53 protein-coding genes, 1 pseudogene and 1 riboswitch are annotated in these 54377 nt (G+C 62.6%); of the genes and pseudogenes, 34 read left to right on the forward strand and 20 right to left on the reverse strand.

All coding sequences use genetic code 11. The features are described 5' to 3' along the window. The coding region (locus tag C662_RS14965; protein ID WP_157354569.1) for a hypothetical protein at positions 1-813 on the reverse strand (813 nt) is incomplete at its 3' end. 216 nt (positions 814-1029) lie between these two features. Between C662_RS14965 and C662_RS14970 the strand changes: the two genes are divergently transcribed. The 4 genes from C662_RS14970 to brxC are packed head-to-tail and all read left to right on the forward strand — an operon-like array spanning position 1030 to position 6755. Beyond that, on the forward strand, positions 1030-1917 hold the full coding sequence (locus C662_RS14970) for a helix-turn-helix transcriptional regulator (RefSeq protein WP_002930897.1): 888 nt from the start codon (positions 1030-1032) through the stop codon (positions 1915-1917). Beyond that, positions 1914-2513, forward strand: coding sequence for a DUF1819 family protein (locus C662_RS14975; RefSeq protein ID WP_002930898.1), 600 nt, complete (start codon positions 1914-1916; stop codon positions 2511-2513). The genes C662_RS14970 and C662_RS14975 overlap by 4 nt, the downstream gene beginning before the upstream one ends. 8 nt (positions 2514-2521) lie before the next feature. After that, positions 2522-3100, forward strand: coding sequence for a DUF1788 domain-containing protein (locus tag C662_RS14980; protein WP_232433288.1), 579 nt, complete (start codon positions 2522-2524; stop codon positions 3098-3100). A 43-nt stretch (positions 3101-3143) separates the two neighbouring features. Then, entirely contained in the window at positions 3144-6755 is a 3612-nt protein-coding gene (gene brxC / locus C662_RS14985; RefSeq protein WP_037984790.1) for a BREX system P-loop protein BrxC, read from the forward strand. Positions 6756-6776: 21 nt separating this feature from the next. Here the strand turns inward: brxC and C662_RS14990 are convergent, their stop codons facing one another. Continuing rightward, complete coding sequence (locus C662_RS14990) at positions 6777-7193, reverse strand: putative toxin-antitoxin system toxin component, PIN family (protein ID WP_002930902.1); 417 nt, start codon at positions 7191-7193, stop codon at positions 6777-6779. After that, positions 7193-7432, reverse strand: a complete 240-nt coding sequence (locus C662_RS14995) for a ribbon-helix-helix domain-containing protein (protein WP_002930909.1) — start codon at positions 7430-7432, stop codon at positions 7193-7195. Before C662_RS14995 ends, C662_RS14990 begins: the two co-directional genes overlap by 1 nt. Before the next feature lie 85 nt (positions 7433-7517). On the opposite strand from C662_RS14995, the gene pglX reads away from it, so the two are divergent. The 9 genes from pglX (at position 7518) to brxL (ending at position 22565) form a co-directional block, all read left to right on the forward strand. Beyond that, positions 7518-11045: a BREX-1 system adenine-specific DNA-methyltransferase PglX gene (gene pglX, locus C662_RS15000; protein WP_002930911.1), complete on the forward strand. Its 3528-nt coding sequence runs from the start codon at positions 7518-7520 to the stop codon at positions 11043-11045. Then, positions 11038-11898, forward strand: coding sequence for a hypothetical protein (locus C662_RS15005; protein ID WP_002930914.1), 861 nt, complete (start codon positions 11038-11040; stop codon positions 11896-11898). Before pglX ends, C662_RS15005 begins: the two co-directional genes overlap by 8 nt. Positions 11899-11989: 91 nt before the next feature. Further along, positions 11990-12811 (forward strand): hypothetical protein, encoded by an 822-nt coding sequence (locus C662_RS15010; RefSeq protein WP_232433289.1) that lies wholly within the window; start codon positions 11990-11992, stop codon positions 12809-12811. After that, positions 12808-14202, forward strand: coding sequence for a hypothetical protein (locus C662_RS15015; RefSeq protein WP_002930919.1), 1395 nt, complete (start codon positions 12808-12810; stop codon positions 14200-14202). Before C662_RS15010 ends, C662_RS15015 begins: the two co-directional genes overlap by 4 nt. 194 nt (positions 14203-14396) lie before the next feature. Then, the gene (pglZ, locus tag C662_RS15020; protein ID WP_002930921.1) at positions 14397-17015 is read left to right on the forward strand and encodes a BREX-1 system phosphatase PglZ type A; all 2619 of its coding nucleotides are present in this window, start codon (positions 14397-14399) and stop codon (positions 17013-17015) included. 44 nt (positions 17016-17059) lie between these two features. Further along, the gene (locus C662_RS15025) at positions 17060-18709 is read left to right on the forward strand and encodes a hypothetical protein (protein ID WP_051018578.1); all 1650 of its coding nucleotides are present in this window, start codon (positions 17060-17062) and stop codon (positions 18707-18709) included. Further along, positions 18706-19437, forward strand: coding sequence for an OmpA family protein (locus tag C662_RS15030; RefSeq protein ID WP_002930923.1), 732 nt, complete (start codon positions 18706-18708; stop codon positions 19435-19437). The genes C662_RS15025 and C662_RS15030 overlap by 4 nt, the downstream gene beginning before the upstream one ends. After that, on the forward strand, positions 19421-20509 hold the full coding sequence (locus tag C662_RS15035; RefSeq protein WP_002930930.1) for a hypothetical protein: 1089 nt from the start codon (positions 19421-19423) through the stop codon (positions 20507-20509). The genes C662_RS15030 and C662_RS15035 overlap by 17 nt, the downstream gene beginning before the upstream one ends. 25 nt (positions 20510-20534) lie before the next feature. Then, the gene (gene brxL, locus C662_RS15040; RefSeq protein WP_002930932.1) at positions 20535-22565 is read left to right on the forward strand and encodes a protease Lon-related BREX system protein BrxL; all 2031 of its coding nucleotides are present in this window, start codon (positions 20535-20537) and stop codon (positions 22563-22565) included. A gap of 101 nt (positions 22566-22666) precedes the next feature. Here brxL and C662_RS20450 read toward each other — a convergent pair whose 3' ends face one another. Next, positions 22667-22834: a hypothetical protein gene (locus C662_RS20450; RefSeq protein ID WP_002930934.1), complete on the reverse strand. Its 168-nt coding sequence runs from the start codon at positions 22832-22834 to the stop codon at positions 22667-22669. Positions 22835-23011: 177 nt separating this feature from the next. Then, positions 23012-23090, reverse strand: a riboswitch (SAM riboswitch). A 131-nt stretch (positions 23091-23221) separates the two neighbouring features. Between C662_RS20450 and C662_RS15045 the strand changes: the two genes are divergently transcribed. Then, a complete protein-coding gene (locus tag C662_RS15045; protein WP_002930938.1) occupies positions 23222-23833 on the forward strand; it encodes a 3'-5' exonuclease in 612 nt (203 codons plus the stop codon). Between the two features lie 37 nt (positions 23834-23870). After that, complete coding sequence (arfB, locus tag C662_RS15050; RefSeq protein WP_002930943.1) at positions 23871-24275, forward strand: alternative ribosome rescue aminoacyl-tRNA hydrolase ArfB; 405 nt, start codon at positions 23871-23873, stop codon at positions 24273-24275. 34 nt (positions 24276-24309) lie between these two features. Here arfB and C662_RS15055 read toward each other — a convergent pair whose 3' ends face one another. Next, positions 24310-24675, reverse strand: a complete 366-nt coding sequence (locus C662_RS15055) for a hypothetical protein (protein ID WP_002930945.1) — start codon at positions 24673-24675, stop codon at positions 24310-24312. 105 nt (positions 24676-24780) lie between these two features. On the opposite strand from C662_RS15055, the gene C662_RS15060 reads away from it, so the two are divergent. The 6 genes from C662_RS15060 to C662_RS15085 all read left to right on the forward strand — a co-directional run bounded on the left by C662_RS15060 (position 24781) and on the right by C662_RS15085 (position 31186). Next, on the forward strand, positions 24781-25257 hold the full coding sequence (locus tag C662_RS15060) for a helix-turn-helix domain-containing protein (RefSeq protein WP_002930950.1): 477 nt from the start codon (positions 24781-24783) through the stop codon (positions 25255-25257). After that, positions 25254-27755 carry a VIT and vWA domain-containing protein gene (locus C662_RS15065; RefSeq protein WP_037984794.1) on the forward strand — a complete coding sequence of 834 codons (2502 nt, stop codon included), beginning with the start codon at positions 25254-25256 and terminating at the stop codon, positions 27753-27755. Before C662_RS15060 ends, C662_RS15065 begins: the two co-directional genes overlap by 4 nt. A 26-nt stretch (positions 27756-27781) precedes the next feature. Further along, positions 27782-28978: an RtcB family protein gene (locus C662_RS15070; protein ID WP_002930957.1), complete on the forward strand. Its 1197-nt coding sequence runs from the start codon at positions 27782-27784 to the stop codon at positions 28976-28978. A gap of 85 nt (positions 28979-29063) precedes the next feature. Next, positions 29064-29654: an HNH endonuclease gene (locus tag C662_RS15075; protein WP_002930960.1), complete on the forward strand. Its 591-nt coding sequence runs from the start codon at positions 29064-29066 to the stop codon at positions 29652-29654. Beyond that, on the forward strand, positions 29638-30357 hold the full coding sequence (locus C662_RS15080) for an HD domain-containing protein (protein ID WP_232433290.1): 720 nt from the start codon (positions 29638-29640) through the stop codon (positions 30355-30357). Before C662_RS15075 ends, C662_RS15080 begins: the two co-directional genes overlap by 17 nt. A gap of 49 nt (positions 30358-30406) precedes the next feature. Further along, complete coding sequence (locus C662_RS15085) at positions 30407-31186, forward strand: ADP-ribosylglycohydrolase family protein (protein ID WP_002930965.1); 780 nt, start codon at positions 30407-30409, stop codon at positions 31184-31186. A 103-nt stretch (positions 31187-31289) separates the two neighbouring features. Here C662_RS15085 and C662_RS15090 read toward each other — a convergent pair whose 3' ends face one another. From C662_RS15090 to C662_RS15105, 4 genes are all read right to left on the reverse strand, one after another. Beyond that, the gene (locus C662_RS15090; protein ID WP_002930971.1) at positions 31290-31565 is read right to left on the reverse strand and encodes an H-NS histone family protein; all 276 of its coding nucleotides are present in this window, start codon (positions 31563-31565) and stop codon (positions 31290-31292) included. A gap of 72 nt (positions 31566-31637) precedes the next feature. Further along, positions 31638-32093, reverse strand: coding sequence for a LexA family protein (locus tag C662_RS15095; protein WP_002930973.1), 456 nt, complete (start codon positions 32091-32093; stop codon positions 31638-31640). 51 nt (positions 32094-32144) lie between these two features. After that, a complete protein-coding gene (locus C662_RS15100) occupies positions 32145-33434 on the reverse strand; it encodes a Y-family DNA polymerase (protein WP_002930975.1) in 1290 nt (429 codons plus the stop codon). A 16-nt stretch (positions 33435-33450) separates the two neighbouring features. Further along, positions 33451-33684 carry a hypothetical protein gene (locus tag C662_RS15105; protein WP_002930976.1) on the reverse strand — a complete coding sequence of 78 codons (234 nt, stop codon included), beginning with the start codon at positions 33682-33684 and terminating at the stop codon, positions 33451-33453. Positions 33685-33848: 164 nt separating this feature from the next. Between C662_RS15105 and C662_RS15110 the strand changes: the two genes are divergently transcribed. Continuing rightward, complete coding sequence (locus C662_RS15110; RefSeq protein WP_002930977.1) at positions 33849-34079, forward strand: HD domain-containing protein; 231 nt, start codon at positions 33849-33851, stop codon at positions 34077-34079. Between the two features lie 395 nt (positions 34080-34474). Here the strand turns inward: C662_RS15110 and C662_RS15115 are convergent, their stop codons facing one another. Next, entirely contained in the window at positions 34475-34702 is a 228-nt protein-coding gene (locus C662_RS15115) for a hypothetical protein (RefSeq protein ID WP_002930978.1), read from the reverse strand. A 761-nt stretch (positions 34703-35463) separates the two neighbouring features. On the opposite strand from C662_RS15115, the pseudogene C662_RS15120 reads away from it, so the two are divergent. Further along, positions 35464-35685, forward strand: a pseudogene (locus C662_RS15120) (ATP-binding protein); the annotation flags it as partial. Positions 35686-35734: 49 nt separating this feature from the next. On the opposite strand, the gene C662_RS15125 reads toward C662_RS15120, so the two are convergent. Together C662_RS15125 and C662_RS15130 are read right to left on the reverse strand one after the other, a co-directional pair. Then, positions 35735-36235 (reverse strand): hypothetical protein, encoded by a 501-nt coding sequence (locus tag C662_RS15125; protein ID WP_002930980.1) that lies wholly within the window; start codon positions 36233-36235, stop codon positions 35735-35737. 49 nt (positions 36236-36284) lie between these two features. After that, positions 36285-38570, reverse strand: a complete 2286-nt coding sequence (locus C662_RS15130) for a heavy metal translocating P-type ATPase (RefSeq protein WP_083485772.1) — start codon at positions 38568-38570, stop codon at positions 36285-36287. A gap of 113 nt (positions 38571-38683) precedes the next feature. Between C662_RS15130 and cadR (C662_RS15135) the strand changes: the two genes are divergently transcribed. The 5 genes from cadR (C662_RS15135) to C662_RS15155 all read left to right on the forward strand — a co-directional run bounded on the left by cadR (C662_RS15135) (position 38684) and on the right by C662_RS15155 (position 41156). Next, entirely contained in the window at positions 38684-39154 is a 471-nt protein-coding gene (gene cadR, locus C662_RS15135) for a Cd(II)/Pb(II)-responsive transcriptional regulator (RefSeq protein ID WP_002930985.1), read from the forward strand. Positions 39155-39293: 139 nt separating this feature from the next. After that, on the forward strand, positions 39294-39602 hold the full coding sequence (locus C662_RS15140; protein WP_198291907.1) for a hypothetical protein: 309 nt from the start codon (positions 39294-39296) through the stop codon (positions 39600-39602). 140 nt (positions 39603-39742) lie between these two features. Further along, positions 39743-40168 carry a disulfide bond formation protein B gene (locus C662_RS15145; RefSeq protein ID WP_002930989.1) on the forward strand — a complete coding sequence of 142 codons (426 nt, stop codon included), beginning with the start codon at positions 39743-39745 and terminating at the stop codon, positions 40166-40168. Beyond that, entirely contained in the window at positions 40165-40821 is a 657-nt protein-coding gene (locus C662_RS15150; protein WP_002930991.1) for a DsbA family protein, read from the forward strand. Before C662_RS15145 ends, C662_RS15150 begins: the two co-directional genes overlap by 4 nt. After that, positions 40818-41156, forward strand: coding sequence for a YnfA family protein (locus tag C662_RS15155; RefSeq protein ID WP_002930993.1), 339 nt, complete (start codon positions 40818-40820; stop codon positions 41154-41156). Before C662_RS15150 ends, C662_RS15155 begins: the two co-directional genes overlap by 4 nt. Before the next feature lie 318 nt (positions 41157-41474). Here the strand turns inward: C662_RS15155 and C662_RS15160 are convergent, their stop codons facing one another. After that, positions 41475-42110: a cation transporter gene (locus C662_RS15160; protein WP_002930995.1), complete on the reverse strand. Its 636-nt coding sequence runs from the start codon at positions 42108-42110 to the stop codon at positions 41475-41477. Between the two features lie 103 nt (positions 42111-42213). On the opposite strand from C662_RS15160, the gene cadR (C662_RS15165) reads away from it, so the two are divergent. The 4 genes from cadR (C662_RS15165) (at position 42214) to C662_RS15180 (ending at position 44317) form a co-directional block, all read left to right on the forward strand. After that, positions 42214-42648 carry a Cd(II)/Pb(II)-responsive transcriptional regulator gene (gene cadR / locus C662_RS15165; protein WP_002930997.1) on the forward strand — a complete coding sequence of 145 codons (435 nt, stop codon included), beginning with the start codon at positions 42214-42216 and terminating at the stop codon, positions 42646-42648. Beyond that, positions 42632-43096, forward strand: coding sequence for a hypothetical protein (locus tag C662_RS15170; protein ID WP_232433201.1), 465 nt, complete (start codon positions 42632-42634; stop codon positions 43094-43096). Before cadR (C662_RS15165) ends, C662_RS15170 begins: the two co-directional genes overlap by 17 nt. A gap of 142 nt (positions 43097-43238) precedes the next feature. Further along, positions 43239-43664, forward strand: a complete 426-nt coding sequence (locus tag C662_RS15175) for a disulfide bond formation protein B (protein ID WP_225433332.1) — start codon at positions 43239-43241, stop codon at positions 43662-43664. Then, on the forward strand, positions 43661-44317 hold the full coding sequence (locus tag C662_RS15180; protein WP_002930999.1) for a DsbA family protein: 657 nt from the start codon (positions 43661-43663) through the stop codon (positions 44315-44317). Before C662_RS15175 ends, C662_RS15180 begins: the two co-directional genes overlap by 4 nt. Positions 44318-44446: 129 nt before the next feature. Here C662_RS15180 and C662_RS15185 read toward each other — a convergent pair whose 3' ends face one another. The 7 genes from C662_RS15185 to C662_RS15215 all read right to left on the reverse strand — a co-directional run bounded on the left by C662_RS15185 (position 44447) and on the right by C662_RS15215 (position 52339). Then, positions 44447-44800, reverse strand: coding sequence for a hypothetical protein (locus C662_RS15185; protein WP_002931000.1), 354 nt, complete (start codon positions 44798-44800; stop codon positions 44447-44449). A 64-nt stretch (positions 44801-44864) separates the two neighbouring features. Further along, positions 44865-45251, reverse strand: a complete 387-nt coding sequence (locus C662_RS15190) for a hypothetical protein (protein WP_002931002.1) — start codon at positions 45249-45251, stop codon at positions 44865-44867. Between the two features lie 41 nt (positions 45252-45292). Next, entirely contained in the window at positions 45293-48412 is a 3120-nt protein-coding gene (locus C662_RS15195; RefSeq protein WP_002931004.1) for an efflux RND transporter permease subunit, read from the reverse strand. Positions 48413-48427: 15 nt separating this feature from the next. Next, on the reverse strand, positions 48428-49540 hold the full coding sequence (locus C662_RS15200) for an efflux RND transporter periplasmic adaptor subunit (RefSeq protein WP_002931006.1): 1113 nt from the start codon (positions 49538-49540) through the stop codon (positions 48428-48430). Beyond that, positions 49537-50100, reverse strand: a complete 564-nt coding sequence (locus tag C662_RS15205) for a hypothetical protein (protein ID WP_002931009.1) — start codon at positions 50098-50100, stop codon at positions 49537-49539. Before C662_RS15205 ends, C662_RS15200 begins: the two co-directional genes overlap by 4 nt. A 17-nt stretch (positions 50101-50117) precedes the next feature. Further along, positions 50118-51386 (reverse strand): TolC family protein, encoded by a 1269-nt coding sequence (locus tag C662_RS15210; RefSeq protein ID WP_002931011.1) that lies wholly within the window; start codon positions 51384-51386, stop codon positions 50118-50120. Between the two features lie 614 nt (positions 51387-52000). Further along, positions 52001-52339 carry a DUF4148 domain-containing protein gene (locus tag C662_RS15215; protein WP_002924873.1) on the reverse strand — a complete coding sequence of 113 codons (339 nt, stop codon included), beginning with the start codon at positions 52337-52339 and terminating at the stop codon, positions 52001-52003. 169 nt (positions 52340-52508) lie between these two features. On the opposite strand from C662_RS15215, the gene C662_RS15220 reads away from it, so the two are divergent. Together C662_RS15220 and C662_RS15225 are read left to right on the forward strand one after the other, a co-directional pair. Continuing rightward, entirely contained in the window at positions 52509-53195 is a 687-nt protein-coding gene (locus C662_RS15220; RefSeq protein WP_002924878.1) for a heavy metal response regulator transcription factor, read from the forward strand. A gap of 2 nt (positions 53196-53197) precedes the next feature. After that, positions 53198-54377, forward strand: a 1180-nt coding sequence (locus tag C662_RS15225; RefSeq protein WP_002931013.1) for a heavy metal sensor histidine kinase, incomplete at its 3' end; no start/stop codon positions are given.

A 54377-nucleotide genomic window follows, 5' to 3' on the forward strand; every position in this document is an offset into this window, starting at 1 on the left:
GGGGGGGGGAAAAGGGCGATCGGATCGCGTGCGTTGCCCGCTAATCGGATGAACCAACTCGACCAAGCTGTCGTTGATAAGGCGTGCTGGATAGCTCACCCCACGAACGACGACATCGCACTCGTCCAGCGAGTGCCAGATCAGCAGATCCGGCATTCTTGGCAGCCAAGCGATCAGATGGTGTGTCCTCTTCTTGAGCGATGACATATGCGCAGCAATGACGTGGTTATCCATTCCGAATCGCATGCGGCCAATCATTACCGGTGGCAGTGCATCGGGAGGTGCTGCGAAAAGCGATTCGCGGTTGAACTTGTGGGTGCTGCGATGGAGCGGGTTCAGCAGTGAGGGCTCGTCCTTCTGCAGTACCTTTGTTGCCTCTTGCAGGTAGGCTTGAACTTTCTTTGTCAGCGCCCTGAGCTTCTCGATTCTGCCTACGTCGCTCAGAAAAGTGATTTCGTTGAATTCTTTCTGAAGCGCCTCACGTGCCCGAGTGACTTGATTGATCCAACCGATAGTGGCCTTTCTTACGACAACTGGGTTGGATCGAAGCTCGATCAGCTGATCGAGCCCGACCCGGATCTCATGCCCGAGTCTTTGAGACTCCTGATCGAGCTTTCCCTGCACTGCGTTTGAGGTGACGGTGTCGGAACGTAGGGTCGCAAAACCTGTGCCGCTGCACAGCGGGCAGCGCCCCTCGAACCCATCGCCGTTGCATCGTTGACATATCGTCGCCCCGTTCGAACGAGTGCGAGCCTGCGGTTTGGGTGATCCGCTTTGCTTGCTTTTCCTGCGGCCATTTGCAAGCGGGTACATTCTTATGCAGCCTCCTAAAGCCAAGCAGGGCGGGGTTCTGCCGCTTCCGCGTTACGTCACCCTGTGAGCAGCCGACCATGATTCTGGACGCGGTGAAGCTACCGTGCAGGTAGGTGATCCTGTTCGTGATGTCTTGCATAGTATGCATCAAAATGATGCTAATCCAGCCCTTACGCTGGTACCATCCATGACAGATTCCTCAACCGGTGGTCCTCCATGCAGATTCCGCTGTCGCATTCCCAGCGCGAACGCCTTGCCTACCTCGAGCTGAAGGCCTTTTTCGTTGGCGAGCTGCGGCGCGGCGATCTCGAGGCACGCTTCTCGATCAAGCCGGCGGCTGCGACGCGCGACCTCAACGCCTATCGCGAGTGCGCTCCCGACAACCTGGCCTACGACCGCTACGTCAAGGCCTACATCCCCACCGAGCATTTCCGTCCGCTGTTCCCCTTCTCGGCAGAACGCATCCTGTCCTGGCTGCTGCATGGATTTGGCGATGGGCAGGCGCCGACGGTTGCGCGGACCTTTCCGTGCGAGGGCGCGGGTGAGCTGGTCCGGCCAGACTTTGGCCTGTTGGGCGTGATCACCCGGGCGATGCATGGCAATCGTCCCTTGCAGGTGACCTATCTCTCCGTCAACTTGGGGCCGGCAAAGCGGGTGATCGTCCCAGTCGCGCTTGCCGACAACGGCCTGCGCTGGCATGTCCGCGCCTACGACCGGCAGCGCAAGCGCTTCTCCGATTTCGTGCTCACACGGATCGCCAAGGCCAAGTCTCTCGACGAGCGCGCCGAACCGCACGAGGGCATTGAGGCCGATGAGCAATGGAATCGGCGGATCGAGCTGCAACTCGTTCCGCATCCCGCTTTGAAGCACCCCGAAGGCGTGGTTGCCGACTATGGAATGAAGGACGGCACCCTGACACTGAACGTCTCTGCCGCGCTGGCCGGTTACGCACTGCTGCGCTGGGCGGTGGATTGCTCCGCAGACCACAGCCTGGACTGCGCACGGCATCACCTTTGCCTTGCCAACCGTGCCGTGTTGGAAGGTGTGGAGAGTGCGGTTCTTGCGCCGGGCTACGTCCAGTCCGCCGCCGGAGGCGACGCGTGACCGCAGCCATCTACAACGCCGAGATCTCCGCCGGTTCGCTGATGCTGCCCGAGAGCCGGCGCGTCGCCCGCTTCATGCTCACGCAGCCCGACCGCGCGACCTGGTTCGACACGCTCCGAACCGAGAACATCCTGCAGAAAAAGTCGCCTGCGACCGCACGTCGGCAGGCCCGGCTCATCCGCAACCGCCTCGAAACGCTCGACGAGCAAGCGTGGCAGCTGGTGGCCGAAGGCGACCAGGAACTTGCGCTTCAGATCCTCCTTGCCGCTTCGGTCAAGCACAGTCGCCTGCTGGGCGATTTCATGCGCGACGTGGTCGCCGGCCACGTTCGCCGATTTGAAGAGCACTTGCTCCCGTCGGATTGGGATGCCTTCCTCGCCGACTGTATCCAGCGCGACCCGGCCGTCGCCGGCTGGTCCGACACCACCAAGGCCAAGCTCCTGCAGGTTGTTCTGCGCATCCTGGCCGAGGCTCGTTACCTCGAATCCACCCGCAGCCTGCGCCTTACGCCGCCGCTGCTGCATCCCGAGGTGCAGCACTACCTCAAGTCTCGCTCCGAGGCCGCCGTCTTGGCCACCATGGAGCTCACGCACTGATCATGACCATGACGAAGACCCTCGAGGAGCGCCTCAACCAGATCCTGCCGCGCATCACGTCCGAGGACTTCCTGCAGAACCGGGGGCTTGGCAACGAGATCGGCTTCTGGATTTTCGAGTACCCGCCGGAGCAGGAAATGGCTGTACGGAGTTTCCTGTCTGAGGTCGTGGAGCCCGCATTGCGGCGCAAACAGCCGCCGTTGAGATATGTCTGTGTCAACCTTCTCGAGCTCGTCGTTGACGTGCTCGAGCACCGAAAGCTGTTCGACAAAGTCATCAAGATGCAGGCGGAGAAGGGGGATGACGCGGTCTTTGCTTCGCTTCAGGGGGTCCTCAACCAGGAGAAGCTTGCGCAGCGAATCGTCGGTCTCCACAACCCCGATGAGCTCGACATGATGATCTTCACCGGCGTCGGGGCCGCGTACCCGCTTGTTCGTAGCCATACGCTCCTCAATGCGCTCCATCCCTTGATGAAGAACACGCCCCTCCTGACGTTCTTTCCCGGCCGGTACGACGGGTACTCCTTGCGGCTCTTCAACAAGCTGACCGACAAGCACTACTACCGCGCCTTCCGCCTCGTGCCTTGAGCTTTTCGCTTTGACCTTTTCGATTGATCACGGACAACAAGAAATGAAGATCGGCGACCTTTTTACCAAGCCCATCAACCGCCCTATAAACGGGGTGATCAAGGCCGACCAGAAGGACGCCGAGAGCGTCTGGCAGGAGCTCGACGAGTACGTCGTCACCAAGCAGCTCACCGAGTATTTCCGCCGCTTCTTCGACGCCTATCTGGCAGCGGCCGACAACCCGAACGACCCGGTCCTCGCTGCGCGCATGGGTGTCTGGGTGTCCGGCTTCTTCGGTTCGGGCAAGTCGCACTTCATCAAGATCCTGTCCTACCTGCTCGAGAACCTCGAAGCCACCAACCCCGCCACCGGGGAGAAGAAACGCGCCGCTGCCTTCTTCGACGAGCACAAGATCAAGGATTCGATGCTGCTCGCCGACATCCAGCGCGCGGTGCGCGGCAGTGCCGACGTGGTGCTCTTCAACATCGACGCCAAGGCCGACAGCAAGGACGAGCGCGACGTCATCCTCCAGGTGTTCCTGCGCGTGTTCAACGAGAAGCTCGGCTTCAGCGCCGATGCGCCGCACATCGCCCACATGGAGCGCTACCTGGTGGAGAAGGGCGCGTATGACGCCTTCCGTGCGGCCTTCGCCCAAAGCAACGGCTCCACCTGGGAGGCCGAGCGCGATGCCGTCGACTTCCTGCGTGACGACGTCGTGCATGCGCTCTCGGTTGCGCTCGGGCAAAGCGAGGAATCTGCCGGCCAATGGTTCGACCGCTCGCGCGACGAGTACCGCATCAACATCGAGTCCTTTGCCAAGCTGGTGAACGCCTACCTCGAGACCCGGCCCGCCGGCCACCGCATCATCTTCCTGGTCGATGAGGTAGGTCAGTTCATCGGCGACAACACCAAGCTGATGCTCAACCTGCAGACCATCACCGAGCAGCTCGGCACCGCCACGCAGGGCCGGGCGTGGGTCATCGTCACCAGCCAGGAAGACATCGACGCCGCCCTCGGCGAGGCCAACAAGGCCAAGTCGCAGGACTTCTCCAAGATCCAGGGGCGCTTCCACACCCGGCTATCGCTCGCCAGCTCCAACACCGACGAGGTGATCGGCGAACGTCTGCTCGCCAAGCGCGAGCGCGCGCACGATGCGCTGCGCGACACCTTCGAGAAGTCAGGCGACATCATCAACAATCAGCTCGCCTTCGTCGGCAACGCGGTGAACCTGCGCGGCTACAAGGACGCCGCAGAGTTCGTCAGCGTCTATCCCTACGCGCCGTACCAGTTCACCCTGCTGCAGAAGATCTTCGAATCCATCCGCAAGGTCGGCGCCACCGGCAAGCACCTGTCGCGCGGCGAGCGCTCGCTGCTCGACGCCTTCCAGTCCGCCACCGTGCGCAACATGGATCGGGACGTCGGCCTGCTCATTCCGCTCTACGACTTCTACCCGTCGATCGAGAGCTTCATCGACACCGTCGCCAAGCGCTCCATCGACGAGGCGCCCAACAACGGCGCGCTCGAAGCCTTCGACGTGCTGCTGCTCAAGGCCCTGTTCCTGATCCGCTACATCGCCGACATCGTCAAACCCAACGTCGACAACCTCGCCACGCTCTGCGTCGATCGCATCGACACCGACAAACTCGCGCTCAAGCGTCAGATCCAGGAGAGCCTCGGCCGGCTCGAGCAGCAGCGCCTCGTCAGCCGCAACGGCGATCTGTGGTTCTTCCTCACCAACGAAGAGCGTGATGTCGCACGCGAGATCGGCAACGTTGAGGTGTCTTCCTCCGAAAAGGCCCGCCTGCTGTGCGAGCTGCTGTTCGACGACATCCTGCAGGGCAGTACCCGCATCCGCCACCGCGACACCAAGGGCGATTACGACATCAACCGCCTGCTCGACGGCGCCCCGTACAAGAACGCCAGCCACGAACTCAGCGTCGAGGTCGTCTCGCCACTAGGGGATGACTGGGACGCACTCAACGACGCCCGCGCCGTCCTGCGCAGCAGCGAAGGCAATGGCCGAGCGCTGATCCGCCTCGCAGAAGGCGAGCGCTTCGACATCGAGCTCACCCTCTACCGCCAGATCGAGAAGTACATCGACAGCCCCAAGGCCAGCAACGCCACGCCTTCGCTGCGCAACATCCTCATCAACCGCAAGGACGAAAACCGTGAGCGCCGCGCCCGCCTGCGCGAGCAGCTCGCCACCATGATGCTGCAGGGCGACTTCTATGCGCTGGGTCAGCGCGTCGAGCTCAAGGCGTCCAACCCCGGCAGCCTGCTCGACGAGCTGGGCAACTACCTCATCACCAACACCTACACCAAGCTCGGCTACCTCAAGCACCGTAACGCCGACCCCATCGCCGAGATCAAGGCCGTCCTGCTTGCCGACGACACCGCCCAGCGCAAGCTCGCGCTTGGGGGCGAGGAGGGCAACCCGCTCGCGCTCGTCGAACTGCGCGAGTTTCTCCAGCTCAAGGCCAGCAACACCCGGGTGATCCTGGACGAGGTGGTCAACCGCTTCACCGGCATCCCCTGGGGTTGGAAGCCTGACTGGGAGGTGGTCCTGCTGGTCGCACGCCTCTTCATGGCCGGCGAGATCAAGTTGATGATGGACAGCGCGGACCTCGAACCCAAGGCCGCCATCGAGCCGCTCACCAAGTCGGCGCGCTTCAAGCACGTGTCGATCCTCAAGCGCAAGGTGGCTGACGCCGCCAGCATCAAGCGCGCGCGCGAGCTGCACCGCGACCTCTTCGCCGAGATGCCGCCCGAGGCCGAGGATGGCCTGGTCGCCGCCACCCGTGAGCGCCTGGCGGCGCTGCAGGCCGACCTCAAGGGCTACGCGCACGTCGCCGCCACGCCGCATCACCCCGGTAAGGCCGTCATCGACAGTGCGATCGCCGCCATCGGCAAGCAGCTCGGGGTGGCCGATAGCTACGAATTCATCGACGCCTTCGTCAAGGGCAAGGACGACTGGCTGGACCTGTCCGACGACATCCACGACGTCATCAGCTTCTACAAGACCCAGACCCCCACTTGGCGCCGCCTGCTCGAGGCCCTGGAGCGCTTCGAGCCCAACCGCGAAGCCCTCGACAAGGACCTCAAGGCCGCCGTGGCACTTTCCAACCTCGAAGGCATCCGCGACAACCCGAACCCCTGGGGGGCCGTCAGCCAGATCGAGCCGCTCATCACCACGGTCGACACGGTCAACGAGGCGCTCGCCCAGAGCAAGCGCGAGCACGCGCTGCTCTCCATCGACGCCAAGATCGCCGAAGTGGAAAAGGCGCTCGACGCCGCACAAGCCTCGGACGGCCTGCGCAACCGCGCGCTGCTCAAGCTGCAGGAGCTCAAGACCAAGGTCGTTGGCCTCACCAGCATCCCGATGATCTTCTACAGCCAGGAGCGGGCAGGCGATGCGTTGGATGCGGCGATGATCATGATCGAGTCCGCCACGCCCACGGCGTCCCCGACCACGGCCGCCGAAAAGGGCAGCGCGACGACTGCCACCAAGACAGGCGGCCCGGTGATTGCGCCCAAGCCGACCAAACCGGTCCGCGCGGCCGACTTCAGCCCCAAGACCTATCTGGAAACCGACGCGGACGTCGACGCCTACCTCGCCAAGCTGAAAGCTGAATTGCTCAAGGCCGTGCAGGCCGGCCAGCGCGTGCGTTTGCAGTAAGCGGTAGAGAAAATGTCCGGCTCAGGTCTTCAAGACTTCATTACAGAACGCTGCTGGCGTCAGGATGCGCGTGCGGCCGACATGGCCGCGCTGCAGCAGACCAGCCCGGCGGTCGCCGGTCACCAGATAGTCCGCCTTGCCCGCGTCGGCCATGGCCAGCAGAAAAGCGTCGTCCGGGTCGTCTGCCTCGAAATGGCGCGGCAACTGCTCCAGCACCAGGGCGCGCTGCAGGTTGTTGATCATCACCCCCACCTTGGCAGGCTGCAGCACCGCCTGCAGCTTGGGGTAACGACTGGCGCGGCGGATTTCTTCCAACTGGGCCTGGGAGGTCACCAACTCGAAACGCGCGCTGCGCCAGGCGCGGTAGATCGCATCCGGTGCCCCGTGCGGCGAAATCAGCGCACTGAACAGGATGTTGGTGTCGAGCACCACCCGCATTACTGTGCCTTGGCCCAGTCAAGCGCCTCATCCACCATCGCGGCAAGATCAGCCTCGCTAACGCCAGCATTCGCAGCCTTGGCTTCCTCCGCGCTCAGCTCGAGGATGTGCGCGCGTACCGCTTCTTCGACGAAGCGCGACAGATCGCCCTTGCGCCCGCCGCCCTGGCTGGCCAGAAACATCCGCAATGCCTGGTCGGTCTCCGTAGAGACCGCGACGTTCCAACGTGTGCTTGCCATCTTCGACTCCTGAGATCGGTGTTTATGTGTTTATACACTCACCGACTCCGCGACGCTACATCCTGAAGCGACCAACAAAAACACCATGAACAAAGCCAAACTCAAAAGCTACGCCCCCCAGGCCCGCAAAGACTTCATCGCCGCCGTCACTCAGCGCGCCAATCTGCTTGGCCTGTCCGAATCCGCCGGCAAGTTCGAAGCGCTGCCGGCCGAGCGGCGGGGCGATGTGGTGCTGATCGCCGGGCGTGAATGGCCCGCCCGCGTGGCCCAGCAGCGCGAGCGCCTGGTGCGCCGCATCCAGCGCGATGGCTTTGCCTACACCATGGAGGCGGTGGCCTACACCTGGTTCAACCGCTTCGCCGCGCTGCGCTTCATGGAGCTGCACGACTACCTCGGCCACGGCCACCGTGTGCTCTCCAGCGCCACCGCCGGCGGTCTGCCGGACATCCTTGCCCACGCGGCGGATCTCGCCGCCAGCTGCGAACTGCCCGGCCTGGATGCCGCCCACATCGCCGAACTCAAGCTCGCCGGCAACAAGGACGGCGAGCTCTACCGCCTGCTGCTGGTCGCCCAGTGCAACGCGCTTTCCGCCGCCATGCCCTTTCTCTTCGAGCGCATCGACGACGAAACCGAGCTGCTGCTGCCCGACAACCTGCTGCGCACCGACTCGGTCATCGCCAAGCTGGTTGCCGAGATCCCGGAAGAAGACTGGGCCGAGGTCGAGATCATCGGCTGGCTCTACCAGTTCTACATCAGCGAGAAGAAGGATCAGGTCATCGGCAAGGTGGTCAAGAGCGAAGACATCCCCGCCGCCACCCAGCTCTTCACCCCCAACTGGATCGTGCAATACCTGGTCCAGAACAGCGTCGGCCGCCTGTGGCTGATGGCCAATCCAACGAGCACGCTCAAGAGCGAATGGCCGTACTACATCGAGCCCGCCGAGCAGACCCCCGAGGTCAACGCCCAGCTCGACGCCCTCATCCAGACCCGCATGGCCGAGGACGGCGGCAGCCTCAACCCCGAATCCATCACCGTGCTCGACCCCGCCTGCGGCTCCGGCCACATCCTGGTCGAAGCCTACGCGCTGCTCAAAGGCATCTACCTGGAACGCGGCTACCGCTTGCGCGACATCCCGCGTCTGATCCTGGAAAAGAACCTCTACGGCCTCGACATCGACGACCGCGCGGCGCAGCTCGCCGGCTTCGCGCTGCTGATGAAGGCCCGCGCCGACGACCGTCGCCTGTTCAACGACCCGCCCCGGCTCAACGTGCTGAGTCTGCAGGAGAGCAAGGGGCTGGACCTGGACGAACTCGCCAACCAGCTCGCGCCCTTCGGCGTGGAGCGCGCCACCGTCAAGGCGCTGCTCGACACCTTTGAGCACGCCAAGACCTTCGGTTCGCTGATCCAGATTCCGGATGCGCTGAACGGGCAACTGCCGACGCTGGCGGAGGCGTTGGGGAAGGCGAACGAGATTGGCGATCTTTATGCGCAGGCGGCGTCGCAGGATCTGTTGGCGCTGGTGGAGCAGGCGCAGGTGCTCGGGCGGAAGTTCGATGCGGTGGTGGCGAATCCGCCGTATATGGGCGGGAAGGGGATGAATGGGGCGCTGAAGGATTACGCCAGATCGGCATTCCCTGAGAGCAAATCAGATCTGTTCGCCATGTTCATAGAGCGAGGTTTCTCTTCGTGCAAGCCAACCGGCTTTAACAGCATGGTGACAATGCAGAGTTGGATGTTTCTGTCGTCGTTCGAATCTCTTCGCAGGAATTTTTTTGGGAAGAGCACGATTTCAACTCTGGCGCATCTTGGGGCACGTGCGTTCTCCGAAATCTCGGGCGAGGTGGTGCAGACAGTCGCATTCCAGATGCTGCCACACCACATAATGGACTTTCGCCCGGCCTTCTTTCGACTCGTCGACGGCAACGAAGAGGGCAAGCGCGAGGCGCTATTGAAGGGGCGGCAGAGACACGATTCCGTATCCCAGGACGACTTTTCGAAAATTCCAGGGGCGCCCGTGGCCTACTGGATCAGCAAAGATCTGCGGAAAATATTCGATTCCGGCCCCACTCTTGGCGAGGTCGCTGAAGTCAAGCAGGGCTTGGCGACCGCCGACAACGGTCGATTTCTTCGTTACTGGCCCGAGGTGTCTCTGACTCGCTCTTATTTCGACTGCAAGTCGGCTGCCGATTCAAAAAAGTCTGGTAGGCGCTGGTTTCCCCACTCAAAGGGAGGGGAGTTCAGGAAGTGGTACGGCAACAGGGATTGGCTGGTTAACTGGGAATGCGACGGCAGAGAACTTTATGATTTTAGACCGCGTTCTGTTATCAGAAGTCCGGGAGTGTATTTCAAAGAGGGAGTGACTTGGTCGCTAATTTCTGGGAATAGCACTGCCTTTCGATTTGAACCCGTTGGCAACATTATCGGCCACAAAGGCCCTGGGATATTCGCCGATCACTCCACCCTTAAGAGCCTCATTACTTTGCTCAACTCGAAGGTAGCCGTCGCCCTGCTGAAAATTTTGTCTCCTACCCTGGGTTTTGAAGTTGGTCAAATAGCCAAAATCCCAGTCTTAAATGTTTCCGGGGTCAGGTCGGATGCCATCGAATTGGCAAAACTGGACTGGGATTCATTCGAGACTTCTTGGGATTTCCAAAGATTTCCGTGGGTGAAACTAGACGGAACCTCTAGTAGCGTTGAACAGTCATGGGAGCATTGGGCGGCGATCTGTGATTCCCGGACTCAAACGATGCGGGAGATCGAGGAACACAACAATTCGCTATTGATTAGAGCCTATGGGTTGGATAGTGAATTGCGACCTTTGGTTTCCGATGATGAGATAACAACATCTAAGCCTGATCGCGAGAAGGACTCTCAGCGCCTGATCTCCTACGCCACCGGTTGCATGATGGGCCGCTACAGCCTCGACGAACCCGGCCTGATCTACGCCCACGCCGGCAACGTCGGCTTCGACGCGACCCGCTACCAGACCTTCCCGGCCGACGCCGACGGCATCGTGCCGATCACCGACGAATTCTGGTTCGAGGACGACGCCGCCAACCGCGTGCGCGAGTTCCTGCGCGCCGTATGGAGCGCCGACACGCTGGACGAGAACATGGCCTGGCTCGCCGAGAGCCTGGGCACCAAAGCCGGCGAGACACCTGACGAAACCATCCGCCTCTACCTGGCCGACAAGTTCTTCAAGGACCACCTGCAGACCTACAAGAAGCGCCCGATCTACTGGCTGTTCTCCAGCGGCAAACAGGGCGCCTTCCAGGCGCTGGTCTACCTGCACCGCTACCACGAAGGCACGCTCGCCCGCCTGCGCGCCGAATATGTCGTGCCGCTGACCGGCAAGATGCAGGCCCGCATCGAGATGCTGGAAAAAGACGCCACCGCCGCCCCCAGCACCGCCGCCCGCAACAAGCTCAACAAGCAGATCGAGAAACTGCGCAAGAAACACGTCGAACTCCTCGCCTACGACGAAAAGCTCCGCCACTACGCCGACATGCGTATCAGCCTGGACCTGGATGACGGGGTGAAGGCGAACTACGGCAAGTTCGGGGATTTGCTGGCGGAGGTGAAGGCGGTGACGGGTGGGGTGACAGATGAGTGATCCAATTCAAACAGCGATTCTTACTGGGGAGTCCCTGTTTCCGCATTTCGAGAAGGCTGTTACTAGAAAACCTCCGGGGAAGCCTACACGCGAGTGGGTCAAGCGCGAGGCGTTGAAGATTGAGTCCGTCGACGTATTGTCGCATGGCGCCAGAAGAGCGAAGCGAGTCGAAGTTTTTTACCTGCCGTTCGAACACATCAATCATTCGGCGAAGATCGTCCTGGTCGGGATGTCCCCTGGGCACAAGCAGATGCTCGAGGTTGCAGAAACCGTGACGGAGCAGCTTGCGCGCTTCGGGCGTGTTGACCTCTCCGATCTGAAGAAGCGGGGGGCGTTTGCCGGCGATAAGATGCGCTCGAACCTGACTCGGATGTTGAACTATTACGACATCCCGGATCTGGTTGGTGTCCCGAGTGGCGAGGCTCTCTTCGGAAGCCGGTGGTCGTCCCTGCACACTACCTCGTTGCTGCGCTATCCCGTCTTCGTCGATGGAAAGGATTTCACCGGCCAGATCGATATGCTGGAGAGCGGGGTTCTGCGCAAATATGTCGAGAATTACTTCTGCCGCGAAATCGCGAGTTTGAACGATCCGTACATTGTTCCGTTGGGCGATGAGGCGGCCGATGCGCTCCAAGGGTTGGTCAGGGAGGGGTTGGTGTCCGGGGAGAGGGTGATTGATCGTTTGCGCCATCCGTCGCCCGAGGCGGGGAGTCGGGTGGGGTATGTCATCGAGGAGGTGGCCCGTACCGATCTCAAACCCAATGATCCGGTGATGAAGTGCGTGGACAAGTACGATGCCGAGCGCGCGCGCGTAAAGCGTCGTGTCGCAGAACTCCGAGCCCGGGCCCGATGATGAAGGATCTGCCTCCGCCGGATTGCCGGGATTGGGTCGAATCCCTGATGGCGGTGGTCGTGACGACGCTTGGCGAGTGGCGGAAATGAGCATGAAAGCTGAGTGCTCTGCCGGCCAGCTCTTGATCCGCCGGATCCTGCTGCTCATCGCGATCGCGCTGGTGTTTTTCGGAGCGTTTCCGGATGAGGGGAGGGCGTTTTGGGGCTCGACCGGAAAGCTAGCGCCCATCATCGCGAAGATTTCGAAGGCACCCGAGGTGCTGCCGAATGACGAGATCGTTCGGCTTGCGCGTCTTGCCTCCGAAGCGAAAGGCACCGCCCGGGTGGGTGAGGAGTTGGGGCGGCTCAATCTACCCAACGAGGTGCTCGAGGACGCCTTCCTGCGCATCGCAGTGCATCAGGGGCGGATCGCTCGAACCGAGGCCGAGGGCATGTTTTCTCGTTTGACCGGCGTGCCGGGCTTCCGTACGACGTTGCGGAAGGTCGTCGGCAACAGCGAGGTGGGGACGGCAGGCCATTTGTACGAACTGCGCTTGGCTGACGGTGCAGCCGGTCGCGGTATGAAAGTGCTCGGGATCGGCGAGAAATTCGACGATGGCCTGAAGCGGGCGCCGACCGATATCGACGTGCTGCTTGAACATGGACGAACGACGTTCGCGATCGAAGCGAAGAACTACGCGCCCACCACATTGATGCCGCTCGATCGGTATCGTGCCGACCTGGATTCTCTGGTGGCTTACCGCAAGGTGCATGGAAAGAGGGTGGTGCCGGTTTTCAGCATGAGCAACCGCCCTGAGGATATGCGCTACCTGAAGCTGTTACAGCACGAGGCGAAGAAGCGGGAAGTGGAGCTGATCTTCGGCAGCGCGGAGGAGAGCGTCGAGCAGATCAAGCTTCTGGGAGAGCTGCGATGAGGGGCGTTGTTCTGTTAGGGATGCTGGTAACACCACAGCTCGGTTTGGCAGGCGATGAGGTCGCGACGTTTGCGGCGTTCTACGAGCCATCAGGCATGGTGAATTGGTTGCTGATCAGCCTGATTGCGATCGCTGCGGGTGCCGCCATCTTCTTCTCTGGAGGCGCGGCTAGCCCTGCTGTTGCAGCCATAGGAACGTGGGTTGGGGGAACAATGGGTTTGTCCGGAGCAGCTGCAACCAAGGCTGGTCTGGCCCTACTGGGTGGGGGCTCGATCGCCTCGGGTGGCTTTGGCATGGTTGGGGGGGCTGCGCTGCTGACCGCTGCGCTGACGTTCTCGACCGAACTGGCTTTCGACTATTCGGTCGGTGCCTTGTATGCGAAGTACGAGTATCACGAGTTGGTCGAACAGAGCAAAAGCCTTACGACGCTTCCATTGCCCAGGACTACGGGGGGACTTGAGAAGCGGATCGAGGCGTTGGACGCCCTCGACGATCTGGACAAGGAAAAGCCGCTTGTGGCGCCTGGGGACGTCCAACTGATCCGTAAGGCCATCACCGAGCTGGAAACTGCTGCCGAGAGTGGCGAGTTCGAGCTGCATGAGCAGGCGCGATTGCATAGCTTGTTGTCGCTTCTGCTATTCATCGCCAATGACTACCAGCCTGCGCATGATCATGCCGAGCGTGCGATCGAGATCAGCGAGGGGTTGGGCTTATTGAGCACCTTGCCGACCTTCATTCATGCGACAACTCGGTTGTACGACGAACGGCTACGTTGGCGAGACGCATACGCGGACGATTTGCGCGCCGCGCTTGTCGATGAGCCAAAGAACAAGCTCATCCCCTTCTTATTGGCAATTTTCGTTGATCGACTCTCCTTGCGTATGGACGACGGCTCGGTTGGTCCGGAGGCACTCGCGGACATCAGGTCCGTCATCAATGAGCCCCTGCTGGAGGAGTACCGGACGGCTAATCTGATCGGGCTCACTGGGCGTTACTTCGTCCGGTTGAAGCTTGCACAACAGAAGATCGGTGCCCTGGCCGCGAGCAACAGCGCGCTCATCCAGGGCGATGCCCGCTCGGCCGACGTGCTGGAGCAGACGCTGTCCGATTACGACGTGTTGCTGGAGGGGGCTGAGTCCGCGCTGACCGATCTGCGGGGGACGAACCCATCTCGCAAGGATGCCGAGCAGATTCAGGTGTTCACGAAGCTCTTTGCGGACTACAGAGGTGATCGCGTCAGACTTGAAGGCCTTGTGAATGATTTCCGTGAGCGACAGGTTCAAGCGGGTGTAGCGCCAGGGGGCGTGGTGATGTGGCTCATCCTTGGGCCCGTGCTGCTGTTGGTGCTGTTTGGGCTTGCCGCATGGCGGATCAGGGGAAAGGGCGCTTGAGATGGCGTGTGATGGTTGAATCGCTGCAATGTCGGGGGTTGCCTCGCCATCATTGCTTGCGGGCATCGCATGCCGTAAGGAACGTGTTCCTGCGCTGTGCGAGCGTCGCACGTTCGACTGCACATCTTGGCCGGAGCAGCGATTAGTCACCTGGTTTTTACTGAATTGTCCGTCTCCACGGACTTGGAGTTTCTGTGAGTCACCAACGCATCATCGACGCCCTCGAGGCGCAGTTCGCAGCCCATCAGCTGCTGTTCTGGGACGACCCGGAAGGCGAGTTCTCCGCCTGGGTGGATGGCCTGAGCCTGGAAGGCGTACATGTCCTGCGGCTCGACCGCACGCCAGCCCTGCAGGTGAAGCTCGACGTGGAGCGCGCACCTGGCACGCGCTGGCTGTTCTACCGGCCTGCAGCCGAACCCGATCCGGCAAAGGATTGGCTCCTCGATTTGCGCCTGCGCGGCAGGGCGTTCCGCGCGGACTCGAACTCCATGCTGCTGGACGACCTGGGCCTGACGAGTCAGGCCCTGCGCCCGCATCTGAAGGCGCGCAACAAGTTCCTGCGGGCCAAGGACCGTGTGGAGAAGCTGCGCCGCCTCGTGACGCCGAGTGATGACGCCGAGGCGCTGGACCGCAAGATGCTGGCGGTGCTGGTGCGCTCGGAGCAGGCGGATTTCCAGACCATTCTTCTGCGCCTGTTGAGTTCGATGGTGCATGAGGGCGAGGCAGATCTGGCGGCCGAGCCGCGTGCGTGGCAGGACATCGTCGCCAATGAGCTGGACTCGGCCTTCTGGGCGTTTGCGCTGCAGACGCTGGGGTATGGCGCGGATGGTGTGGCGCCGGCCTTCACCTTGCGGGATCTGCTGTACCGCATCCTGGTGACGGACTTTTGCCGCTCGCTCTCCGGCGCCGCGCCGGAGTCCCTGCGTCATTTCGTGCTGCCGGATCGCACGCTGGCGGCCAACGCCTCGGTGTTTGCAGCGCGGTGGCGGACCGATATGGCCGCCTATGAGAGCTACAACCTGCTGTCGCACGCGGTGGCCGGCGAGATCGGCCTGGATGGGGTGCTGAGCGTGTTGCCCGGCGAGGCCTTGGCCGAGACCATGACCTTTGCAGTCGTCGAACGGCGGATCCTGAAGGACTTGAAGGATCGTGTGCTTGCCGGCGCAGGGGCGAGCGATGAGGCGATGCAGGCGCTGATCGCCCGTCGGCGAGATGGCCACTGGGCGAGTCGGCTGATGGCGCAGAGCTCGAGTGAGAGCCGCGCGCTGGCGGCGTGCTACGACGCGATCGAGGCTGGGGCGGCATTCTTCGAGCTGAAGGCGCGCTTCGACGCGGGATTCAGCTTTGCCAACGCCGAGGCGGCGCTGACGGCCTATCAGTCCGAGCTGTTCCGCTTCGACCAGTTGTACCGGCATTTCCATGAGGCGGCGGAAAAGGTCGAGCCGATGGGCTGGGCTGTGCTGCATGAATTGCGTGCCCGTATCGAAGACACCTACACGGGGTGGTTCCTGCCGCAGTTCGGTGCGGCCTGGGCCAGGGTGGTCGAGGGCGAGGGGGGCTTGCTGAGTCACTGGACGGCCGCCGGGATGCCGAACCAGCATCGCTTCTTCGACATCCAGGTAGCGCCACTGCTGGCGGCCGGTGCGAAGCGGGTGTTCGTGGTGATTTCGGATGCCTTCCGTTACGAGGCCGCCGAGGAGCTGGTGCAGCAGCTCAACAGCAAGAGCCGGTTCAAGGCGGGGCTGTCGTCGCAGTTGGGCGTGCTGCCGAGCTACACCACGCTGGGGATGGCGGCGCTGCTGCCGCATCACAGTCTGGCCTACAAGGCCAATAGCAATCTCGATGTGCTGGCCGATGGGCAGCCAGTGTCGACGCTGGAGCAGCGCAACGCGCACTTGGCGAAGTATGAGGGCTTGGCGATCAAGGCCGACGAGCTGCTGGCCTTGGGGAAGGACAAGGGTAGGGCGCTGGTGCGCGATCGGCGGGTGATCTACGTGTATCACGACCACATCGATGCCCTGGGCGACAAGCAGGCCACCGAGGGGATGACGTTCCGCGCGGTGGACGAGGCACTGGCCCAGCTTTCGCAGCTGGTGAGCTTCATCATCAACAGCTTGAACGGCTCGACGGTGCTGGTTACCGCCGACCACGGCTTCATCTATCAGGAGGCGCCGCTGCTGGCGGCGGACAAGTCGGCGCTCGAAATACAGCCCGAGGGCACCTTGAAGGCGAAGAAGCGCTACCTGCTCGGACGGGGCATCGGCACGTCGCCCAAGGCATGGTGTGGCAACACGGCGCTGACGGCGGGCACGGATCCGGAGGCCAGCCTGGACTTCTGGGTGCCGAAGGGGGCGAGCCGTTTCCACTTTGCCGGTGGGGCGCGCTTCGTGCACGGCAGTGCGATGCCGCAGGAGATCTTGGTGCCGGTGATCACCGTGCGCGAGAGCGAGTCCGACAAGGAGAAGGCGCGCTACGTGGAGTTCAGCCTGCTCGGCGCGTCGAACAAAGTCGTCACCAACACCCAGCGCTTCGAGTTCATCCAGACCGAGGCTGTCTCCGACAAAGTGTTGCCGCGTACGGTGGTGATCGCGCTGCGCGATGGCGAACGACCGATCAGCAACGAGCAGACGCTTACCTTCGACAGCGGCTCGCAGTTGCTCGATGAGCGCAAGAAATCGGTGTTCCTGACCGTGCTTGCCGGCACCTACGACAAAACGCGCGATTACTGGCTGACCGCGCGAGATGCCACGACCAAGGTCGAGGTGTTGCGCGTGCCGCTGCGGGTTGATCTCGCCTTTACGAATGACTTTTGATGCGGAAACCCTGGGATCCGTTCTCTTGAAGCTGGAGTTACTGAATGATTGGTAGTTTTTTAGAAGGGTTGTTGAGGAGTGCGACGGCAAACTCCGTGACGGAGCTGTTTATCTGGATCATGGTGGCCATCTTCGTCGTTGCCGTGCTTCAGGGCAAGAAGGGTAAGCATGGGCAATTTCTCGAGCATGCTCCAGCGGTGCTCGTATCGCTCGGGATTCTCGGAACCTTCATCGGCATCGTGATTGGTCTGCTGGATTTCGATGCGCACGACATCAAGAACAGCATCGAAGGATTGCTCGATGGCTTGAAGACGGCGTTCATCACCAGCCTTGTCGGGATGTCTCTCTCGCTGGTCTTGAAGGCGCTCGATGCATGGTGGTTCGCGCCTGCGCGCAGCAAGGCTGCGGTTGTGCCTGACACTGTCACCCCGGAACACATTTATAGCGCGATGACTCGCCAGGTTCAGTTGCTCGAGACGCTGAACCAGTCGCTTTCGGGCAACGAGGAGGGATCGGTGTCGGGGCAGCTCAAGTTGCTGCGCACCGACATGAACGATTTCCGCCAAGGGCTGGCGAGGGATCAGCAGGAGTTCAGGCAGGCCCTGTTCACCCAGCTCACGCAGTTCGCCGAGATGCTGTCGCGCTCGGCCACGGAAGTCGTGATCGAGGCCTTGCGGCAGGTGATCCAGGACTTCAACCGGAACCTCGTTGAGCAGTTTGGCGACAACTTCAAGGCGCTCAATGAGTCGGTCGTGAAGATGATCGACTGGCAGGAGCAGTACAAACAGCATGTGGAAACGCTGGAGGCCCGCATCGAAACGGCGGTGCGCGAGCTTGAGCGCACGGCGACGGCCAACGAGGCCATCAGCAAGTCGCTTGCCACGTCGGAGCAGTCCATCGGCTCGATCGAGAACCATTGCCAGAGCATTCCGTCTGCCATCGGGCAGCTAACGCCCGTGTTGCAGACCAACCAGCATCAGATTCAGGAGCTGCAGCGGCACTTGGAAGCCTTTGTCGCGCTGCGTGACCAGGCCGTGCGTGCCGTACCCGAGATGCAACAGCATATGGATGCGATCACGAAACAGCTCTCGGAAAAGATGCACGAGGTAGCAACCAAGATGCACGAGGGCGCACAAGAGTTTGGCCGCTCGGTCGACCACACCAACACGGCGCTCACCGAGGCGTCTCACGTGATCAGTTCTCACACCGAACAGATCAGCACCAACATGAAGGACGCCTCCGAGGAGTTCGCCACTTCGGTCCGCGACACGATGGAGGTCATGCTGCGGAACGCGAAGACGCTCGAACAGCAGATGGGGCAGGCTGTGGAACAGACCACGCTTGCGCTGAGCAACGAGTTCAAGCGTGTCGCCGAGCACATCCAAAGCAGCTTCACCGCGTCGGTTGATGCGACCCTGACCTCATTGAAGAACTCGGTAGAAGCGAGCTTGAGCCACACGGAGACGCAGCTCCAAGGCTCTGCGAACCGTACCTTGGGCGCTGTTGAGGCGCAGGTGCGCGAGGCGACAGATCGGGCAAACGCCTCCCTGCATGCGCAGCTCGGTGCAATGGACAAGGCGATCGAGCGCGAACTGGAAAAGGTGTTCAGAGAAATGGGTTCGGCGCTCGCCACGATTTCGCGGCGAATTGCCGATGACCATGCCGAGCTGACCCAGAGGATGCGTGTGCAATGAGCGCGTTGAACAGCTTGTTCAGGTCTCGGCGCACGAACAAGGAGGACGCCGAGCACTGGATCGGCATCTCCGACATGATGTCCGGCCTGATGATGGTCTTCCTGTTCATGGCCGTGGCCTACATGTACTACGTGCAGGTCGAGCGGGAGAACATCAAAGAGATCGCGGTGGCCTACAAGGACACCCAGGTTGCGATCTACAACGACCTGATGAAGGAGTTTCAGGAGGACCTGCCTCGTTGGAACGCCGAGATCGAGCGCAACACGCTCGAGATCACCTTCAACAACCCGGAAGTCCTGTTCCGCGCCGGTTCGCCTGAGCTGAACGGGCAGTTCAAGAACATCCTTTCGGACTTCTTCCCGCGCTATGTGGCGGTGCTTTCCCGCTATCGCAGTGCGATCGAAGAGATTCGCATCGAAGGGCACACCAGCAGTGACTGGGGCGGCTTGCATGGCGAGAAGGCCTACTTCCCCAACATGGCGTTGTCTCAGGATCGGACACGGTCGGTGCTCGAGTATGTGATGGCTTTGTTGCCGGAAGCGTCGGAGAGGGACTGGGTACGCTCGAACTTCGCGGCGGTGGGCTACTCCTCCTCGCGCCGTGTCATGGACGCTGATAAGCAGGTCGAGAATGCCGCCCGGTCCCGGCGCGTGAATTTTCGGGTGATCACCAATTCCGAGCTGCAGATCCGCAACATCATTGAGAGGCTCGATGGAAATCAAGTTTGATTTTTCCGGGCTGTGGGCGCAGGCAAAGCGGATAGGTGCAGAGAGGGTCGAGACGATCGACTGGACCGCAGCGACGCAACTCGACCCGGTCGATATCGAACTGCTCCAGGGCCGTGAGGTCAAGCTAGAGGATCTGGATGTCATCAATGGCTTGTTGAGCGTTGATGGACGTCAGGTTCTGCTTTACATCCCGGATCAATTCAAGCCGGTCGAGGTCGTTCAAAGAACCCCGGAGGAGGGGAAGCGTTTTCACGTTGCTGATTGCAAGACACTGGCTGACATGCGTGCCAAGGGGCGCTTCGATCGCTACGTCGTCACGAACAACCTGAGCGGGGTTTTTCCGATCAGTGGGAGGAACTCGCGAGGTCAGCCGGCGGAGCTGGATTCGCGATTACTCGTGTGCAAGAATTGTCTTGAGAAGCTGAACTACCAGAACTATTGCCACGAGACGCGACGTACGTCGATTTGGAAGGCGTTCGAGATCGGCAAGTTCTTTGAAACATACAGCACAAGTTTCCGCTACCTGCCGCGCACCCTCTCAAACCGGTCACTGGCCAACGAGTACACGCAGGACTGGGGGGAGATCTCCGCCAACGTGCGTCGCCGCTGTGGTTTCGTCTGCAATGAGTGTCGTGTAAACCTCTCGGAGCACCGGCATCTGCTTCATGTTCACCATGTAAACGGCTTGAAGTCCGACAACGCGGCGAGCAACCTACGAGCCTTGTGCGCCGACTGTCATCGAAAGCAGCCCCTGCACGACTGGATGTTCATTTCATTGGCTGACATGCAGATACTGACCCGCCTGCGTCGCGAGCAGAGCATTGTTGCCGACGACTGGGAACAGGCCATTGCGCTGGCCGACCTGTCCGTTCATGGAGCTCTTTTGCACGCGAAGCACAAAGGCTTCGAGTTGCCGGAGGTAGGGTATGAGTTCACCAGTGCTAAAGGCGTGGTGGTTGCCGAAGTGCAGCTTGCCTGGCCCTCACAGCGCTTGGCGGTTCATGTCTCGGAAGGAGTCGACTTCCCTGGATGGAAGGTGATGACTCCGATTGAGTTCATCGAACAGTGCTAGTTTTCAAATGACTTCGCAATTACACATGATCGAACCCGTAGACACTGCTCGCCTCGATGGGCTCCTCAACACCCACTTCGCTGGCAAGGTGGTACGCAAGGATCTGACCAAGCTGATCAAGGAGGGCGCGAACGTTCCCGTTTATGTTCTCGAGTACCTGCTCGGGATGTACTGCGCGTCGGATGACGAGGCGACGATCCAGAACGGGATGACGATGGTCAAGCGCATCCTGGCCGAGAACTATGTGCGCCCGGACGAGGCGGAGAAGATCAAGTCGAAGATCCGCGAGAGCGGCAGCTACAAGGTCATCGACAAGGTGACCGTGAAGCTCAACGAGAAGCGCGACGTCTACGAGGCGCTGCTCTCGAACCTGGGGGTGAAGAACGCCGAGGTGTCGGACGCCTTCGTGCGCCAGTTCGAGAAGCTGCTGGTGGGCGGCATCTGGTGCATCGTCACCCTGAACTACCAGTTCGAGGAGAACCAGCGCGGGTCGCCCTTCACGGTGACCGATCTCAAGCCGATCCAGATGCCCAACATGGACATGGCGGGCCTGTTCGAGGGGCGGCGGGCCTTCACCGAGGACGAATGGATTGACGCGCTGATCCGCTCGACCGGTATGGAGCCGAGCTGCTTCAAGGAGCGGGTGAAGTGGCATCTGCTCGCGCGGATGATTCCGCTGGTCGAGAACAACTACAACTTCTGCGAGCTGGGCCCGCGCGGTACGGGCAAGAGCCACATCTACAAGGAAATCAGCCCGAACAGCATCCTGGTGTCGGGGGGACAGACGACCGTCGCCAACCTCTTCTACAACATGAGCGCGCGCAAGGTGGGCCTGGTGGGCCTGTGGGATACGGTCGCCTTCGATGAGGTGGCTGGCATCAACTTCAAGGACCACGACGGCGTGCAGATCATGAAGGACTACATGGCGTCCGGCTCCTTCAGCCGGGGCAGGGAGGCGATCAACGCCAATGCCTCGATGGTCTTCGTGGGCAACATCAACCAGAGCGTCGAGTCCCTGGTGAAGACCAGCCATCTGCTCGCACCTTTTCCCGAGGCCATGATCGACTCGGCCTTCTTCGACCGCTTCCATGCCTACGTGCCCGGCTGGGAGATCCCGAAGATGCGCCCGGAGTTCTTCACCAACCAGTACGGCCTGATCGTCGACTATCTGGCCGAGTACCTGCGCGAGATGCGTAAGCGCAACTTCGCCGACGCGATCGACAAGTGGTTCAAGCTCGGCAATAACCTCAACCAGCGCGACACCATCGCCGTGCGCCGAACCGTTTCCGGCTTGCTCAAGCTGATCTGCCCGCATGGCGAATACGACAAGGAGATTGTGCGCCGCTGCCTGGAATACGCGCTCGAGACCCGTCGCCGGGTGAAGGAGCAGTTGAAGAAGATCGGCGGCATGGAGTTCTACGACGTCCACTTCAGCTACATCGACCTGGAGGCGGGCGAGGAGCGCTTCGTTACGGTGCCCGAACAATCCGGCGGGGCGCTGATCGCGGAAGGTCGGCTCAACCCGGGCACCCTGCACACCATCAGCTTGGGCGATACCGAGATGCCGGGCGCCTATCGCATCGAGATCCAGACCATCGCCGGCGGTGGGAAGGTCTCCGCCTCCGGACTTGCGCCGCGCGAGGCGGTCAAGGTCGCCTTCGATTACTTCAAGGCCAACTCGGGCCGGGTGAGCGCATCGATCAAGCCGGGCGAGCACGACTTCCACTTGCATCTGGTGGAACTGCAGCACACCGGCACGCCGAAGGCGCTGACCCTGGCCGGGTTCATCGCCCTGTGCTCTGGTGCGCTCGCCAAGCCGGTCCAGAGCCAGATGGTGGTGATGGGCGACATGAGCCTCGGCGGAACGGTCGTCCAGGTGCGCAACCTGGCCGAGAGCCTGCAGGTGGCCTTCGATGCCGGCGCAAAGCGGATTCTGCTGCCGATGTCGAGCGTGACGGATATTCCGTCGGTGCCCGGGGAGCTGTTTGCGAAGTTCCAGACGAGCTTCTACTCGGATCCGGTGGATGCGGTGTTCAAGGCGCTGGGGGTGGAGTGACTGTCGACGAGGTGCCAGGCCCTCGCCGACGTTTCCGATCAGACGCGAATTGGGTTTGGTCTGGAGTCATACGGCACGAGTCAACCGATCGGTGCCGGATGCTACCGCCACCCCAGCCAACTCGGTCGCATCGGCAGCGGCTCGCTCGACGATTGGCGCAGAGGCGCGCTTGTCTGCGCAGGCGGGAAGGGATTGGGGACGAACTTGCCCAGCGCCTCGCGCTGGCTGGGGGTCAGGCGCCGGTCGCCCGTGGATTGCGTGCTGATCATGGTGATGCTCCTCGCCCCCTGTTGAGCCGGCGTGACCGGCCTCGCGGGGGCGAAGAGGCGGTGACGCTTTAGCCGGTATTTGTCATCCGCCCCGGCAAGTTGTCGTTAATGCCGGCGGTTGGGGGCGTGCGTACCCCGTGCTGCAAAAAGCAAAAGACCCGTTGGCCATGCAGGCTCAGCGGGTCTGGTCAGGCCGCTTTAGCTGCATTTATTACGCGCCCGCAAGCTGTGTTCTCAAATCGGCGCGACGACCGGATTAAAGCGGAGAGGCATTGGGGCTGTCAAGGCGAAGGCAGTCGGTCGGCCCCGGCCGCCCTGCCTATAATCCCAGCCGGTCATCAAGGTGCGCATGGCCCATGCGCCACGTCCTGGAGGAAGGTGTCGAGCATGGAAGCGGTGGCAGTCATAGATTTCGAGACCACGGGGTTGTCACCCGCGCAGGGCGATCGCGCCACGGAGATCGCAGCGGTCATCGTGGAGGACGGTCGTGTGGTCGACCGCTATCAGAGCCTGATGAATGCGGGCGTGCGGATTCCCGCCTACATCGAGGCGCTGACCGGGATCACGAACGCCATGGTCCGCAGCGCGCCCTCGGCGGGCGAGGTCATGCGCGACGTCTCCGATTTCGTCGGCGACATGCCGATCGTCGCCCACAACGCCTCGTTCGACGCCAAGTTCTGGGACGCGGAGCTCGCGCGCATCCAACGCAGCAGGAAGCAGGACTTCGTGTGCTCGCTGCTGCTGTCCCGACGTCTCCTGCCGCTCGCACCGAGCCACAAGCTGGGCGTCCTGGTCGAGTACGCCAAGCTGCCGGTCGCCGGGCGCTACCACCGTGCGCTGGCCGATGCCGAGATGGCCGCGAGCCTGCTGCTGCGGCTCGAGGATGAGCTGCGGTTGCGGCACCTGGTGCCCAGCGTGTCGGTCGATCTGCTGCGCCAGATTCAGCGTGCGTCGAAGGCGCAGCTGCCAAGATGCCTGGCCGCTGCCCGGGGATGCTGATGCGCGTGCGACGCGGGGCGCGGACAGGGACTCAGCGATGACGACCCGCTTCACGCTCGCTCCCGACGAAATCGAGATCACCGCGATCCGCGCGCAGGGCGCGGGCGGCCAGAACGTCAACAAGGTGTCGAACGCCGTGCACCTGCGCTTCGACATCGCGGCGTCGAGCCTGCCCGAGGACATCCGCACGCGACTGCTGGCCCTGCGCGACCATCGGATCAGCAAGGAGGGCGTGGTGATCATCAAGGCGCAGAAGTTTCGCAGCCTGGAGAAGAACCGCGCCGAGGCGCTGCGCCGGCTGGAAGAGCTGGTCGAGCGAGTGGCGGCGCCCCCGAAGGCGCGCCGTGCGACCCGGCCAACGCGTGCGTCGGTCACGCGCAGACTGGAGGGGAAGGCGCGGCGGGCGTCGATCAAGGCCGGGCGCGGAAGGGTGAGCGACTGATCGGCTTGTCCCGCCGAGGCTCAGTCAGCGCGCATCAATCAGCGTCCAGCAGGCCTGCGCACTCGTCCATCATCGAGCGCGCCAGCTCCGAGTCGTAGTTCGGATCGAGCGCTTCCATCATCTCGTGCGTGGTGTAGAGACCCGCTTCCCGTGACAGCGCGCCGGCGATCTGGCGCGCCAGCCCGTCGCTGAGCGCGGAGAGCTGGCGGCGCTCGGCCAGCGGCAGTGCGCGCTCGCTGCGCCGCAGCCAGTCGGCGATGAAGCTCGCGCCCTGGGCCTCGGTGAGCCACTGGCCATGCTCGTAGTAGGTCGACAGGCGCTCGGCAGTGAGCGCGAAGATCAGCGCGGCGCGCGTTCCCCGGCTGTCTGCGGGCGGTGTCGGGCGGGGAGGTGGGGACATGGTGTAACGGCCAGGTTGGGTCAGGAGACGGCCGGATGCTATCAGTCCTCTGCTGGTTTTAAAGCACAGTTGTGCTGTTCAAATAAAAGTGGCTTAATAGGTGCCATGAACGCCGACGCCTCCCCAAGCTATCCGCTGGCCGAGTTGGCCGTGCTCGCGGACCTGCCGCCTCGCACGGTGCGCTACTACGTGCAGATCGGCCTGGTCGACCGCCCCGAGGGCGAGACCCGGGCGGCCCGGTACGGCGCTCGGCATCTCGAGCAGCTGCTGCAGATCCGCAAATGGACCGCTGCCGGCGTCTCGCTCGAGCGCATCCGCGAGTTGCTCCACGGTGCGCCACCGCCGGTGCCGCCTCGCGAACGCGCCATCGGCAGCGTGTCGGTGTGCAGCCATCTGACGGTCGCCGAGGGCATCGAGGTGGTGATCGATCCGCAGCGGGCGGGGCTGAGTCCCGAGGCGGTTCGGCAGTTCATCCAGGGCGTGATGACGGCCTTCAAGGCGGCGCAGGATGAAGAGGACGGAGCTTCGCAGGTGGATCCGGCGAACACGAACAAGAACGAACGACAGGCGGGAGAACCATGATGCAGCAGCAATCGGCACGACTCGAGACGCGCGCGGGTGAGGCACTGACGTTCAAGGGCGCCCGCTTTGAAGGCAGCTTGCGCGGGACGCTCTTCGAGGCGAACCTCGAGCAGCGCTTTGCCAACCCCTTCGATTGCCATGTTGAGCTCGTCTACACCTTCCCGCTGCCCTGGGCGGCCGTGCTGCTCGGGGTCGAGGTCCAGATTGGCGATCGCCGCCTGTCCGGTGCGATCGTCGAGCGAAAGCAGGCTGAGCAGGGCTACGAGGACGCCATTGCCGAAGGCAACACCGCCATCCTGCTCGAGCAGAATTTCGATGGCAGCTACACGCTGAACCTGGGCAACCTCGCACCCGGGGAGACCTGTGTGGTACGGCTACGCTACGCCCAGGTGCTCCAGTTCGAGCAACATGGCCTGCGCCTGGTGGTGCCCACCGTGATCGCCCCGCGTTATGGCGATCCGGTGGCCGATGCCGGCTTGAAGCCGCACCAGGTGGTCGAGCATGATCTGATGGTCGTGCATCCGTTCGAGCTCAGCCTGCGCGTCGAGGGCGCCCTCGCACGCGCCCGCATCGGCTCGCCGAGTCATCCGCTGTCGATGCGGCTCGAAGGCGAGGGCGAGACGACGACGATGCTCGTGTCGCTTGCGCGCGGTGGCCGCCTCGATCGCGACTTCATCCTGGTGCTCGATGAGGTTGCGCAGGATTCGCTCGCCCTGTGCGCGCAGGACACGCAGCACGCGGGCGCGGTCAGCGTGCTGGCGAGTTTTTGCCCGCGTGTGCCGGCGTCGGCTCATCCGCTTGCGGTGAAGATCCTGGTGGACTGCTCAGGCTCGATGCAGGGCGACAGCATCGCCGCCGCGCGTCGTGCGCTGCAGGCCATCGTTGCCGGCCTGCGCGAGGGGGAGCGGTTCTCGCTGTCACGTTTCGGCAGCACTGTCGAGCACCGCTCGCGCGCGCTGTGGCGAACGAGCCCCGCGACCCGGTTGGCCGGGCAGCGCTGGGCGGCACAGTTGCAAGCCGACCTGGGTGGGACCGAGATGGAGAAGGCGCTGGAGTCCACGCTGGCCCTGGCCGGCGATACCGACGCAAGCCCCGGCGCTGGCGAAGGTGCTGCGCCGGTCGATCTGCTCCTCATCACGGACGGACAGATCCACGCGATCGACCGCACGGTGGCGAAGGCGGGCGCGCTGGGTCACCGGGTGTTCGTGGTCGGTATCGGCAGCGCCCCGGCCGAGGGCATGCTGCGTCGCCTGGCCGACGAAACGGGCGGAGCGTGCGATTTCGTCGCACCCGGAGAGGCCGTGGAACCGGCCGTCCTGCGCATGTTTGCGCGCCTGCGCTCGCAGCGCATGGCGTCCCTGGCGCTTGCGTGGCCGGCCGGTGCGAAGCCCCTGTGGATGAGCGCGCTACCCGGCTCGGTGTTCGATGGTGACGCGGTGACCGTGTGGGCACGCTTTGCGCAGGAGCCGGACGGGGCGGTGCGTCTGGTCGGGACGCGCACGCACGCCGTGGCGCCCGAATCGCTGGGCGAGGCCTGCCTGATTGCTGCCGAGCATGATGCAACGCTCAGCCGTATGGCCGTTGCCGCGCAGATCGAAACCCTGCTCGCGACCGAGGGCGCCCAATCGCATCAGGCGCTCGAACTGGCTGTCGCCTATCAGCTGGTCAGCCCGCTGACACATTTCCTGCTCGTCGAAACACGTGCCGAAGCCGACAAGCCGGCGGACATGCCCGATCTCGTGAAGGTGCCCTCGATGCTGCCCGCCGGCTTTGGCGGGCTCGGCAGTCTCGACTTCTGCATCGACCCCTGCATGGCGCCGCTCACCGTGAATGAGGCGCCGGAGCACTACGGCTCGCCGGCTGCGGCAAGCGGTGCGCATTTCGACTTCGACGATCCCTTCGATGCGCCCGTGGTCCTGCGCTCGGGTCGACGCGCGGATCACGGCGATTCGCCCAACAAGGCTGGGACCTATGACATCCCGGCTTTCCTGCGCCGAAGCTCGAACCAGGACGCCGGGCAGCCACCCCGGGACGATCCGCGTTACTGGTGTGCCGAACCGCATTACGCAGGTCTCACTCCCCTGGGCCTGACACAGTGGCTGCGCAGTCACCCGCAGGCCGAATGGCCGCAAAGTTACTCTGATCTGCGCCGAATCGGTGTCGGTGCTGCGGTGCTCGACTGGCTCGAGTTCGTGCTGGCTGAAGGGGAGGGCGAGGCCTTGGTGGTCGCCTGCTTCGTCCGGGCGATGGCGCAGCGCGATCTGCACGAAGCGCTGCTGTCGGACACCGGCGCGCTTGGTAGGCTCAAGGTTTTGGCACAACGCGTGACACCGGGTGTTGCACAGAAGGTCATGCAACGTGATCCTGCGGCCGAGTCGATCCTTGCTCGCCTGCAGGTGTTTGTAAGCACGCTGCGGGCAGAGCGCTGGCCCGACTGCGTCTTTGCGCTCCAGGACGGGGCGTCGGCCCTCGAACAGTCGGGTGTCGGCGTTGGATAGAGGCAGGGAAACGTAAGGGAGCAGCCATGCCCGTGAAGACCGTCCTCGACGGCAGCGCCGTACCGGTCAGGATCTGGACCGACGACATCGACGAGGGCTCGAAGGCACAGCTTGCCAACATCGCGAGCCTGCCCTTCATCCACCACCATGTCGCCGCGATGCCCGACGTGCACCTGGGCATCGGCGCGACGATCGGCTCGGTCATCGCCACCCACCGGGCCATCATCCCGGCGGCGGTGGGTGTCGACATCGGCTGCGGCATGGTCGCCGCGCGGCTGTCGCTCACCGCCAACGACATCGACGAGAAGCGGCTGAAGAAGGTGTTCGACCAGATCAGCCGCGACGTGCCGGTCGGTCGAGACCAGCATGCGGACGGTCGCGTACTGGTCGACGCGGTGCGCCCCTTCGAGGCCGGCCTCAAGGCCCTGACCGAGCGCCACCCGCAACTGCTCAAGGCCTTCGGCAAGTTCTCCAAGTGGGCGAACCAGATGGGCACGCTCGGCGGTGGCAACCACTTCATCGAGGTCTGCCTGGACGAGCACGAGCAAGTCTGGGTGATGCTGCACTCGGGCAGCCGTGGCATCGGTAACGCCATCGCGACGTACTTCATCGAGCTGGCGAGAAAGGACACGGCGCGCCACATGATCGACCTGCCCGATCGCGACCTGGCCTACTTTGCCGAGGGCAGCGAGCACTTCGCCGATTACGTCGAGGCGGTGCATTGGGCGCAGGAGTATGCGATGGCCAACCGCCAGGCGATGCTCGATCTGGTGCTCGCGGGGCTGGCGCGCCACCTGCCGCCGTTTACGGTCACGACCGAGGTGGTGAACTGCCACCACAACTATGTCGCCCGCGAGCACCACTACGGCGCCGATGTCTGGGTGACGCGCAAGGGCGCGATCCGGGCGGGGCAGGGGGAACTCGGCATCGTCCCCGGCAGCATGGGCGCGCGCAGCTACATCGTGCGCGGCAAGGGCAACGCGGAGAGTTTCTGTTCCAGTGCGCACGGCGCCGGCCGGCGCATGAGCCGCACGGCGGCGACCAAACGCTTCACCGAGGCCGATCTCGCACGCCAGACCGAAGGGGTGATCTGCCGCAAGGACAAGGGCGTGGTCGATGAGATTCCCGGTGCGTACAAGGACATCGACGAAGTGATGGCCAACCAGCGCGACCTGACCGAGATCCTGCATAGATTGAAGCAGGTGGTGTGCGTGAAGGGGTAGGGGGCGACGGCGCGTCAGGCAATCTCTCACATCGCATGTCTTTCTTGAATTGATGCGGGATGCAAGCCGCTCATAGAATCCGCGCATGAGCACCCCACACCTCGATCGGCTTCTCTTCATGCAGGGCGGCCAGTGTTTCTTCTGCCGGCAGCCCTTACCTCGTGGTGAGGCCTCGATCGAGCATCTGGTGGCCAGCGCCAACGGGGGCACGAACAGCGAGGACAACTGTGTCGCCTGCTGCCGTACCCTCAACAGCCTGCTCGGATCGAAGTCGATCAAGGAGAAGCTGCAGATCGTGCTGAATCAGCGCGGCGACTTCCGCTGCCCCCGGCCGCGCGAGTCCGATCCCGCACCAGGTGCGCTTCCGCTGGCTGAGGGCGAAAACCCGACCCCACCGGTCGTGAAGCCGCCCGCTGTCGCCGTCACCGCGCCTGCAGCGGCCGCGCCGACCCGGGACACACATCAGGAGCGGCTTGCGCTCGTCCTCGCGGACCTTCGCAAGCGCGGCAACTCGCGACCGCGCAAGGAGGCGACCCTGATGACGACGATCCAGGCCCTGATCAAGCAGCGTACGAACCAACCGATCTCCGACGCCAACCTGAAGAAGCTGCTTGCCGAACTTCAGCAGCGCGGTCAGGTGACGATCGCGGAGGGGAAGGTTGCCTACAAACTCTGATCCCAACACTGCCGTCGCGGCGGGCGATGGGGTGCGGCTGGATGCCGACAACCTGGTGCAGCGTGTCGCCGCCCGCATCCAGTCCCGGTTCGCCGAGGAGGCCTCGGGCCATGACTGGCACCACATCCACCGTGTCTGGCGCCTGGCCCGGAAGATCGCGGTGGCCGAGGGGGCAAGGCTCGACGTGGTCGAGTTGGCCGCGCTCGTCCATGACATTGCCGACTGGAAGTTCCACGGCGGTGACGACGCCATCGGGCCACGCGAGGCAGAGCGGCTGCTGCGCGAGGAAGGCGCCGGCGACGACCTCGTTGAGCCGGTCGTCGAGATCGTGGCGACGATCTCGTTCAAAGGCGCAGGGGTCCGGCAGCCCATGCGGACGCTCGAGGGGCAGTGCGTCCAGGATGCCGACCGGCTCGATGCGATCGGAGCGATCGGTATCGCCCGCTGTTTCGCATACGGTGGCCATGCGGGACGCCTGATGTACCACCCCGAGGTGCCGCCTGTCCTGCATGCGACCGCTGATGCCTACAAGGCTGCGAAGGGGGCAAGCATCAATCACTTCTACGAGAAGCTCTTCTTGCTGAAGGATCGCATGAACACCGCGACGGGACGCCTGCTCGCGGAGGAGCGACACCAGTTCATGGCGTCCTTCGTCGAGCGCTTCCTTGATGAGTGGGACTCGGGCGAGGGGCTCACTCCCTGAGCCTGGTGCGCTGTACTGTCGCTGCACCACACCCAGATTGGAGCAATAGATGCTCGGCGCCATCATCGGGGACATCGTCGGTTCGGTGTACGAGTTCCGTAACCACCGCTCGAAGGTCTTCGAACCCTTCTTTCATCCGAACGCGTTCTATACCGATGACACCATCTGCACGGTCGCGGTGGCCGATGCGCTGGTGAACAATCGCCATCCGGCGCAGGCCCTTAAGGATTGGGGCCGGCGCTACTGGGACAACGGCGGTTGGGGACAGCGCTTTGCGATGTGGTTGGCCTCCGATGAGCTCGACCCGTATGGCAGCTTCGGAAACGGCGCCGCGATGCGCGTGGCGCCGGCGGGGCTGCTAGCGAGCAGCGTCGATGAGGCAATTTCGATGGCGCGTAAGGTCACCGAAGTTACCCACGATCACCCGGAAGGGCTCAAGGGTGCTGAAGCGACGGCGCTCGCGGTCTTCCTCGCCCGCCAGCGTGTCACGCCCGCCAACATCCGCTATGCGATTGTCGAGCGCTACGGTTACGACCTCGACCGGACGCCCGACGACATCCGGCCGGATTACCGCTTCAACGAAACCTGCCAGGAAACCGTACCGCAGGCGCTGGTCTGCGCGCTCACTGCAACGAGTTACGAGGACGCGATTCGGAATGCGATTTCGATTGGCGGTGACAGCGACACCGTGGCCGCCATTGCCGGTGGGGTGGCGGAGGCGATGTTCGGGATCCCTGACGAAGTCGCCCATCAGGGGTGGCGCTTCTTGCCGCAGGAGATGCGTGCCGTTTTGAAAGCGCTGTATCGTACGGCTGGTGCGGACTTCTGAATCAGACGGTACGCACATAGAAAAACGGCCGGTGCACTCAATAGTGAGTGCACCGGCCGTCCTTCAGGCGAACGCAGCCAGCCTGGGAGCTTCATTTGCTTCTTCAGACTGCAAAATCCTCGCGGTTCTTGCCCTCGAGCCAACGCGGAGCGCGCCCACGACCGGTCCAAGTTTCGCCCGTTTCCGGGTTACGGTACTTGACTGCCACTGCCTTTACACTGGACTTCTGCTTGCCGAAAAGCTCGTCCACCGTAAGGTCGAAGGTACCAATCAGGCTGCGGGCATTCTGTAGGGCATCCGCGCGCTCAGCTTTCTTGATCTGAGCGATCTGTTGTTCGAGGGCTTCTTTTTGAGCAAGGAGTTCTTGAAGGGACGTCATTATTCTCTCGTGGTGAATCTGGAAAGGGTTACTCCGTTTAAGGAGTCAAGCGAGAGATTAACACGTCTTTTCTTAAGTCGGGAGGCGCTTGAATTTTCCAATGACGACTCCCCAGACTTCCAGCTCGTTTCCCTCCTTCAACGTTAAAGGTGGGTATTTTGGATTTCCGGCCAGAAGCATCACATGGTCATCCCTTATTGAAAGCCTCTTTACGAGCCGCTCGCCGTTCACAAAAGCCACCACGAGGTGACCGTGTGCGGGTTCAATGCTTCGATCAACGACGAGAATATCACCCTCGAAAATGTCTGCTTCTTCCATCGAATCGCCTTTGACGGTGAAGAAGAAGGTCGAAACAGGGTTGCGCACGAGGTACTCGTTGATGTCCAGACGCTTCTGCGCGTAGTCCTCTGCCGGTGATGGAAAACCTGCGGAAACAGGCGTTGCCCCGATCGGGATGAACATCGCCGGAGAGTCGAGCGCGGCCAAGAGGAACTCTTCGTCGATAGGGGAGGGACTCACGAACATCATTCTTCTTTGTTCTCGGGTGCCAGTGTAGGGACGCCTTCCGGGCTAGCCGTTTTAGAGGGCCAGGGCGGTCGGTAGGTCGCTCCAGGAGGTGGTGTAAGCGGGAGAAAGTCGATCGCGCCGCATTTGCCATCCGGCCCGGTGGCCGGCGGCAGATGCTCTTACCGTCCCGCGTCCCCATTTCCGGTTGATCTCATCCATCGCCAGCATGGCAGCCTGTCGGCGTGCATCCTGGGGCGGGAGACCGAACAGGTTGGCCTGCTGCGCCGTTGTGGGTCGAAGTTCGGACAGCATGATCCCGGCTTTGTGGTAAGCGAACCCAGGTCGGAATATGTCGTCCAGAATCCGGTGAGCCACTGCGATCAGGTGCAGGGTGTCGCTTGTCGGGGTGGCAAGGGGCAGGGTGACCGTTCGCTGGTATTGAGGTTCGGCGGGTTTGAAGGCATTGGTACGGATCATCACCGTCAGGGCTCCGGCCTCGTCGCCTTGGAAGCGGAGCTTTTCGGCGGCACGGCTGACGTGATGAGCGAGGGCTTCACGAAGGTCCTCAACATCGAACACCAGGCTGCCGAACGATCGGCTGGCCATGATCTGCTGCTTCGGTGGCGTGACCGCCTCGAGCGACAGACAAGAGGCGCCGTTCAGTTCTCGCACGGTACGGGACAAGACTACGGAGAACTGCTCACGGATCCAGACTGGATCGGATCGGCGTAATGCTTCCACTGTTTCGATTCCCATCTCGGACAACCGAGTTGCGATTCGGCGGCCCACACCCCAGACCTCGTCGACCGGGGTTTCCGAGAAAAGGTGCGCCAGTGTGGGTTCGTCGAGCGACATGAGATCGCACACGCCTTCAAAAGAAGGGCGCTTCTTTGCGAAGTGATTAGCGAGCTTTGCCAAGGTTTTCGTTGGCCCGATCCCCACGCACACCGGCAACCCGACCCAGCGCGCGACGCGTTTGCGGATCTGGCACGCGTAGGTCACGAGATCAAGGTGCCGGAATCCGCTCAGATCGAGGAAGGACTCGTCGATGCTGTAGACCTCGAGGTCCGGCGTGAAGGCACTCAAAACCTCCACGACCCGGTTGCTCATGTCCGCATACAGCGCATAGTTCGAGGACAGAGCGACCACCCCTTGCGATTCGGCGGTCGCCGCGATCTTGAACCAAGGTACGCCCATCGCAATCCCGATCGCCTTTGCCTCGGCTGACCGCGCAACGACGCAGCCGTCGTTGTTAGAGAGCACTACCACTGGCCTTCCGGCCAGCGTCGGTGCGAACAGCTTCTCGCATGAGGCGTAGAAATTGTTGCAGTCCACGAGGGCAAAGCGGCGCGCTTCTGCCATTGGCCTTCCCGGGCGATCAGGCGTGAAGCGGTTCGGCTGCGTTGGCCTCATGGGCGCCCTGGACTATAGCGGTCAGTTTGAGGCTCGATGCCGTCATGCAGGCCTCATCATCTGTCATCAACAGGGTGTGATCGCACTCCGGGCAGATGCGCCAGGTGTGTTGGCCGTCAAAGGCGAACTCATAGCGTGCCAGGGCGACAGGGGTGTGGCAGAACGGGCAGGTCTGGTGCGAGGGAGGGGCGGTCTTCATGATGTTCTCCTCTTGAAAGTGTATTTTTGTACAGTTTCTGGAGAACGGCAAGGAGCCTGCGGTTCGAGGGCCACGGGTGAGGGCTGCCGCGAGCCTGTGGCGACCTCAACGCCTGTCGTAGTGAGCCATTGACGCCGTGGGATCCGAGGAACCATGGCACGGAGTTGACATTCGATGTGGCGTTGGCGTTGGCCTTCGCGTTGGCGATGGCCAGCCAGGCTGCCGCTGGCCAGATCCGCAAGGGTGCCGAGAATTCGGTCGAAGTGGCGCTTCGCCTTACTCTCACCCATCCAGTGACCGTGGTCACCCTGGTGCAGCGCTTCGGCGGCACCGAGGATCAGGTGGTCGCAGCTCTGATGCACAATGTGCTCAAGGATGGTGCAGGAGTGGTCTGAGCTGCTCCGCGCAGTGTTCGCCGAGAGGGCGTTCGCGCGGGCTCAGTTTTGCATCGATAGCGTACCAGACGTCCAGGGGCAGAAGAGCCCCTGGCGTGTGCGAAAGGATAGCTATCTTGAGTATCCGAGGAAGTTAAAGGGGAGGCGGGGATCCTCGTTTCCTCCTGCGACAAGCTCGCCAACTTGCAGGCGATCCTGCTCGATCTTACGGGAATCGGAGATGCGGTCTGGGTGCGCATAAAAGGAGGGAGGGGTTCTCGCTCTGGTACTACAGCGAGCTTGCGTCAATGTTTTCGGGAAAGGTGCTGGTGCCAGTCGAAGAGGCAGTGAAGCGAGAGTTGGCTGTGGTAGTGGAGCGTTTGCAGCCATCCGAGACTTGAGAGTTCCTCGGAGACTCAGCCTTCGTCATCCATGTCTTCTTCATCACCTTCGCCGACGACTGCATCCACGCCGACGACTGCATCCACGCCGACGACTGCATCCACGCCAGCGGCAGCGACGTCGGCCGTGGTCTCAACAGCGCTTTCGGTAATGCTGACGGCGGTCGCACTTACGGATACCGGAGCCCCGGCAACGGTGACGAAGGCGCATCCGTGACGCCCGAGGGCCACGGGCGAGGACAAGGATGATTCGGAACGACAGAGGCAATGCCTTGGTGCTGCAATTCTCATGTGCGTGATGTTGTTCCACCATGCCATGTCCTTGGGGGTGGGAGCGGGCGGCTGGTAGGCCGCCGCAGGGACTCAGAGCGACCTCCGCCTGATCGCCAATGGCGGGTAAGGGGAGTTCCTTTCGAACTCACACATTCGGCCATCAGCCGCCCCTCGTAGCTTCTACAATGCGGCCATCCAGATGACTAGTGAACTCCGAAACCTGTCATACAGTGCAGTCAATCCGCTTGGCCAGCACTGTTAGTGGAGTCGCGATGCACTTGGTCAAGGCGTGGTCTGGGTGGCGCCGGGATGAAGCAATACGAAGAGCAAATAAGGCCTCGTCCTCAAGCAAATGCTCAGGATCTGCGTTTCACGATCGGCGCTGCGCAATGCTTGAAATTCGGGTAGACCTTGTCGCCCATGTCAGGCAACACCGTAAATTGACCCCCGCATTGACTCATTCGTGTCGCTTGACAGCCGACTTGCAATCTTTGCTCGGCAGGCAGCATGCAGTGCGCGCATACGGGTGACCATTGCGTCTAAAAGCGATCGTCACGGAGATAGTGTCACTTTCCGGTTCGGACGCCTCGGCTCTGCAGTCATAGAACGACGGCCGCTTCAAATCGTCGGCCGAACCGATCTCTACGACCGTCCCTTTGCGCCACCTCCCATCCCGCTCTGCATAACTGCCCTCGTGCACGATGGACGTCGCACATCCGGTCAAGGCACCTGTTGGCGCCGAACATCTGCCGCGCCTGTTCGACCGCTTCTATCGAGTCGATCGGGCCCGTGAGCACGGCGACAACAACTACGGGCTTGGGCTGGCAATCGTCGCCGCGATCGCGCGTATGCACGGCGGCACTGGATTTGTTCGCTCGGCTGCCGGCACGACGACCGTCGGCTTTAGCGTATTTGAGTCGAGCGAGAGAAACGGCGTATCGCTCGACAGGTAGCATTCGCGCTACGCCGCGCCTGGGACTCGACGATGTCGCGTGCGCTCCCTTACCGTGGCGGTTGCATCCACATGTAGTTCTGACGTTGCATCATATGATCCATCATCTGCTGCTGCATGCCCATGTACCGATTCATCATGTACTGGCGCTGCTTCAGCTGATCGGGCGTGAGCTTGGAATAATAATCTCCCATGCCACGCCATCCCATCATGTGGCCACCCATCATCGTGTCGCCTGAACAGCAGCCCATCATGCCGGGCCCCCACATGCCGTGCATCGTCGTCATGCCGTTTTGCATCGTTTCCCAGTGCTCCTGCAGTAGCTTCTGCCGCTCCTGCGGGTCGGAGGTCCGGCCGATCTTTTCCATCTGTTCCTGCATCCGCTGCATGTTCTCCTGCATTTGTGCCATCTGCTTGTCAAACTCGGCAACATCGGGTGCCTGCTGCATTTGCCCGCCTTGCTCAGGCGGGGTCGCTGTCTGCTGGGCCATCAACGGCATCACCGAAAAGCCGCTCGCCACCAGAGCTGCGATCAAAGTCGTCCTCTTCATTTCACCCTCTCCTTGATTACCGAAGAATCGTCCTCGGATGTCGTCGTTCCTAGCGCCTCAATAAACGGAGCCCGTTCGCCACCACGATCAAGCTTGCCCCCACGTCTGCGAAGACTGCCATCCACATTGTGGCTTGCCCGGTAACCGTGAGCAGCAGAAACACCGCCTTGATGCCAAGGGCCACCACGATGTTTTGTATTAGCACATGGGACGTAGCACGCGATAGGCGCACGAACGCGGGGATCTTGCGTAAGTCGTCGTCCATCAGTGCCACATCCGCCGTCTCGAGCGCCGTGTCCGTGCCGACCGCCCCCATCGCGAAGCCGATGTCCGCGCGAGCCAGCGCGGGCGCGTCGTTGATGCCGTCGCCCACCATACCGACCTTGCCGCCCTCCTGCCGCTTCAGCAGCGACTCGATCGCCCCGAGCTTGTCTTCAGGCAAGAGGTTACCCCTGGCCTCGTCGATTCCCACCTCACGTGCGATGGCTTCGGCGGTGTGCGCGTTGTCGCCAGTCAGCATCAACGTTTTCACGCCCAGCGCGTGCAGTTCTGCGATCGCCTGACGGCTCGTCTCACGCAGAGTATCGGCAACGGCGAAGAGCGCCAGCACCCCGCGTGGGTCTGCCAGGAGCACGGCCGTCTTGCCCTGGCGCTCATATTTCTCAAGCGATTCCTCGATGGCGGGGGCGCACAATCCAAGCTCCTCGATCAGGCGATGATTGCCGAGCTGATAGACCTCTCCGTCAATGCGGCCGCGCACGCCACGGCCCGGAATCGCGGCGAACTCGAGTACCTCGCGTAGCGGCCATTCCTGACCGTCCACAGGACGGGCGACCGCAAGCGAGACCGGGTGGTCGGAGCGCACGGCCAAGCTTGCCGCGAGGACATATGCCTCGCTCGCATCGCCCCTCAGCGTCATGAAATCTGTCCGGACTGGCTTTCCCCACGTGATCGTGCCGGTCTTGTCCAGGGCCAGCGTAGTGAGCTTTCGACCCTCCTCCAGATAAGCCCCGCCCTTTATGAGAATCCCCTTGCGTGCCGCCGCAGCGAGTCCGCTGACGATGGTCACCGGCGTCGAGATCACCAGTGCGCACGGGCAGGCGATCACCAGCAGCACCAAAGCCTTGTAGATCCAATCCATCCATATTCCGCCAAGCATCAGCGGCGGGACGATCGCCACCAGCAGCGCCACGGCAAACACGACCGGGGTGTAGATCTGGGCGAATCGATCGACAAAGCGCTGGGTTGGGGCGCGGCTACCTTGGGCGGACTCGACCGCATGGATGATGCGCGCCAAGGTGGAATGGTTCGCCTCGGCCGTGACGCGATATTCGAATGACCCCGCCGCGTTGATCGTGCCCGCGAAAACGGTGTCGCCCTCGGCCTTGTCCACCGGCAGGCTCTCGCCAGTAATGGGCGCCTGGTTGACGGTCGAACGCCCGCTGGTCACCACCCCATCGAGCGCGATCCGCTCACCAGGACGCACGCGCACCACAGCCTCAAGGAGGACGGCCCCAGCCGGCATGGGCACCCAGCTTCCATCGGCCTGGCGCACGGTCGCGGTGTCAGGCGCGAGTTCCATCAGGCCCCGAATCGCATTGCGTGCCCGGTCGAGCGACTTCGCCTCGATCGCCTCGGCCAGCGTGAAGAGGAACATCACCATTGCCGCTTCCGGCCAGTGTCCGATAAGCATCGCTCCGGTCACGGCAATCGACATGAGGGCATTGATGTTGAGATTAAGATGCCGGAGCGCGATCCAGCCTTTCTTATAGGTCGCCAGGCCGCCGCTCACGATCGACACCAGCGCAAGCGCAAGAACGATCCAGTGGTCGCTACCGTTGAGCCAGGACATAGCCTCGGCCAATGTCGCCGTCGCACCAGCCAGCGCCATCGGCCACCACCGCCCCGTTGGTGTGGATTCGGCCTGGGCGGCGGCGTTTTCCTTGCCATCGCCATGGACCGTTCCCTCAAGACCAATCGATTCCAGGGCGGAGAGGACCGCATCCAACGCTCCCGCGTGATGCGTGACGGTCAGCCGCCGCTGGACGAGATTGAAATCCAGCGCAGCCACGCCGGCCAAGCCCGAGAGCGTGCTCCGGATCAATGCCTCCTCAGTCGGGCAGTCCATTCCAGCAATATTGAGTGTGGTGTGCAGCACGGGCGAACCCGTCACGCTCGGTTGCTCAGGCTCCGTCAAAGGGAGGACAGATCCATCGGCACGCCAGAGCGCCTCCCGCGCGGGAAGCGCTGCCGCAGGGGCACCCTGGGCTGACGAGAGGGCCTGCGGTTGCGACGGCTTGGCGCATCCGCAACTGCCGCCACTACGTTCGTTCATGTTCGACTCCTTGCTTCACGACACGCAGCCATTGAACAATCTGTAGTCGCTACAGAGTCAAGCGTTTAGAATCGAGCAATCATTTGCATGTACACCACGTGAGGCGGCGCAACATGAAAATCGGCGAATTGGCGCGTGTCACGAGCACCCAGGTCGAGACAGTTCGTTACTACGAGCGTGAAGGCTTGCTGCCAACCCCTGCGCGTACCGATGGCAATTTCCGCATCTACGAGGGTATCCACGTCGAACGTTTGTCGTTCATCCGCCATTGCCGATCATTGGACATGACGCTCGATGAGATCCGCGTCCTGCTGCGCTTCAAGGACGCACCGGCAGAAAACTGCGAAGACGTGAATACCCTGCTCGAGAAGCACATCGGCCACGTTGCCGCCCGCATCCGGGAGCTTCGCGGGCTGGAGCGACAACTGAAGGGCCTGCGCGCGCAGTGCAACGAAGCCGGCGACGCAGCCCACTGCGGCATCCTGAACGAGTTGTCACAGCTTCCACGCCATGAGGCACAGAACGAAGCGATGCACGTGCGCGGCGCCCATCGCGGTCCCTGCACCCCTCATCCAGAACACTGATCTCGGGCCTCGACCAGGGGACGATAAGGACCAATGGTCGCCAGACGCTGCGTCCTGCGAGTGAGCGCACCCCGTCGAATGGCCACCCCGTAACGGTTACAATCCGTGCCCAATGCGCCGATGGCTTGCTGTTCTTCTCATGCTCATCATGCCCCTCCAGCTCGCCTGGGCGGGCGTGAGCGTCTATTGCCAGCACGAGTCCGGCGCCACGACGCCCCACCTTGGGCATCATCAACACGGCCACCAAGGCGACGAATCACCCGGTGAGCCGGGTCCGACGCTCCACCCGGACTGCGGTCTCTGTCAGGTGGCGACCGCCGCCTTGCGCGATGCGTGCTGCCTCGCCACCTATGACTCGAGCAGGATCTTCGCCGATGTGCCGCACGCCCTTGGCAAGTCCGCACCGACGTCCGAGCCCGAACGCCCTAAATGGCGCTGCGCTGCCTGATCGGCAGCATCGTCCCGCACGTCCTTGTGTGACGCACGTGCCGCAGGACTGCGGCCACGTGCAATGTTGGGCATCCGCCTTCGTAACGGCGGCCCCGCCGAGGCCCCGCAATCTCGATCGCCGCGACAGAGTTCAATTCAATGCATGACAAAAAATCACACTGGTGGTGGCTGCTGGCCGCCTGGATCGTCGCGCTCACCGCGACCCTGAGCGCACTTTTCATTGGCGAAGTCATGGGCATGACGCCCTGCGTGCTGTGCTGGTACCAGCGGATCGCCATGTTCCCCCTCGCCCTCATCCTGGGCATGGCCGTGTTCGCAGAGGACCGGCGCGGCGCGGTGTATGCGATGCCGTTCGTGCTCGCTGGCCTTGCCCTGGCGGCCTATCACAGCGCGCTGATTGCGGGCTGGGTGCCGCAGTGGTGGGTGCCCTGCGGTACCGGCCCATCGTGCAGCCAGCAGGCCCTGGTCATCCTTGGCGACATCCAGATCCCCTGGCTGTCGTTGGCGGCCTTCCTCACCATCGCCGCCACCCTGACGATCTATCTGAAAAGGACCCGTACATGAACACAAGAAAACTGTTGGCACTTGCTGTGCTGCTGATTCTCGGCCTGGCTTTCTACTTCGGCACGGATGCCTATCGCGACCGCACGCAGGCCGATCAGGACGCCCGCGTCGACGTGGGGAAAAGCCGCCTTGTAAGAATGCACACCCCGATCATCGGGCCGCAGAACGCGCCGGTCACCATCGTCGAATTCTTCGACCCCGCCTGTGAGACCTGCCGCGCCTTCTATCCGATCGTCAAGCAGATCATGGCCCAGCATCCGGGTAAGGTCCGACTCGCGCTGCGCTATGCGCCCTTCCACCACGGCTCGGACCAGGTTGTGAAACTGATGGAGGCGGCGCGCAAGCAGGGGCTCTATACCCCGGTGCTCGAAGCGCTGCTGGCCGCGCAACCGGAGTGGGCCGACCATGCGGCGCCCAACATCGGCATTGCCTTCGAAACAGCGGCGCGCGCCGGCCTGGACATGGGTCGTGCCCGGCAGGATATGGAGACGCCCGAGATTCAGGCGGTGCTCGCACAGGACATCGAGGACCTGACCGCGCTGCGGGTTAGCAAGACGCCGACCTTCTTCGTCAATGCACGCAGCCTGCCCAGTTTCGGCCCGGAGCAACTCGCGCGTCTGGTGGCGGAGGAAGTGGCCAAGGTACAGCCTTGATCGAATTCTTCAAGCTCGCCGGCCTGTTCGCCTTGACGGCCGTGGCCGAGATCGTCGGCTGCTATCTCCCCTGGCTGGTGTTGAAGCAGGACCGAAGTGCCTGGCTGCTCGTGCCCGCAGCGCTGTCGCTGGCCGCCTTCGCCTGGCTGCTCACGCTGCACCCGACGGCGGCCGGTCGAACCTATGCCGCCTACGGCGGCATGTACATCGCGGTCGCGCTGCTATGGTTGCGCATCATCGATGGCATTGCACTGACCCGCTGGGATATCGCGGGCGCCGGCGTCGCGCTTGTTGGCATGGCCATCATTGCACTGCAGCCCGCTGCCTCTCCTTGAGAGGAGGCTCGCTGTTTCTGACCGAGGTTCCCCAGGCGGATACCATCGGCCAGTGGCCCTCGTTCGGCCATTCGGCAGACCTGTCGCTCGAACGGCGGCTTCGCTTGGGAAGGAGTCATGGCGCCTTCGTTTCGGCGACCGTCGGGTCAGGGTCGGGTCGAGACAGCCGCAGTCGGCTTGCCGCGCTCCCGCGCAGGTGTGAACTGGAAGTCTCAGTCCGGCCATCAGCTGCCCGTCCTCCTCTCCACAATGCAGCCATCCTGATGGCCGCTGGGCCTCGAAAGCTGTCATTGCCTCAAGCACGTCGCTCCGCTGTCCTCATCCCTTCTGATGGACTTGTCGTGCGTCGCCGATGTCGCGCCGGGCGTGAGCGACGATGACAAGCCCCGACCACAGCGCGAGCCCGGACATCACCAGTGCAACGACAAGGTCCGGCAACGCGCTTCCGGTACCGAAGACGCCTGCCGCCGCCAGGATCACCGCGAGATTGCCGATCGCATCGTTGCGGCTGCACAGCCATACCGAACGCATGTTCGCGTCGCCCGCGCGAAAGCGATACAACATCATCGCCACCCCTGCGTTGGCGAGCAGTGCGAGGATGCCGACCACGCCCATCGTGATCGGCTCAGGCGTCACGCCGTGCTGGAAGGCCCACAGGGCGCGTGCCATTACAACGGCGCCGAAAAGCACCATCGCCACGCCCTTGAGCAAGGCCGCGCGTGCCCGCCATATCAATCCCCAAGACAGCACCGTCAGCGACAGCGCATAGTTGGCGGCATCTCCTGCGAAATCGAGGGCGTCGGCCCACAGGGCGACCGAACCGACTGCAAGGCCGGCGAAGAATTCGACCAGGAACATCACCGCATTCACGATCAATGCAATCCACAGTGCCAGGCGCAAGCGCGGGCTCGCTGCGCTGGCATCGCAGGTGGAGTGGGAACAACAGCCGGCCATGGTTTTCTCCTTAACGTGGGCGAGGGGTGCATCACACACCCTGTAGCCACTACAGGGTCAAGCGGTTAAGCTGTTGGGCGGTCGCAATGAGGAGATGCAGGCGATGAAGATCGGTGAATTGGCCAAGGCCGCGCACGTCGAGGCCGAAACCATCCGCTACTACGAACGGATCGGTCTGCTCCCGGCGCCTTCCCGCAGCCCCAATGGATATCGGGCCTACGCGGGTGGGCACCTTGAGCGCCTCGCGTTCATCCGCCACTGCCGGGCACTGGACATTGCCTTGGCCGACGTCGCGCAGCTGCTGCGCTTCGTGGACGACCCCACAACCGACTGTGCTGAGGTCGACGCGTTGATCGACACCCAACTCACCCGTGTCCGCGCGCGTCTCGACACCCTGCAAATGCTCGAGCGCCAACTCGTCGCCCTGCGCAGCCAGTGCTGTGCACCCGATCGTGCGGCGCAATGCGGCATCCTGCATGAGCTCGAGGCGCCGACGCGGGGGGATGTCTGTGTGTGCCACGATGAGCATGCGCAATGATCTGCGGTTCGGTGGCGGAGTGACCACAATGTGGGGTGCCAGCGCTCCGGTACGTTCATGGTCGCGATATGCGCCGTCAGCCAACGGGCTGGGGTTAAAATCGTCGCCCATGCACCGTTGGCTTGCCATTTTCTTCCTGCTGCTCGTTCCGCTTCAGTTCGCGTCGGCGGGCCTGGAGGCGTACTGCTTGGAATCGGCCGGTTTCGCGACCAGCCACGGCGACCACCATCCACATACCTGTCAGGTGGATGAAGGCGATGAAGGGATGAAAGGGCAGCTTCACGCCGACTGCGGTTTCTGCCAGATCCTTGCGAGCGCTGCACTGCTCGATGCGGGTCGTCTGCCATTGACAGGACTGGGCCATGTCCTCGTCGACGCCGGGCGGGACTTCAACGCGTCTGCGCTGGTCACCGAGCCTGAACGCCCCAAGTGGCGCCTCGCTGCCTGAGCGGCAGCCCACCCCTGTCTTCCCCTCTTCTTCGAGTGCGCGCCGCACGGTAGCGGCGGTGTGCTCCATTGCGGACGTCCGGGCACTGCCTATGGCGTCCGCCCCTCCCGAAGCCTGGGAACCAACCCTCGAGATCGACTCGATGCACGACAAACGAACCCAATGGTGGTGGCTGATGGCCGCCTGGGCCGTGGCTCTGGTATCCACGCTGGGCGCGCTCTTCATCGGTGAAGTGATGGGCATGACGCCCTGCGTGCTGTGCTGGTACCAGCGGATCGCCATGTTCCCGCTCGCCCTCATTCTGGGCATGGCCGTGTTCGCCGAGGACCGGCGCGGTGCGGTGTATGCGCTCCCATTCGCGCTCGCTGGTCTCGCGCTGGCCGCCTATCACAGCGCACTGATCGCCGGCTGGGTGCCACAGTGGTGGGTGCCGTGCGGCACTGGCCCCTCGTGCAGCCAGCAAGCCCTGGTCATCCTTGGCGACATCCAGATTCCCTGGCTATCGCTGGCGGCCTTCCTCGCCATCGCCGCCGCCTTGACGATTTATCTGATAAGGACCCGTAAATGAACACACGAAAACTCCTGGCACTCGCCGTGTTGCTGATCCTCGGCCTGGCCTTTTACTTCGGCATGGATGCCTATCGCGACCGCACACAGGCCGAACAGGACACGCGCATCGCTGTGGAAGGAAGCCGCCTCGTGCGGATGCATACCCCGATCATCGGGCCGCAGAACGCGCCGGTCACCATCGTCGAGTTCTTCGATCCCGCCTGCGAGACCTGCCGCGCCTTCTATCCGATCGTCAAGCAGATCATGGCCCAGCATCCGGACAAGGTTCGGCTTGCGCTGCGCTATGCACCCTTCCATCACGGCTCGGACCAGGTGGTGAAACTGATCGAGGCTGCGCGCAAGCAGGGACTCTATACCCCGGTGCTCGAGGCGCTGCTGGCCGCACAGCCCGAGTGGGCCGACCACGCGGCGCCCAACATCGGCATCGCCTTCGAAGCAGCCGCTCGGGCCGGCCTGGACATGGAACGCGCCCGGCAGGACATGGAAACGCCCGAGATCCAGGCCGTGCTCGCGCAGGACATCGAGGATCTGACCGCGTTGCAGGTCAGCAAGACGCCGACCTTCTTTGTCAACGGACGCAGTCTGCCCAGCTTCGGTCCGGAACAACTCACACGCCTCGTGGCCGAGGAAGTGGGGAAATTACAGCGGTGATCGAAGCGTTCGGGCTCGCTGGCCTGCTTTCCGTGATAGCAGCGGCCGCAAACCGGGGGCGAGCTTTACAGGCACGACTCCGGTTTGCCCGAGAACAAAACGCAGATGAGCTCGACCGATCCGAGCAAATCAGGAACTACGTTTCGGGATCGCTGCCGTGCAGTCCCTGAAGTTCACGTAAACCTTGTCCCCCACCTGCAACTTCGGCTCAGCTGGCAGCCTCGCAGTCCGCGCATACGGATGGCCGTTGCGTTTGAACGCGATTGTCACGTAGGTGACGTTACTTGCCTCTCCGACTGTCTCATCTCTGCAGTCATAGAACGATGGCCGTTGAAGCTCTTTGCCCAAGCCGATCTCGACGACAGTACCTTTGCGCCAGCCATCGCCCTGCGCGTACTTATCTTCATACACGACGGCGGCCGCACATCCGGTCAAGCCACCAGCGACGACCAAGGCCAGTCCTGGCCCAATCAATGCTTTCATCTTGCTACCGCCGAGCGCCTGAGGTGACCGCCTGCGCGCCGTTGCCGCAGGCGGTCGGGCGGAGTCACTTCAGTGTGAAGCGTGCCGTGGTGGAAGGCTTGCCCGGAAGGGTGACAACCGCGACCAGCTTGGTGCCGGCGCCGACCTTGAAGCTACCCTTGGCTTCGAGTCGATCACCTGCAGGCCTGAGTTCGACATCTTGCTTGTTTGCGCCAGACAGCAGCGTGAGCTTGGCACTGCCGTTTGCCACATCAACAGGCTTGCCGTGATCGCGAAGATGCAACTGGATCACCTCGGGCTTGGCAACGAGTTCGAGATCGAGATCCTTGACCTCGACCACCACGCCTCCATGCATCGATTCATGCTCGTGAGCATGGTCATGCTTGTCGGCTGCAAAGGTGGGGCCCACAGACACGAGAGCAGCGAGGGCGACGACTTTTGAGAACTTCATGGTTTTTCCTTTCTGGTTTGCATGAGGCGGGTTAAGCAGCGTCAGAATGCTTCGGCATTTCGATCGTCGAGCAGACTCTCTGCATCGCGGCGGCCGAAGAGCCAGAACATTGCAGGGGTAAGGAAGGTATCCAGCAGGGTCGAACTGATGAGGCCCGAGAAGATCACCACGGCCACCGGATGCAGAATCTCGGTACCCGGGCGCTCGGCCTCGAACAGCAGCGGTGCAAGCGCAAACGCGGTTACCAGTGCGGTCATCAGCACCGGCGACAGGCGCTCGATCGAGCCCCGCAGGATCATCGTGTGGTCGAAGCTCTCGCCCTCGATACGCATCAGGTTGAGGTAATGGCTCACCTTGAGGATGCCGTTTCGCACCGAAATACCTGCAAGCGTGATGAAGCCGACGAGTGCCGCCACCGACAACGGCTGACCGGAGATCCACAGTCCAATCACCGCCCCGACCAGTGCGAGCGGAATGTTCGCCATGATGAGCGCCGAGAGTCGAACCGACTTGTAGCGGCTGTAAAGCACGACGAACATCAGCACGAGTGAGATGATCGAAAGCAACCCGACTAAACGGGATGCCTCTTCCTGAGCTTGGAACTGCCCGCCGAGGGTGATGAAGTAGCCCTCGGGCAACTTAAGGTCGGCCACGACGGCACGGATGTCCTCGACGACCTCCGATAGCGGACGCTGTTGCGCATTGGCCGAAAGCACGATGCGGCGCTTACCGTCGTCCCGGCTCACTTGGTTCGGACCGTCACCATCCTCGATCGACGCCAGCTTCGACAAGGGCACATGTCCGGTCGGCGTTTCGATCAGGATCTGAGCCAGCCCGTCGACCGAGCGCGCCGTTTCCGGTAGGCGAACGACCAATGCGAACCGTCGACCACCCTCGACGATCTGGGTGACCTTCTCGCCCTCGACGAGGTTTTGCAGCGCGGCCAGAATCTGCGGTGCCGGCACCCCGTAACGGGCAGCGGCCGCATAGTCGATCCGCACCTTGATCTGCGGCGCGAGCACTTGCTTCTCGATCTCCAGGTCGGCGAGCCCCGGAATGGCGGCAAGCCGCGTTCGCAATAGGTCAGCCTGACCGCGCAGGGTGTCGAGATCCTCGCCGAAGATTTTGATCGCGATCTGCGAGCGCACGCCCGACAGCATGTGGTCGATGCGATGTGAGATCGGTTGCCCGATCGCGATCGCAGCTGGCAGATTGACCAGTCGCGACCGGATGTCTGCGGTGATCTCACCCATTGAGCGGCTCAGCTCACCGGCGGGTTTCAGCCCCACATCGAGCTCGCTGACGTGGACACCTTCCGCATGCTCGTCAAGCTCGGCCCGCCCGCTTCGGCGCCCGACGTGCGTCACTTCGGGAACCTGTTTCACGAGCACTTCCGCTTGCTGCGCGAGCGCGGTCGACTCCGCCAGGGTAACGCCCGGGTTGAGCCGCATGCCGATCAGCAAGGTGCCTTCGTTGAACGGCGGCAGAAAGGTCGTGGGGAAGAACGGTACCGCAGCGGCAGCAATTGCCACCGCAACCGCACCCGCTGTGACGGCCGCCCTGGGGTGCTCGAGCACCCCCTGCAACGCCCCGCGATAACGTGCCTTGAGCCAGGCGAGCAAGCGCGTGTCACCGTGATCGAGGGACTTCATCCGGGGAAGCAGGTAAAAGGACAGCACCGGCGTCACGGTCACCGAGACGACCAACGAGGCGAGCGTGGAGACGATGAACGCCACGCCGAGCGGCACGAACAGCCGCCCCTCCATGCCAGGCAGCGCGAACAGCGGCAAGAACACCAGCACGATGATGATGGTCGCGTAAAGGATGGCCGAGCGCACTTCCATCGTTGCGCGCGCCACGAGTTCGATCGGGTGAAGCCGATGGTCGTGATGCTTTGCGCGGTCCTCCTTCAATCGGCGCAGCACGTTCTCTACGCCCACAACCGCATCGTCGACCAAGCCGCCAATCGCAATCGCGAGACCACCAAGGGTCATCGTGTTGATCGACTGCCCGAAATACTTGAAGACCAACGCCGTCATGAAGATGGACACCGGAATCGCGGTGAGCGCGATGATCGTCGGGCGCAGGGTGCCGAGAAAAAAGAAGAGGATTGCTGCAACGAACACCGATGCGCCAATCAGCTTACCCTTGAGCGTGCTGATCGATGCCTCGATGAAAGTCGCCTGCCGGAAGGTCACCTCCGGCGCATCCATCCCGGCCGGGAGCGATATCTTCATCTCTTCGAGCGCGGTTTCGATCGAGCGAGTCAGGTGAATGGTGTCCGCCGTAGGCTGCTTCTGAATGCCGAGAATGACGGCCGGTTTGCCCTCGAAGCCCGCATCCCCCCGTTTGGGCGCCGCTGCGAAGGTCACGGATGCGATCTGACGCAGCAGGATCGGCTGGCCATCTCGCGCAGTGATCGCGAGGTTCTTCAGATCCTCCAGGCTCGAGGTCCGACCGAGATGGCGGATGAGATACTCGCGCCCGTTCAGTTCGAGAAAGCCCCCCGAGGTGTTCGACGAGAAGCCTCGAATCGCCCCTTCCAACTGCTCCAACGAAACACCGAGCTCAGCCATACGGCGGGTGTCGGGCTGAACCTGGAACTGCCGCACCTCCCCGCCAATCGGGATGACTTGCGCGATGCCGGGGATCGCCATCAGGCGCGGACGAAGAACCCAGTCCGCATACTCTCGGACCTGCATCGGCGAGATCTTTGCCGTGTCGATCGGGATCGCGATCTGCATGATCTCGCCCATGACCGAGCTGATCGGCCCCATGCGCGGAATCACGTCTTCAGGCAACCCTTCCTCCATGGCTGAGAGGCGTTCCGACACCATCTGCCGGGCGCGGAAAATCTCGGTACTCCAGTCGAAGGTCACGTAGATGAAGGACAGCCCCGAGCTCGAGGTAGAGCGCACTGACTCCACGCCGGGCAAACCATTCATGGTGGTCTCGAGCGGAAAGGTGATGAGTTGCTCGACCTCCTCCGCCGCCATGCCGCCGGCTTCGGTCATGATCGTGACCGTCGGCTTGTTGAGATCCGGAAATACGTCCACGGGTGTTCGCGAAAGCGTGAACGCACCGTAGGCCATCAGTACCAGGCTGGCGATAATCACCAGCAGCCGGTTACCAAGGCTGTTGTCGAGTAGCCACTTGAACATCGGATAGACTCCCCGTCAGCGGATCTGGTTGATCAGCGTGGCGGCACGGGAGGCGACCCGCTCGCCGGCTTCGAGGCCGGACGTCACCCCAATATTCACACCGTCCAGCGGCGCGATCGTGACGGTCCGGGACTCGAAACGTTCGGGCGCCGTCTTTACCCAGACGATGGTTTGGTTTGCCGAATTCTTCAGCACCGATGCTGCGGGAACGCTTACACCCTGCTGCGTGCTGCGCGACTGGACGAAGACCTCGACCGGCTGCCCCACGGCAAGAAAGGCCAGCGCTTCACCTTCGGCTGCAAAGGTGAGTGGCAAGGCCTGCTCGCGCAGGCTGCGGGCGGCGCCGATGAAGGTGAGCGGGATCCGCTGGTCGCCGACCGCAAGACTTGCAGAGGCGACATCCGCCGCCATTTCTGGATCATAGGAGAGCGCCTCGACGCGCAGCCGCTTCGGGTCGACGATCTCGAACACGAGCTCGCGCGCATCGACCACCTGGCCTGACACGGCGTTAGTCGATGCGATCACACCGCTCACGGGTGCGGTCAGGACATCACGGGCATTGAGGCCACCACCGATCGCTTTCGATCTAGCCTTCAGGCTGGCAAGCTCGCTTTCGGCCGCTTCGATCTCCTTGCGCGGTACCGTGTCGGCGAGTTCCTTCAGACGCGCGAGGCGCTTTTCCACAAGGGCCCTGGCCGCGTGCAGCTCGGCCAATTGCGCCATCTGGTTAGACCGCTCGATCTGGTCCGTCGAAGGACTGACGTAAGCCAGCACGACCCCCTTCTTCACGGCCTGACCGACGCTTGGCAACCCCTGCGGGCCCGCCTCCAGGCGCCCAGCCACCATGGCCTGCACCTTTCCGCCGGCATTCGGGTCCATGACCACCTTGCCGGCCAGCGCGGTGGTACGCGGCAATTCGCCGGCTTCCGTAACCAACGTGCGAACACCGATCTGGCGTTGTGCCGGCTTTGGCAGAAAGACACTGCCATCGGCTTGCCGTTGTGGCCCATTGCCTCCTGCCACAACTGGACCTTCATCGCCATGATCATGGCCTTCGCCAGCAAAGGCATTCCATGAGGCACTGGCCGATACCAGCGCCAGCGCAGCAAACAGTACGCTCAGCTTCATGCGGCACCTCCAGTCGAGCGATTACGCGAATTCCCCTTGCGAAGCACAATCCAGCCGATGAGGCCTAGCACAAGCCCCCCCGCGCCTGCCCCAATTGCGTAGGGTTTAATGTCCAATTCGGCAACCTCTTCGTGCGCCTCGGCGGCGGTCTCATGCAAGTCGAGCTCACCAGCGAGCAAATCGGCGTCCTGGCCGGCAATCACCGTTGCCGTGACAGAGACGACACCCGGCTTGAGCGTCTCCTCGAGCGTGGCCCCGAACTCACCGTCGGCATGGGGCGTGAGCGCAACGGCCTTCCCATCGAGTTCCAGATCGACCTTTGCGTCCTTGACCGGACTGTTGTCAGCGAAGTGGTCAAGATAGACGGTGACGTTCTTGCCATTCACTACGCCGACCAGCTCGAAGAGTTCCGAGACGGCGGTAAATCGCGGCAATGCCGGGCCCGCTGTGGTCGCGGGCGCTTCTCCATGGTCGTGTCCGTCACCGGCCAGCGTTTGCGGGGCAAGCCCGGCAAGCACGGCAGCGAGGCTCCATGCCGCGAGGGTATGAGTGGATTTCATTTTGGGGATCCTGTTATTCATTCGGGAAGCAGGCCCAACGCTTGGCGCTGGGCCGAGATGGCGGCTGCCAGATCAATACGCGCGCGCGCGCGCTCGCGTTCGGCCTCGGCCGCCTCGAATTCGATGCGCAGACGGGTCGGCAGATCGGCCTCACCGAGGCGGAACGCCTTCTCGAAGAAGCCGCGTGACGCCTGTGCGAGGTCGGAGCGCCGTTCAGCAGCGGCGACCTGCTGCCGTCTCGATTCGACGCGCTGGTGCGCCATCTCTGTTTCGGCCAGCAGACGTTCGAGTTCGATCTGCAGTTGCGCCTCGGCCTCGATGGCCTCTGCATTGGCGCTTGCAACGCGGGACCGGCTGCGCGAACCGGAACCAAGCGGAATGCGCAAGCCCAGCGTGACTGTCTGTTCCCAGGATTCACCCGATGCGCCGCGTTCGCGGGTGGTCGTGACACTCAACTCCGGATTCGCGCGGCCCTGAACGCTGGCAAGGGTCATCGTGCGCCGCGCAACGTCGACCCGATCACGCAGCTCGGCCACTGCAGGGTGCGCCGTCTCAAGAATCTGTGTCGGTGTCGCAGCGGACGGGACGGGCTCCGGCGCAGACACCCCGCCGGATGAGCGTTCTGGCCCGATTCCAGTGAGCGTGCGCAACTGCTGTGCAGCATCTGCAAGGGCGCTTTCTGCCTCGGCGACGGCGGCTTCAGCTGTAGCTTGGACACCGTCGGCCTGATGCTGATCTGCGCGCGCCAGATCACCCGCCTTGATGCGCTTGGCCACGTCGGCGGCCAGTTCGCGGGCGTTCGCGAGACCCGCCCTCGCCAGCGTCACATCTACACGCGCGCGTTGCCAATCCCAATATGCTGTGCGTACCGCTGCAGCGGTGCGCAACTGCGCGCCGCGAGCCCGGCTCGCCGTGGCAGCTATTTCGGCAGTGGCGAGGGCTGCAGTGCTCGAACGTTCGCCCGACAGCCAGATCGGAACCGCGATACCGACCTCGTACTCACGGCTCCCGCGATTGCTGTCCAACTGATCGGTCTTACCGGCTACCTCAAGGGCGGGCGGTTCGACAAACCAACTGTTGGCACTGTCGCGGCGCGCCTGCGCCGCTTCCTGTTGAGTCGTGAGCGACAGCGCTTCAGGCTGGCGTGCCCATGCTGCCTCGAAAGCGTGCTTGAGGGATAGGGCGGCACTTGGGGCCGGGGGGGTCAGCTGCTGCGCCCAGACACCGTTGACGGCAAGGCCGAGCATTAGCGCAGGCAGCCATTTGAGATGAAGTTGCTGAAACATCCAATTCTCCGTTGATGGAAAGACACGGGGAATCGGCAGAGGGCGATCGGACCGATCGCAATGGACGCGTGACGCTACCGCTCAAAGCGGTAGGAACATCAAGAGGGAATGAAGGCGACCGCCCTGCCGATCAGGCTGGGCGGGCCCATTTAGGGCGTTCGGGCTCTGCGGGATGCTCCGCAAGTGAGCACCCAGGTGTGACGCCGATGGGGAGGGATGCCTGATGCTGTGTGAATAGCGCGCTGGACTCACTCGTTACTGCTGAAGAGCCCACCACCTGGCACGATGCGCAGTCTGTGTGTGCGCCCTTCGTCAAGCCCCCTTTTTCCTTGCCTTTTGCATCTTCGGTGTGACGATGCGCGTGATGACCAAAATGATTGGCTGCGGCACCGGATTCGTGCGCGCAGTAATCGCCCACCGCCGCCCAACTCAGTTGGGCAGGCAGCAGGATCAAGAGGAAAATCGCAAGCCAACGACGCATGGCGCGGATTCTATCAATAAGGATTTGCTATCGTCGACAGCGACGGTACCAATGGGCAGACCAAACGGCGCTTTACGAGAACCTGCTGGGCGAAACGCCTGGACGGCCCGACGTCTCGCGCCGATAGGTGGCTTCAGGAGCCTCTGTACAGTTCATTCATGTACGCGCGCTCTGTCGGGGTCATGTCGACCAGCTCCTTGAGGACTTCTGCACGGGTCTTGCCGGGTCCGGAAGCACGCGAGGGCACCGCGAGGCCACGCTGCAGGTAGAAATAGCTGCCATCGGCCTTTGCCTGTTCGAGCTCGCGCAACACCTCGGCGCGGGTTTTCGTGCTCGTGGAGTGATCCGGATGGAACGTGAACCCCTGCTCGCCGGGAGCGGGATGCCACAGCGAGCTGGCTTGCGCAGCCGCAGGAACGACAAGGACGGCAGCAAGAAGCGAAAAAAGGGCAGTGGTGCGGGTTTTCGACATGACGAGACTCCTTCGTTCAACGTGAGAGGTGGCGTTCGGCATAAGCCGCTTGGCGTCGCCTTGCACCGAACACGTCGCGGACTTTAAAGGTCCATCCTCGTCGAATCGCGAACTGCCAGATTACGATTTCGTAATGTGATGGTTTCGGCATCTCCGCGATAATCGCTGCATGAAGATTCTGGTTGTGGAAGACGAGCCCAAGCTCGCCGAATACCTACGCAGGGCGCTCACCGAAAGCAATTACATCGTGGATGTCGCGCACAGCGGCACGGATGGCCGCTATCTCGCGACCGAAGGGCATTACGACCTCGTCCTCCTCGACGTCATGCTTCCGGGGCTGGATGGCTATGCCGTCTTGCAAGAACTGCGTCGGGGCAAACACGTACCCGTCCTGATGCTGACCGCGCGGGACGAGGTCGAGGATCGGGTCAGAGGCCTGCAGGCGGGTGCCGACGATTACCTGGTGAAGCCGTTTGCACTGTCCGAGTTGCTCGCTCGCGTGCAGGCCTTGTTGCGGCGCGGTGCCTTGCGCTCGGATAGCCAGGATTCAACGGTGCTCCGTTTGGCGGACCTCGAACTCGACCTGGTTCGGCGCAAGGCGTCACGATCCGGGCAGCGCCTCGACCTGACCGCCAAGGAGTTCACGTTGCTGACGTTGCTGCTGCGCCGGCAAGGGCAGGTCCTTTCCCGTACCGCGCTCGCAGCGCAGGTGTGGGACATGAATTTCGACAGCAATACGAACGTGGTCGAAGTTGCGGTGCGCCGGTTGCGCGGCAAGATCGACGACGCTTTCGAGAAGAAGTTGTTGCATACCGTGCGCGGCATGGGATACGTCCTTGAGGACCGGAAGCCCTGAGAATGCGCAATCCGCGTTCGCTTAGCCGCTGGTTATCGTGGTGGCTCGCCGTGCTGGCCTCGCTGGGGCTCGGCTTGGTCTGCTCGATCGTTTACGTGGGCGCGAGTCTAAATCTCTCCAACAAGCAGACGGACGAACTGCGGCACAAGCGGGACATAGTGCGCCATCTCGTCGGCGAGATTGCAACGCGGGACGCGTTGCCGAGCCTGCGTCACAAGCTCGACGACTTCTTTGTGGGCCATGCCAACCTCGAGTTACGGCTGATCCAGGGATCTGACGCTCTTCTGTACGCAACTCCGGCGCGTTCAAGCCCCGGCGCAATCCTGCGGCGGGATGAGTTCGAAATCTCCGTGCCATGGTCGCCCACAACCATGCTGCGCGCCGAATTGATGCTCGACAGCAGCGCCGACGCGCTGCTTTTGGAGCAGTTGGCCTGGACGCTACTCGCGAGCGCCCTTGGTGGAGCGGCGGCCATCTCAGTGGGCGGCGCATGGCTCGTTCGTAGAGCGCTCTTGCCTGTTCGCGACCTGGCTCGACAAGCAGCGGCCCTAAGCCCGGAAAGCGTTGGACAGCCGCTTGACGGCTCCGCCCAGGCACAGGAGCTTCAGCCGTTGGTCACACAATTCAACGCGCTCCTGGTTCGATTGAACCGCGCATATCAACAACTGGAAGGGTTCAACGCCGATGTCGCTCACGAGCTGCGCACACCGCTGGCGACCTTGATTGGTGAGACCGAGCTAGCTCTGAGTCGTCAGCGCGATGTCGCCGAACTGCGCGATGTGCTCGGATCGAACCTCGAGGATCTTCAACTTTTAGCGGGGCTGGTCAATGACATGTTGTTCTTGTCCCGGGCCGATCGCGGGGAGCGCGCCCGTCGCCACCGTGTGGATAGCCTGGCCGAACTGGTGTCCGAGGTCATCGAATTCCACGAAGCGTCAATGCAGGAGGCCGGCGTGACTGCGCGCTTACGCGGTGACGGCATGGGCACAGTCGATGCTGGTTTGGTTAGGCGTGCGCTATCGAACCTGCTCGCCAACGCGACCCGTTTTGCAGAGCGCGGATCGGTAATCGAGGTCGATATCAAGCAGGACGCGGATGGCCGCATTTGCCTGTCTGTCAGCAACACGGGCCCTGTCATCCCCCCGGAGCATTTGCCTCGTCTATTCGACCGCTTTTATCGGG

The organism is Thauera sp. 28, assembly GCF_000310145.2.
Taxonomy (GTDB): Bacteria; Pseudomonadota; Gammaproteobacteria; order Burkholderiales; family Rhodocyclaceae; genus Thauera; species Thauera mechernichensis.

Excerpts from the sequence above, each read along its gene's own strand:
- C662_RS14970 (WP_002930897.1), top strand. The coding sequence starts at position 1,030 with ATGCAGATTCCGCTGTCGCATTCCCAGCGCGAACGCCTTGCCTACCTC.
- C662_RS14980 (WP_232433288.1), top strand. The coding sequence starts at position 2,522 with ATGACGAAGACCCTCGAGGAGCGCCTCAACCAGATCCTGCCGCGCATC.
- brxC (WP_037984790.1), top strand. The coding sequence starts at position 3,144 with ATGAAGATCGGCGACCTTTTTACCAAGCCCATCAACCGCCCTATAAAC.
- C662_RS14990 (WP_002930902.1), bottom strand. The coding sequence starts at position 7,193 with ATGCGGGTGGTGCTCGACACCAACATCCTGTTCAGTGCGCTGATTTCG.
- C662_RS14995 (WP_002930909.1), bottom strand. The coding sequence starts at position 7,432 with ATGGCAAGCACACGTTGGAACGTCGCGGTCTCTACGGAGACCGACCAG.
- pglX (WP_002930911.1), top strand. The coding sequence starts at position 7,518 with ATGAACAAAGCCAAACTCAAAAGCTACGCCCCCCAGGCCCGCAAAGAC.
- C662_RS15005 (WP_002930914.1), top strand. The coding sequence starts at position 11,038 with ATGAGTGATCCAATTCAAACAGCGATTCTTACTGGGGAGTCCCTGTTT.
- C662_RS15010 (WP_232433289.1), top strand. The coding sequence starts at position 11,990 with ATGAAAGCTGAGTGCTCTGCCGGCCAGCTCTTGATCCGCCGGATCCTG.
- C662_RS15015 (WP_002930919.1), top strand. The coding sequence starts at position 12,808 with ATGAGGGGCGTTGTTCTGTTAGGGATGCTGGTAACACCACAGCTCGGT.
- C662_RS15025 (WP_051018578.1), top strand. The coding sequence starts at position 17,060 with ATGATTGGTAGTTTTTTAGAAGGGTTGTTGAGGAGTGCGACGGCAAAC.
- C662_RS15030 (WP_002930923.1), top strand. The coding sequence starts at position 18,706 with ATGAGCGCGTTGAACAGCTTGTTCAGGTCTCGGCGCACGAACAAGGAG.
- C662_RS15035 (WP_002930930.1), top strand. The coding sequence starts at position 19,421 with ATGGAAATCAAGTTTGATTTTTCCGGGCTGTGGGCGCAGGCAAAGCGG.
- brxL (WP_002930932.1), top strand. The coding sequence starts at position 20,535 with ATGATCGAACCCGTAGACACTGCTCGCCTCGATGGGCTCCTCAACACC.
- C662_RS20450 (WP_002930934.1), bottom strand. The coding sequence starts at position 22,834 with ATGATCAGCACGCAATCCACGGGCGACCGGCGCCTGACCCCCAGCCAG.
- C662_RS15045 (WP_002930938.1), top strand. The coding sequence starts at position 23,222 with ATGGAAGCGGTGGCAGTCATAGATTTCGAGACCACGGGGTTGTCACCC.
- arfB (WP_002930943.1), top strand. The coding sequence starts at position 23,871 with ATGACGACCCGCTTCACGCTCGCTCCCGACGAAATCGAGATCACCGCG.
- C662_RS15055 (WP_002930945.1), bottom strand. The coding sequence starts at position 24,675 with ATGTCCCCACCTCCCCGCCCGACACCGCCCGCAGACAGCCGGGGAACG.
- C662_RS15060 (WP_002930950.1), top strand. The coding sequence starts at position 24,781 with ATGAACGCCGACGCCTCCCCAAGCTATCCGCTGGCCGAGTTGGCCGTG.
- C662_RS15065 (WP_037984794.1), top strand. The coding sequence starts at position 25,254 with ATGATGCAGCAGCAATCGGCACGACTCGAGACGCGCGCGGGTGAGGCA.
- C662_RS15070 (WP_002930957.1), top strand. The coding sequence starts at position 27,782 with ATGCCCGTGAAGACCGTCCTCGACGGCAGCGCCGTACCGGTCAGGATC.
- C662_RS15075 (WP_002930960.1), top strand. The coding sequence starts at position 29,064 with ATGAGCACCCCACACCTCGATCGGCTTCTCTTCATGCAGGGCGGCCAG.
- C662_RS15085 (WP_002930965.1), top strand. The coding sequence starts at position 30,407 with ATGCTCGGCGCCATCATCGGGGACATCGTCGGTTCGGTGTACGAGTTC.
- C662_RS15090 (WP_002930971.1), bottom strand. The coding sequence starts at position 31,565 with ATGACGTCCCTTCAAGAACTCCTTGCTCAAAAAGAAGCCCTCGAACAA.
- C662_RS15095 (WP_002930973.1), bottom strand. The coding sequence starts at position 32,093 with ATGATGTTCGTGAGTCCCTCCCCTATCGACGAAGAGTTCCTCTTGGCC.
- C662_RS15100 (WP_002930975.1), bottom strand. The coding sequence starts at position 33,434 with ATGGCAGAAGCGCGCCGCTTTGCCCTCGTGGACTGCAACAATTTCTAC.
- C662_RS15105 (WP_002930976.1), bottom strand. The coding sequence starts at position 33,684 with ATGAAGACCGCCCCTCCCTCGCACCAGACCTGCCCGTTCTGCCACACC.
- C662_RS15125 (WP_002930980.1), bottom strand. The coding sequence starts at position 36,235 with ATGAAGAGGACGACTTTGATCGCAGCTCTGGTGGCGAGCGGCTTTTCG.
- C662_RS15130 (WP_083485772.1), bottom strand. The coding sequence starts at position 38,570 with ATGAACGAACGTAGTGGCGGCAGTTGCGGATGCGCCAAGCCGTCGCAA.
- cadR (WP_002930985.1), top strand. The coding sequence starts at position 38,684 with ATGAAAATCGGCGAATTGGCGCGTGTCACGAGCACCCAGGTCGAGACA.
- C662_RS15140 (WP_198291907.1), top strand. The coding sequence starts at position 39,294 with ATGCTCATCATGCCCCTCCAGCTCGCCTGGGCGGGCGTGAGCGTCTAT.
- C662_RS15145 (WP_002930989.1), top strand. The coding sequence starts at position 39,743 with ATGCATGACAAAAAATCACACTGGTGGTGGCTGCTGGCCGCCTGGATC.
- C662_RS15150 (WP_002930991.1), top strand. The coding sequence starts at position 40,165 with ATGAACACAAGAAAACTGTTGGCACTTGCTGTGCTGCTGATTCTCGGC.
- C662_RS15160 (WP_002930995.1), bottom strand. The coding sequence starts at position 42,110 with ATGGCCGGCTGTTGTTCCCACTCCACCTGCGATGCCAGCGCAGCGAGC.
- cadR (WP_002930997.1), top strand. The coding sequence starts at position 42,214 with ATGAAGATCGGTGAATTGGCCAAGGCCGCGCACGTCGAGGCCGAAACC.
- C662_RS15170 (WP_232433201.1), top strand. The coding sequence starts at position 42,632 with ATGAGCATGCGCAATGATCTGCGGTTCGGTGGCGGAGTGACCACAATG.
- C662_RS15175 (WP_225433332.1), top strand. The coding sequence starts at position 43,239 with ATGCACGACAAACGAACCCAATGGTGGTGGCTGATGGCCGCCTGGGCC.
- C662_RS15180 (WP_002930999.1), top strand. The coding sequence starts at position 43,661 with ATGAACACACGAAAACTCCTGGCACTCGCCGTGTTGCTGATCCTCGGC.
- C662_RS15185 (WP_002931000.1), bottom strand. The coding sequence starts at position 44,800 with ATGAAAGCATTGATTGGGCCAGGACTGGCCTTGGTCGTCGCTGGTGGC.
- C662_RS15190 (WP_002931002.1), bottom strand. The coding sequence starts at position 45,251 with ATGAAGTTCTCAAAAGTCGTCGCCCTCGCTGCTCTCGTGTCTGTGGGC.
- C662_RS15195 (WP_002931004.1), bottom strand. The coding sequence starts at position 48,412 with ATGTTCAAGTGGCTACTCGACAACAGCCTTGGTAACCGGCTGCTGGTG.
- C662_RS15200 (WP_002931006.1), bottom strand. The coding sequence starts at position 49,540 with ATGAAGCTGAGCGTACTGTTTGCTGCGCTGGCGCTGGTATCGGCCAGT.
- C662_RS15205 (WP_002931009.1), bottom strand. The coding sequence starts at position 50,100 with ATGAAATCCACTCATACCCTCGCGGCATGGAGCCTCGCTGCCGTGCTT.
- C662_RS15210 (WP_002931011.1), bottom strand. The coding sequence starts at position 51,386 with ATGTTTCAGCAACTTCATCTCAAATGGCTGCCTGCGCTAATGCTCGGC.
- C662_RS15215 (WP_002924873.1), bottom strand. The coding sequence starts at position 52,339 with ATGTCGAAAACCCGCACCACTGCCCTTTTTTCGCTTCTTGCTGCCGTC.
- C662_RS15220 (WP_002924878.1), top strand. The coding sequence starts at position 52,509 with ATGAAGATTCTGGTTGTGGAAGACGAGCCCAAGCTCGCCGAATACCTA.